Genomic DNA, 57,671 nt, shown 5'->3' with positions numbered 1-57,671 from the left:
GGGTCGCTCAGCAGTGATAATGCCGATCAGCGGGCGCGGCGTTGCGCGTGAGGCCAAGTGGCCCAGGTTGCCTCGCTGTGCGTGCCGGCGGCGCGGTGGCGATGTGGTTCGCGATCGTCCGACAGCCGGGTCGCAGTGTTAGGCGCGGACCCGGGCGGGCGGTGTCACGCAAAGCGAACGCCCGGGCATGGCAAACTTCGCCTAGATGTCTATCGGTTCCGCTCGGCGCATCCGGCCGCAGTGACCGATGGGGGACGGTGCGATGCCTCAGGTGGCACTGCGCTCGTCGGCGCCGAGGGCATCGAGCACCGCGACCCGGGTGTCGAGTGACCCGGTGACCAGGCGTTCGGACAGGCCGGTGCGCAGGAGTTCGCGCAGGACGTCCTGGTCGTACTCGGCCGGGGCTGTCGAGTCGATGAACTTCTCGACGACCTCCACGAAACGGTCGGGGTCGTCGTGGAACGGGAAGTGGCCGGAGCGGCCGAAGATCTCGAGCTGGGAGCCGGGCATGGCGGAGTGCGCCATTCGGGCATGACTGACCGGGATCACCGCGTCCAAGTCACCCCAAATGAGTTGCACCGGAACGGATTCGGTCAGATAACATCGGTCCAGCATGGTGACCACCTGGCCCCGCCAGTCCACCACCGACCGCAATGTGCGGGTGAACGCCGACGAGGCCGTCGGCTCGGGCAGATCGGCCAGGATGCGCAGCGCGTCCGGCAGGTCGCGGCCCAGACCGGTGGAGCCGAAGACGCTGCCCAGCGCGCGGCCGGCAAGCTGCAACGCGGGCAGCACCATCGGCAGTCGCAGCAGGGCCAGGGCCTCCCCGCCCAACGGCAGCGAGGCGGCCCGCAGCGCGATGTTGACCTCTTTGGTCACCCCGCCCGCGCTGACCAGGATCAGCCGCTCCACCAATTGCGGGAACTGGTAAGCGAATTGCATCGCCACGCCGCCGCCGAGTGAATGCCCGACCACGGTCACCTTGTCGAGGTCGAGCACGCTGAGCAGATCGCGCATGCCGTTGGCGTAGGCCGCCACCGAATAGTCGGCTCGCGGCTTGTCGGACTGTCCATGCCCCAGCAGGTCCGGGGCGATGACGGTGAACCGCTGGGCGAGCTTGCTGTGCACCGGATGCCACGTCGTCGAGTTGTCACCGATCCCGTGGATCAGCAGCAGCGCCGGACCCGACCCGGCCACCCGGAAGGCCCGCCGGTAGCCGTGAATGGTCCGGAAGTGCAGGGTGGGCGTCACATCCCGCACCGGCTGGAGATTGGGCTTTCGCTGAGACTTCTGCTGAGGCTTCTGCTGAGTCACTGGCCAACCCTGTCATCGGTGCGGTGGACTCCGCTAGGTCTCGCCGCTGTCGTTGAAACCGTCTTTGAAGTCCTCGGCGTGCTGGGCCAGGAATTTCTCGAACTCCGCACCCAACTCGTCGCCGCTGGGGAGTTCTTCGTCGCGTGCCAGCAGCGACCGGTTCTCTTGAGCGGCAACGAAAGCATCGTACTGTCGCTCCAGCGCGGTCACCACTTGAGCGACCTCCGCCGAGGCTTCGACCTGCTCGTCGATCTTGGTGCGGATGGCCGCGCCGGCATCGGTCAGCCCCCGCAACGGAACCTGCAGCGACGTCAGCTTGGCGACCTGCTCCAGCAGCGCCTCGGCAGCGGGCGGAAAATCCGTTTGGGCCAGGTAGTGGGGCACATGCACGGTGAAGCCGATGACTTCGTGGCCGTGCTGGGCCATCCGGTACTCCAGCAGGTTGGACACACTGCCCGGGACCTGCACCTCGCCGACCCACGGGGTGAATTCGGTGATCAGTTCGCGGTTGTTGGAGTGCGCGGTCATCGTCACCGGCCGGGTGTGCGGCACGGCCATCGGGATGGTGCCCAGTCCGATGGTCTGGCGTACCCCGAGCTGCTCGGCCAGCAGCCGCACGGCGGTGACGAACCGCTCCCACTTCAGATCCGGCTCCATCCCGGCGAGCAGCAGGAACGGTGTGCCGAGGCTGTCGCGCAGGGCGTACAGATTCAGCGCAGGGTCGTCGTAGTCGGTGAAGTGATCGGTCTTGAACGTCATCAGCGGCCGGCGGGAGCGGTAGTCCAGCAGTTCGTCGATCGAGAACGAGGCCACCAACTCGGTGTCCAGCTTGGCTTTGAGGTGGTCGGCGGCCAGCCGAATGGCGCGGCCGGCGTCGGAGAAGCCTTCGAGAGCGTGAATCATCACCGGGCCACGCCCATCGGGTGCGGACAGTTGTGGCGCCGGAAACTCCAGTTCGTACATGCCGGTCGGCTCGGGTTGGTAGGGCTGTGCCTGCTCGTCAGTCATCGTCTCCGCCTCCTCGCGGCGCCCGGGCACGTCGTCGTCCCCTTGCACCGTGACAACCAGTGTCTCTCAGGAGCCGCGGGGGCGGCGACATCGGGCAGAGAATCGGGTGAGCGCTGACCATAGCGCTCGTGTTGCACAACGCTGGTGGGGTGCCCGCCGTTCCCGGCGTCTACCCGGGTCGAAAACGCGCAGATCGGGCATGATCGAGCCATGCGGACGGTCGCGGCGGCCCTGAACCTCGTGGTGGCCACGGTTCTGGTGTCCGGCTGCCATTCGACCGCCGAGCCGCGGGCCAAGGCCGCCGAGCAGTCCCGCGCGGCGGCGGTACCGGCCGCGAATGCCCAGCCGGTGGCGGCCCGGCCCGACGTGGGAGCGCTGTTCCTCGGCGCCACCGACACCCACACCTGCACCGCCTCAGTGGTCCATTCCGCGGGCCAGGATCTGATCCTGACCGCCGCGCACTGCCTGGCGGCGGGCCTGCCCGCCACGTTCGTACCGGGATTCGACGAGAGCGCCGCTCCCGGCGATGTCTGGACCGTCGACACCGTCTACCTCGATCCCCGCTGGCTGAGCACTCAGGACCCCAAGGCGGATTATGCGTTCGCGCGGGTCAGCAGAGCCACCGGCGGCACCGTCGAAACCGCTGCGGGCCGGGCACTCACCCTCGGCGCCGCGCCCACCGAGACCGCGCCGGTGACGGTGATCGGGTACCCGGTGGGCGACGGCGGGCCCCCGCTGGGCTGCGACACCGTCGCCCGCATCGAGGACGGATACCCGGCGCTGCGCTGCGACGGCCTGGTCGACGGAACCAGCGGCGGCCCGTGGATCGCCGGGGCGACGGTGGTCGGCGTGATCGGCGGGCGCAACGGCGGCGGCTGCCAGGACAACGTCTCGTACTCGGCACCGTTCGATGCGGCGACGGCAGCGCTGCTGGCGCGCGCCGAAGCGGGGGGACCGGGCGACGACGCGCCGGCGTCGTTCGACAGCGAGTGCTGAGCGCCTAGCGGCGGAACTGGTTCAGCGCACGCAGCTTGTTCATCACGTCGAGTGCGGCCACCTTGTAGGCCTCCGAGAACGTCGGATAGTTGAAGACGGCGTCGACCAGGTACTCGATGGTCCCGCCGCAGCCCATCACGGCCTGGCCGATGTGCACCAATTCTGTTGCCGCGGTGCCGAAGATGTGAACGCCGAGGACCTTCAGGTCTTCGGTCGACACCAGCAGCTTGAGCATGCCGTAGGAGTCGCCGGCGATCTGGCCGCGGGCCAGCTCGCGGTAGCGGGACACCCCGACCTCGTAGGGGACCGCCGCCTTGGTGAGGTCCACCTCGGTGGCGCCGACGTAGGACACCTCCGGGATCGAGTAGATGCCGATCGGCTGCAGCACGGTCATACCGGCCGTCGGCTCGCCGAACGCGTGGTAGGCCGCCAGCCGGCCCTGCTCCATCGAGGTGGCCGCCAGGGCGGGGAAGCCGATGACATCGCCAACGGCGTAGATGTGGTCGACCTTCGACTGAAATGTCTTCTCGTCGACGAAGATCCGGCCACGGTTGTCGGCCTCCAGACCGGCGTTCGCCAGATCCAGGTGGTCGGTCTGGCCTTGCCGTCCGGCCGAGTACATGACGGTTTCGGCGGGGATCTGCTTGCCGCTGGCCAATGTGGTGACGGTGCCGGCCGAACCGACGTCGACAGCGGTCACCTCCTCGCCGAAACGGAACGTCACCGCCAGGTCGCGAAGGTGGAAGCGCAGGGCTTCGACGATCTCGGGATCGCAGAAGTCGAGCATCGTGTCGCGTTTCTCGACGACGGTGACCTTGGTGCCCAGCGCGGCGAACATCGAGGCGTACTCGATGCCGATGACGCCGGCGCCGACCACCACCATCGAGCCCGGGATGGTCTTCAGGTCGAGGATGCCGTCGGAGTCCAGCACCCGGTTCTCGTCGAACTCGACGCCGGCGGGCCGCGCCGGCTTGGTGCCGGTGGCGATGATGATGTAGCGGCCGCTGACGGTGATGTGCTCGGCCCGGGTGGGGTCCTCGACCTCGACGGTGTGCTCATCGATGAACCGGCCGTGCCCCACGTAGAGCTCGATACCGTTGCGCATCAACTGGTTTCGCACCACGTCGACCTCTTTGCGGATCACGTGTTCGGTGCGGGCGAGCAGATCGGCGGGAGTGATCTTGTCCTTGACCCGGTAGCTGGCGCCGTAGAGTTCGCGCTGACTCATGCCGGTCAGGTAGAGCACCGCCTCGCGCAGCGTCTTCGACGGGATGGTGCCGGTCTGAACACAGACACCGCCGAGCATCTGCCCGCGTTCGATGACGGCCACCGACTTGCCCAGCTTGGCTGCCGCGATGGCTGCTTTCTGACCGCCGGGCCCCGAGCCGATGACGACGAGGTCGTATTCCACACTCATGAGGACAAGATGTACGCCGGTTTGCCGAATCTCGCATGCCGACCGTGTCAATACGACATGAACAATGTGGCGCCGCTTGCCGGCGGCTATCCCCAGTTCCGAGTTCATCCCCAGCCGCATGCTTGTCGGTGCTCGGCGGACCGATTTGGTCGGCGCCGGTTGCGACTGTCGGGCCATGACCACACACGAACCTGACTATCGCTTCACCCGTCCTGGCGCCCTGATCGCCGCGCTGCCCGCTGTTCTCGGCTTCGTCCCGGAGAAATCACTGGTGCTGGTGTCCCTGGAGGACCGCGAAATGGGAGCGGTCATGCGCGTCGACTTGTCGAACGCGATGGACGGGGGCCTCACCCGCCTGGCAGAAGTCGCCGCCGCCTCGGGCGCGGACACGGTGGTGGCCGTGATCGTCGACGCCGACGGCGCCCCCTGCCCGATGTGCAACCAGGACTACCGCGACATGTGCGACGAGTTGGACGCGGCGCTGTCCGCCCACGACATGACCGTCTACGCCACCCATGTGGTCGACCGGATCGAGGCCGGCGGCCGGTGGCACTGCGTCGACGGCTGTGGCGCGTTCGGCGCGGTGGAGGATCCGATGGCCTCACCGCTCGCCGCGGCCGCCGTGCTCGAGGGGCGGCGACTGTATCCACGCCGGTCCGATCTGCAGGCGGTGGTCGCGGTCGCCGACGCCGGTCGGGCCGCGTCGCTGGTGCCGGCGATCGCCGCGCACGCCGAGGCGCGGGAGGCCGACTGGCGGGCAGATCCGGACAGGTGCGGGCGCCGCGATGTCGAGGCGGTAATGGCGATCGCCGCCAGGGTCAGTGACGGTGCGGACCTCGGGGAGGCCGAACTGGCGATGCTCGCGTGCGCGCTGACCGACGTCTCGGTCCGCGACACGTTGTACGCGCTCGCAGTCGGTGCGGTGGCCGGCGATGCCGAGGCGCTGTGGACGGTGCTGGCGCGGACCCTTCCCGACCCGTGGCGAACCGAAGCGCTTGTGCTGCTGGCTTTTTCGGCATACACGCGTGGCGACGGGCCGTTGGCCGGGCTATCGCTGGAGGCGGCGCTGCGCAGCGATCCTGAGCACCGGATGGCGAGCATGCTCGACACCGCGTTGCAGTCGGGAATGCGGCCCGAGCAGATCCGGGAGCTGGCCGGCGCGGGGTACCGGCTGGCCAAGCGGTTGGGGGTGCGGCTTCCGCCGCGGCGAGCGTTCGGCCGTCGCGCGGTGTAGAGCTGCTTAGACCTTCTCGACCTTGACCGCGTGGGCCATCTCGTGCGGCAGGTGCACGTTCTCGTGGCCGCCGATCAGGATCGTCACACCGCCGTGCGGGCCGCTCTCCACCTGCACACGGGCATTGGGCACCACACCGGCACCCTTGAGCTGACCGATCAGCTCGACGTCACCCTGCACGTGTTCGGAGAGCTGACGGACCACCACGGCGACGGGGGAGCCGGCCGGCAGCTCGGTCAGGCGCACCAGGTTGGCGTCCTCGAACTTGCTCATGTCCAGGCCCAGCAGCGACAGACCGGGAATCGGGTTGCCGAACGGGGACACCGTCGGGTCATCGAGGACCTGCACCAGCCGGCGCTCGACGTCCTCGCTCATCACGTGTTCCCAGCGGCAGGCTTCGGCGTGCACTTCCTCCCACGGCAACCCGATGACGTCCACCAGCAGGCGCTCGGCGAGGCGATGCTTGCGCATCACCGAGACGGCCAATTCGCGTCCCTTTTCGGTCAGTTCAAGGTGCCGGTCGCCGGCCACATGCAGCAGGCCGTCGCGTTCCATCCGGGCCACGGTCTGGCTGACCGTCGGGCCACTCTGCTCGAGCCGCTCGGCAATGCGTGCGCGCAGGGGGATCACGCCCTCCTCTTCGAGGTCGTAGATCGTGCGCAGATACATCTCAGTGGTATCGACCAGATCGTTCATTAAGGACACCCTTCGTCTGCCCCGAGTCTACTTGGCTAGCTGCGTAAATGGACGTGCAACACCTCCGGCCACAGCAGTGTGCCCGCCGGCTTCGCCGACGGGCACACTGGAGGGGGTTGCTTACTCAGCTGGCGTAGGACCGTAGCCGGTCGGCCCGGTCGCCGTTGCGCAGCTTCGACATGACCTCACGCTCGATCTGGCGGACCCGCTCGCGGGACAGGCCGAACAGCTTGCCGATCTGGTCGAGGGTGCGGGGCTGGCCGTCGTCGAGGCCGAACCGCAGCCGGATCACCTGCTGCTCCCGCTCGTCCAAGGTGGCCAGCACGTGGCGGATGTCGGTGTGCAGCAATTCGGCGATCACCGCGTTCTCGGCGGACATGGCCTCGGAGTCCTCGATGAAGTCGCCGAGCGGGGCCTCCTCGTCGCTGCCGACCGGCATGTCGAGGCTCACCGGGTCGCGGCTGTGCTCGAGCAGATCGTTGATCTTCTCGACCGGAATACCGGACTCCTCCGCCAGCTCCTCGTCGCTGGCCTCCCGGCCCAGGCTCTGGTGCATCTCACGCTTGATGCGGGCCAGCTTGTTCACCTGCTCCACCAGGTGGACGGGCAGCCGGATGGTGCGGCTCTGGTCGGCCATGCCGCGGGTGATGGCCTGACGGATCCACCACGTGGCATACGTCGAGAACTTGAAACCCTTGGTGTAGTCGAACTTCTCCATCGCGCGGATCAGCCCCAGGTTGCCCTCCTGGATGAGGTCCAGCAGCGGCATGCCGCGACCGGTGTAGCGCTTGGCCAGCGACACCACCAGGCGCAGGTTGGCCTCGAGCAGATGACTGCGGGCGGCCTGCCCGTCGCGCACGATGATGGCGAGATCACGCTTACGGTTCTCGCTGAGTCGCTTCTTGGTCGCCAGCAGGTGCTGGGCGAACAGCCCGGCCTCGATCCGCTTGGCCAGCTCTACCTCGTCCTCTGCGGTGAGCAGGGCGGTTTTGCCGATGCCGTTCAGATAGACGCGCACCAGGTCGGCGGCTGGACTCTGGGCGTCCAGATCGCTGTCAATCCGGCTGGTGGTGGCATTTGCCATGGTGGCCTCCTGATCGGCTGCAACTGTCAAAGCGTTCAACGTGCGATCCGAACAAAGAGTTCCCGCAAGGGCGTCTGTTCACACCCTCTGACGTGCGGGAATAGCGACGAGCCCTGAGAATGTCCTGAGAAACGGCCCGGTCGGCGGTCAGTGGGAACCGCGGTCGGGACCACCGGCCGGGTGCGGTTGCGCAGCCGAGATGCCGGCATCGAGCGCGCGCCGCTCGGCCCGCGGGAACAGCGGGGTCCGCTGCGGGGTGTCGTTGAAGCGGCGGGGCTCCTCCGCGCGCCGGGGCGGGCGGTCATTGGCGATCAGGACGGCCATCCACGGCAGCGGCAACGACACCGCGATGATCGCCAGTGAGATCAGTCCGTTGTGCCACAGGCCGTACGCGGCGGCCGCCAGGATCAGTGCCGGAATCCGAAATGACATGATCGTCAGATACTTCCGCACGCGCTGGCGATGCTGGTCTTCGTAGGGCGTCGCCGCGGCCGTGATGAGCACGGGCCGACCCTCGTCGTCGAAACCCAGCTCACGCTTCATAGCTCTACTGTTCCACAATTCGCGATCGATATGCATGCCGGTTTCTTACGGCTGTCTTACCGGGCACAATGTCTGTATGCAGACCCAGACAATCGAGCGCACCGACGCCGACGAACGTGTCGACGACGGGACCGACGACGATGCCCCCAAGGTCTTCCATTACGTCAAGAAGGACAAGATCGCCGAGAGTGCCGTGATGGGCACCCACGTCGTCGCACTGTGCGGCGAGGTGTTCCCGGTGACCCGCGCGGCCAAGCCGGGTTCGCCGGTGTGCCCGGACTGCAAGCGGGTCTACGAGAACCTCAAGAAGGGCTGACCGGGGCGGCTTCGGTCGTGTCCGTGGGCGCCGGCTGCGGCTCATCGTCGGCGTCGTCTTGCTTGTTGCCGTTGTCACCCATCGACTTCGCCATGCGTCTCAACCACGTTCGCACCTGTTCGGCGTGCGGCTTGGGGGCGGGAAATTCCTCTTCGATGGCGGCGTTGAGTTCGGCGCCGATCATGATGGCGAAGCCGAGGAAGAACGCAAACAGCAGGAACGCGATCGGGGTCGCCAGCGCGCCATATGTATAGCCGGTGCTGGTGATCCAGGTCAGGTAGAACCGCAGGCCCATCGCCGCGACCGCGAACACCGCGGCGGCCAGGATCGCACCCCACACCAGGCGATGGGTGGGCAGCGGTTTGGGCAGCGACACCCGGTAGAGGATCGTCACCGCCAGCACCAAGGTCACCGCCAGGGCGGGGTAGTAACCGTAGTGCAGGATGTTGTCCCAGCTGTCCGGCAGATACGACGAGATCTTGCGGGGGCCGAGCGCCACGAACGGTGCGCTGGCGATGACGAACACCAGCATCACCACGTAGAGCCCGAGCGCGAAGAACCGTTGCCGCACCGGATGTCGCAGCGGCGTCTGGTCGTGGGCTTCCACCACCGAGTCGACGAACGCCGAGATGGCCGACGAACCGGCCCACAGGCTGATGACGAAACCGAACGACACCACCTCGCCGCGTGCGCCCGCCACGATGTCGCGGACCGTCGGCTGGATGATCTCGTTGACAACGTTCTTCGAGAAGAAGCTGTTCGCGAAGTTGATCAGCTGGTTCTCGATGGTCGGCAGGGTGTCCGGTCCGAACATCGGCGCGATGTACGCCAGGCTCCCGAGAATCCCGAGTAGCAGCGGCGGCAACGACAGCACAGACCAGAAACCGGCCTGGGCCGCCTCGGAGAAAATCGAGTCGTCCCAGCTCTTGGACAACGTGCGTTTCGAGATCCGCCACACGTGATGACGAGACGGCTTGGCCGATTGGTCAGTCATGACCAGTCCAGCATTCCTGACGACGGCGATCCTGCCCAGCGACGCGGCCGCGAGTAGTTGTTACGCCTCCGACGGGCTGACTTCGATCACCGCGGCCAACTCGATCAGCTTGGCCTGGTGCTCGTTGGCGTGATGCTGGCAGAACAGGAGTTCGGCACCGGAGGGAAGCTTGGCGCGCACCCGAGCCGCCGCACCACAGCGGTCGCAGCGATCAGCCTTGGTCAATTCAGGACTGGTCAGGGTCGCGTTCATGGGCTCCTCCGTAAGGTGCTCAGCGCTTCGGTGACTGGTCGCCACCGTCACGTATCTCTACTGTCTCAGACGTTTTGTGTTCCGGCCTTGTTCCCCGGTGGTTTAACGCTGTGTCGTGTCTCACGCCTTCTCGTGTTGCGGGTGGTGCAGTGTGGTCGTATGTACCCGAATCCGGAATTCTTACTCCACCTGTGCGGACAGCGAGACTGGGAAACCGCGCGGGCCAGTGGCGAACTTTGCCCCGCGTCGCGCAGCGATGCCGGATTCATTCACCTGTCGACGCCGGAGCAGGTCCACCTGCCGGCCAACCGGTTGTACTCCGGCCGAACCGATTTGGTGCTGCTCCACATCGACCCTCGACAGCTGCAGGCGCCGCTGCGTTGGGAACACGGTGTTACAACGGATCCCGCGTCGATGCGGTTCCCGCACCTGTACGGCCGGTTGCCCACGTCGGCCGTGATGGACGTCACGCCGTATCTGCCCGGGCCGGATGGCAGGTTTCAGCCGTTCGAGCCGTCGACGTAGGCGTCGGCCTCGATCTCCACCAGCAGCCCGGGCTCGATGAGCGCGGCGACCTCGACCATGGTGGCCGCCGGGCGGATCGCGCCGAAGAACTCCGCGTGCACCGCGCCGACCTCGCGCCAGGCTGTGATGTCGGTGATGTAGATCCGGGTGCGAATCACGTCGGACAGTGAGGCGCCGAGATCGTCCAGCGCTGTTGCTATGCGCTGCAATGCATTTCGAGTCTGAGCGACGACGTCGTCGCCCGCGCCGGTGGTGCCGGAGACCGCGACGTGCGGGCCGATCCGAACCGCCCTGGAGTAGCCGACTTCAGGCTCGTAGGCCGATTTCGAGGACAGATTCACCCTGCTGAACACGGCGTCAGGGTAAGCGGGCGCGACCTGCTCGCGCAGCTGAATTACGGGTGGCTGAGCGGGATTCAGCCTGCGCCGCCCGTGCCGCCCCCGCCGCCGGAGCCGCCCTTGCCGCCGACACCACCCGATTGAGCTTGGCCCGCAGTGCCGCTACCGCCGGTGCTGCCGGGATTGGCGCCGTTGGCGCCCGGGCCGCCCTTGCCTCCGGAACCGCCCGATCCACCGGCACCGCCGGTGTTGGTCTGTCCGTTCTCGGCGTTTCCACCGAAACCGCCGGTGCCGCCGGTGCCGCCACGGCCGCCCGACTTCACGGTTCCCAGACCGCCGGCACCACCTGCGCCGCCGGTGCCGCCGGCGCCGGCGTTGTTGGTTTGACCGAAGTCGAAGTTGACGCCGCCGAAGCCGCCGCTTCCGCCGCTTCCGCCGGCTCCGCCGGTCGCTCCGGTGCCGCCCTGGCCGCCGGTGCCGCCCGCGCCACCGGCCCCGCCGTCGAAGCCGTTAGTGCCCGGTCCGCCGGTCCCGCCGTAGCCGCCGGTGCCGCCGGTGCCACCGATCTGCGAACCGGTACCGCCCTGGCCGCCGTTGCCGCCCAGGCCGCCGTTGCCTTCGGATGCCAGGCCGCCTGCGCCACCGGTGCCGCCGCTGCCGCCGGCGACACCGGTCCCGCCCTGCCCGCCGTTGCCGCCGTCGCCGCCGGACTGGCCAAGGCCGCCGGCGCCGCCGGTCCCGCCCTGGCCGCCGAGTTGGCCACCATTGCCGCCGCTTCCACCCTGGCCGCCGGCACCGGCGAATTGGGTCGTGAACGAGCCGCCGCCGGCGCCGCCGGTCCCGCCGTTGCCGCCGTTGCCGGTTGAGCCGTTGAGGCCGAAGAGGCCGAAGAAACCTCCTCGCCCGCCTGCTCCGCCGTCCCCACCGTTGCCGCCCTGGCCGCCGTTGTCGCCGAGAGTCGCGGCGGTGGCCCCGTTTGCGCCATCGCCGCCGACGCCGCCGACCCCGCCGTCGCCTCCGCGACCGAAGAAGAACCCGCCGGCCCCGCCGCTGCCGCCGTTCGCCCCGTTCCCGCCGTCGTCGCCGGGAAGCGTGCCCGCGGCACCGGTGATACCGGCTCCGCCGTTTCCGCCGCGACCGAAGAAGAAGCCACCCGCTCCGCCGCTGCCGCCGTCGAGCCCGTTACCGCCGTTGCCGAAGAGCAGTCCGGCGTTGCCGCCGTTGCAGGCGGTGCCGACACAACCGGGCTGGGCGTCGGCGCCGTTGCCGATGAAGATGCCGACGATGGGGATGTCGCGCACCGTTATGTCGCTGATGGCGGCGGCCAGGACGGTGGGGGAAACCGTCGTCGCGCGGGCCGCCACGGGACCGACCGAGGCGCAGTCGATGTTGGTCATCAGGCACTGCAGGCCACTGGGTGAGGGCGGCTCGGCGGGTGCTGCCGCGGCCGAGCCTGCGCTGGCCAACAGTAGACCCGCACCGGCGAATGCCGTTCCGATGGTGAGCGACAACGTCGTCGTGGGAACTGTCAAGAAGAGGCGGCGAGCACTGTATGAAGACACGGCAACCCTTCGACCTGGGAGCTCCGGGTGAGCTGATCAGGCCGATCATGACACGGCGGCCAGTGCTGAGGTTGATGGTTTGTGACGGCAACGAAAATAAACGCTGGTCCGATCGGGGCCGGCGGGTCGTGGGACCTACTCAGCCACTGCCGTACAGGTGCAGTGATCGTGCGGCGGCGGTGGCCACGGCAGCGCGCAGCGACGTGATCGGAGAACTGCCGCGGGTGTGAACCGCGTTGGACAACAGCACCACGTAGGTGTCCGATCGTGGGTCCAGCCACAGGGACGTCCCGGTGAAGCCGGTGTGGCCGAAGCTGCCGATCGGGAACACCGCACCGCGTGTGGAAGATTGGCCCGTGTCGATGTCCCAGCCGAGACCGCGAAGGTTCGCACCCGGGATCGCCGGATACCGCCCGAGATCGCCCGGGTTCCCATTCAGCGCCGCGTTGGCCGCGGCCAGTTGTCCCGAGTCATGTCCCGGCTGCTGCGGGGAGGTCATCAGCTCGAGGGTCGCCTGCGTGAGCGGAAAAGTGCTGGGCCTGCCGGCTAGCCGGTCGAGTAGTGCCTGCGCGAAGACGCTGACATCGGAGGCCGTGGAGAACAGGCCGGCATGCCCGGCCACCCCGCCCATTCGTCGCGCGGTCGTATCGTGCACCGTGCCGCGCAGCAGGTGGCCGAAATCCGGGTTGCGGTTCGGCTCGCCGGGGTTGTCCTCATCCCACGCCGTCGGTGCGATGCGGGGGAGCAGATCCGTATTCCATTGGCCTGCAGAACATTCCGTTGCTTCCGTGGGCGACCAGCGGACTGCGGCGCCTGTGATCGTATGGTGCCCGCACACTTTCGCCAGCGGTAGGTAGCGGGTGTCGGCCATTCCCAGTGGGGCGAACACATTCTGGTGAACGTAGTCGTCCTCGGGCTCGCCGGTCAGCCGCTCGATCAGCGCGCCGAGCAGGATGAAGTTGATGTCGGAGTAGCGAAACCCCTCTCCGGGAGGCGATTCCAGTGGCGTGGTCAGTGCGCGACGGAAACCCTCGGCGCGATCGGGGGAATCCAAACCCCACGGGTCCTTGAGCTCGACGTCGCCGGTTTCACCTGAGGTGTGGGTGAGCAGCATCCGCACCGTGACCGCGGCGCGCTTGGGATCGTTGCCGGTGTTGAACTCAGGCAGATACTTCTGAATCGGGTCGTCGAGTGCCAACCGGCCCTGCTCGTAAAGCTGCATGACGGCCGTCGCGGTGGCCAGCGGCTTCGTCAGGGACGCGAGATCGAAGATGGTGTCCTCGGTCATCGGTTCGGCGGGCGCGGGTGATCCGTCCAGACCCCGCTCACCGGCCAGCTTGCGCACCCCGTAGGCCCTGCGGAAGACGACCGCGCCCGCGTGCCCGACCGTGACCACCGCACCAGGCAGGCGGTTCGCCGCGACGGCCTCGGTCATGATCGCCGACACCGCGGGAAGATCGGGTGTCGGTGGCCCGGCCGGCGTCGCGGGTGCGTAGGTGGGAACCGCTCGCGGGGTGACCGTGGCGTGCGGCCCGGGACTGTGCGAGCATGCGGCGGCCAGGGTCAGCAATACGGCCCCGGCAGCGCGAGCTGCCAGCTGAAAACGGCCGCGGCGCAACGGAATTGGTTCGGCCCTCAGTCGAGGTAGTCGCGCAGCACCTGGGAACGGCTGGGGTGCCGCAGCTTGCTCATGGTCTTCGACTCGATCTGCCGGATCCGCTCACGGGTGACCCCGTACACCTGCCCGATCTCGTCAAGCGTGCGCGGCTGGCCGTCGGTCAAGCCGAACCGCAGCCGCACCACGCCGGCTTCGCGCTCGGACAGCGTCTCGAGCACCGACTGCAGCTGATCCTGGAGCAGCGTGAACGAGACGGCGTCGACGGCCACGACGGCCTCGGAGTCCTCGATGAAGTCGCCGAGCTGGCTGTCGCCCTCGTCGCCGATGGTCTGGTCCAGCGAGATGGGTTCACGCGCGTACTGCTGGATCTCCAGCACCTTCTCGGGCGTGATGTCCATTTCCTTGGCCAGCTCTTCGGGGGTGGGCTCGCGGCCCAGGTCCTGGAGCAGCTCACGCTGGATGCGGCCGAGCTTGTTGATGACCTCGACCATGTGCACCGGGATACGGATGGTGCGAGCCTGGTCGGCCATCGCGCGGGTGATGGCCTGACGGATCCACCACGTCGCATAGGTGGAGAACTTGTAGCCCTTGGTGTAGTCGAACTTCTCCACCGCGCGGATCAGACCCAGGTTGCCCTCCTGGATGAGGTCCAGGAAGGCCATGCCGCGACCGGTGTAGCGCTTGGCCAGCGACACCACCAGACGCAGGTTGGCCTCGAGCAGATGGTTTTTCGCGCGGTCGCCGTCGCGGCAGATCCACTGCATGTCGCGGCGCTGCTGAACCGGCAGCTTCTCGCCCTTGTCGGTCTTCTCCGCCATCAGCTGGGTGGCGTAGAGGCCTGCCTCGATCCGCTTGGCGAGCTCGACCTCTTCCTCGGCGTTGAGCAGCGCGACCTTGCCGATCTGCTTCAGGTAGGCGCGAACCGAGTCGGCCGAGGCGGTGAGCTCGGCGTCCTTGCGGGCCTGCCGCAGTGCCTCGGACTCTTCTTCGTCCCACACGAAGTCGCCGGAGGCCTTGTCCTTCTCCGACGGCTCGGCGATGTCTTCTTCGTCCCCGGACTCGCCCTCGGCGGCCGGCGCGCCCGCGGCCGGGGTCGCTTCCTCGTCGGCCGCGTCATCAGAATCGGCGACGTCCTCGAGGTCCTCGAGTTCGATGTCGTCCTCGGCTACGTCGAGTTCGGGATCGACATCGAGGTCGCCGTCGAGTTCCTCATCGGCGCCGGCCTCGGCGTCGGTGTCGGCGGGGGACGCATCCTTCTTGGCCCGGCCGCGGGTGGCCGGCGCCTTCTTCGCGGCAGCCTTGGTGGCGCGCGCCTTTTTCGGGGTGGCCGTTCCGTCAGTGATCTCGGAATCGCCGGGCTCGGCTCCGGCCGCGCGGGGAGCGGCCTTGGCGGCACGCTTGACCGGCGCGGAACCGTTGGCCGCCGGCTTCTTCGCGGGAGTCTTGGTGGCGGTGCGCTTCACCGGCTCATCGGTTGCCGGGCTTGCCTTCGTCGCTGCCACGTACACCCTTTCGGTCGTGCTGGCTCTCGGCGGGCGTGGACGCGCCACCGAAAGCGTCGGCTATGAGGACTATTGGCGTGGATCTCGTGGTGGATTCTCGCCGCTATCCGGTAGGCGGCCGCCATCGACCATTGTAACGACAGTGTGGGCTGCTACCGCGCCGAGCGACGAAAAATCAGCGTGTGACGTCGGCCTGCGCCGCCATCGCGGCCCCGACGATGCCCGCCTCGTTCTGCAACTCGGCGGCGACCACCGGGGTCCGGTTCTTCAGCAGCGGGATCCATTTGTCGGCCTTCCGGCTGATGCCGCCGCCGGCGATGAACAGCTCAGGCCACAGTGCGTTCTCGATGCTGACCAGCACTTTCGTGACTTCCTGGCTCCATCGTTCGTAGCTCCAGTCCTTGCGTTCCTTGACCGAGGACGCCGCTCGGTGTTCGGCCTCCTTGCCGTCGACCTCGAGATGACCGAACTCGGTGTTCGGCAGCAGCTGGCCGCCATGGATCACCGCGGATCCGATCCCGGTGCCGAAGGTCAGCAAGATGATCACGCCGTCCCGGTTGCGTCCGGCGCCGTGGTGTTGCTCGGCGATGCCCGCGGCGTCGGCGTCGTTGAGCACCACCACGCGCTGACCGCCCAGGGCCGCGCCGATGACCTCGGAGGCGTTGGTGCCGATCCAGCCCTTGTCGACGTTGGCCGCGGTCTGCACGACGCCGTTGACGACGACGCCGGGGTAGGTGACGCCCAGCGGGCCGGTCCAGTCGAAGTGCTTGACCACCTCGGCGACCGTCGCGGCGACCGCTTCGGGGGTGGAGGGCTGCGGGGTCGCCAACTTGTAGCGGTCGCCGATCAGTTTGCCGGTGTCGAGATCGACGATGCCACCCTTGACCCCGCTGCCGCCGACGTCGACGCCGAAGCCGCGGTTCTGTCCGGGGGTGGTGGGGGATTCGGTCTCGGGCATGGGCTGCTCCTCGGCGACGCGGGCGGTCTGCGCGATGCACACACTAGTGGCTGCGCGCCCCTTTGTGTTCGGTGTCGGGAGGTCTGTGCTGCGATGGTCGGGTGAGCGACAACGGCGGAGAAGAGTTACGGGCACTGGCCGAGCAGCTGGCCGCCGAAGCCGCCGCGTTCGTCCGTCGCCGGCGAGCGGAAGTCTTCGGCGACGAGCGGGCTGAGGCCGCGAATGCGATTCAGGCCGAGGTAGTTCAGGCGAAGAGCACGCCGACCGATCCGGTGACCATTGTGGACACCGAAACCGAACTCCTGCTGCGTGATCGGCTCAGCGCGCTGCGTCCCGGCGATGTGATTCTCGGGGAAGAGGGCGGCGGCCCGGCGGCCGGAGCGGACGGTGCGGTCTGCTGGGTGCTCGACCCGATCGACGGCACGGTGAACTTCATGTACGGCATTCCGGCATACGGGATCTCGGTCGCCGCCCAGATCGACGGCGTGTCGGTCGCGGGCGCGGTGGCCGACGTGGTCAGCGGTGAGGTCTACTCGGCGGCCGCCGGGCGCGGCGCCCATGTGTCCCGCGGCGGGCAGCGCCGCGAGCTGCGGGCCGCCCCGGTGACCGAGCTGTCGATGGCGTTGGTGGGCACCGGGTTCGGCTATGCCCCGCAGCGGCGCGCCGAGCAGTCCGCGTTACTGGCGGGGTTGCTGCCGCTGGTGCGTGACGTCCGCCGGATCGGCTCGGCCTCGCTGGATCTGTGCATGGTCGCCGCGGGCCGTCTCGACGCCCACTACGAGCACGGACTGCACGTGTGGGATTGGGCCGCGGGCGCGCTGATCGCCGCCGAGGCGGGCGCGGTGGTGGCGCTGCCGCGACTCGACGAGGACGGCGCGCTGCTGGTGGCGGCGGCGCCGGGGATCGCGGCTGCGCTCACCGACGCCCTGGCGGGTTTCGGCGGTCTGCGGCCGCTGGCCTAGTCAGCAGGTGCCGTTGTGGATCTTGGTCAGCAACGTCGAATCGGCCGGCTCGGTGGCGTCCGGGCGCAGACCGGCCAGGACGGCGTCGATGTCGTCGCTGTGCGCCAGCGTGGTGAAGTCGGTGCCGATGGCCAGGTCCACCGAGTCGTCCTTGCGGTCGTCCTGGAACAGCTCGACGCACGGTGCCACCAGCCAGACCGCGGCCGCACCGGCCCGGCCGCCGGCGCCGAAGCGGATCTGGCCCTGACAGGTCAGCCGGGTGCTGGTGTAGATGGGGTCGTTGGCCGCGGTGGGCTGGGCGAAGCCGAGGTCACGCAGCGCGCCGGCGATCTCGCCGGCCTGGCCGCCCTGGCCGCTGGCGTTGAGCACCCGGATCTTGGTGTCGACGAGCTTGGCCGGTGCGACGTCGATCATCGACGAGTGCGACACCTGTTGGCCGAGGGTGGGGGCGCCGGGATCGGCGGCCGGTGGCGGCGGGTTGCAGGCGGCCGCCTCGCGCACGTCGACCGGGCGGGTCAGCACGAATCCCCACACGATCGCGGTGATCACGAACATCACGCCCAGGGCGATGAGTCCGGGCAGGTAGTTGCGTCGACGGAACGGGCGACCGTGCTTGTCGAAGGCCGTACCCTCCGTGATTTGAGCGACCACGGATGCACTCTAGAGGCACGGGCTGGATCCCGGCCCAACACGCCCGTCGATCAGAATGAATACATGTGACGTAAATCACATACGACGTAAGGGGGATCTGGGCACGAATCGTTTGGCGGATCCGTTCCACGCTGATACAAAGCCATGCTGAGGTTACGAGGGGACAAGAGATGGCTACCGACTACGACGCCCCGCGGCGCACCGAGACCGACGAGGTGTCCGAGGATTCGCTGGAGGAACTCAAGGCGCGCCGCAACGAGGCGCAGTCGGCCGTAGTAGACGTCGACGAGACGGATTCCGCGGAGAATTTCGAGCTGCCCGGCGCGGATCTGTCGGGTGAAGAGCTGTCGGTACGCGTTGTTCCCAAGCAGGCCGACGAATTCACCTGCTCGAGTTGCTTCCTGGTGCATCACCGCAGCCGGCTGGCCAGCGACAAGAACGGCGTCATGATCTGCACCGACTGCGCCGCGTAGTCAGCGGGGCCATCAGCTCCGCAGCGCGGAGAGCACCCGGTCCGGGTGGCGGGCGCTGACCAGCCAGTACGGCGTCGGATCGTCCGGATCGTCGAGCACCACCAGAACCAGCGGACCCACCCAGCCGCGATGCAGCACGAACGCTGCCGGATCGAGCTGACGGCCCAGCGCCGCCGACTTCGCCGTTCGCGGGATCTCGGCAGACCGGGACACCACCGACGTCGGAAGATGTGCCTGACCCGCCCACAATTCGACGTCGTCGCCGTTGCCGCCGCCGGTAACGACCCGGACTTCGGTGCGGCTCATCCACAGCAGCACGCCCACCGCGACGGCGCCGAGCACCGCATACGGCAGCCACACCGGCAGGGTGCGCACACCCATGGTGACTTCCTTGGCGATCAGTGCCGCCAACGCCAGACCGAGCGGCCACCACCACCACGGCACCCAAAGCCGCTCGCGGTACCGCACGGTTTGCGAGGTCACACGCGAACCAGACACGCGGCCAAGGGTAGTCTTTCCCATCGTGCCGACTCCTCTCGCGGTGGTTCGCCTTGACCGCGATCTCCCACTGCCCAGCCGCGCCCACGACGGCGACGCGGGCGTGGATTTGTTCAGCGCGCAAGACGTCGACCTGGCGCCCGGTGAGCGCGCGCTGGTACCCACCGGCATCGCCGTCGCGATTCCGCACGGCATGGTCGGACTGGTCCACCCGCGGTCCGGTTTGGCTGCGCGCGTTGGCCTTTCGATCGTCAACAGCCCCGGCACCATCGACGCCGGTTATCGCGGCGAAGTCAAGATCTCGTTGATCAACCTCGACCCCGCGACGCCGATCACGATCCGGCGTGGCGACCGCATCGCCCAATTGCTGGTCCAGCGGGTCGAACTTCCAGAGCTGGTCGAGGTGGCCTCGTTCGACGAGGCCGGACTGGCTGACACCACCCGTGGCGAAGGCGGCCACGGATCCTCCGGCGGACATGCGAGTTTGTGATGGCATTCGGCAGACGTAAGAACGAATCAGACAGCGGCGCGGACGAGAGCGCGCAGGACGCGGTGGTCCAGGACCCCGCCGTCGACGACGTCGACGACGTTGATGACGGGTACGACGGCGGCCCGTTCGACATCGAGGACTTCGACAACCCGGCCGACGCCGCCGAAGCCCGCTTGGACCTCGGTTCCGTGCTGGTGCCGATGCCGGCCGCCGGTCAGATCCAGGTCGAGTTGAACGAGGTGGGCGTTCCCAGCGCGGTCTGGGTGGTCACGCCACACGGCCGGTTCACGATCGCCGCCTACGCGGCGCCGAAGTCGCCCGGGCTGTGGCGTGAGGTCGCCGGTGAGCTGGCCGACTCGTTGCGCAAGGACAATGCACAGGTCTCCATCGAGGACGGTCCCTGGGGCCGCGAGGTGGTCGGCACCGGCGCCGGCGTGGTGCGATTCATCGGCGTCGACGGCTATCGGTGGATGATCCGCTGCGTGGTCAACGGCGCTCCGGAGGCCATGGCCAACCTGGTTGCCGAGGCGCGGGAAGCCTTGGGCGACACCGTTGTTCGTCGCGGCGAAACCCCGCTGCCGGTCCGTACCCCGCTCCAGGTCCAGCTGCCCGAACCGATGCTCGAGCAACTGCGTCAGGCCGCCGCCCAGCAGGCTCAGATGGCGGCCGCGCAGCAGGCCATGATTCAGGAGCAGCAGGGCCAGGCCCAGCCGCCGACCGAGCGGCGCAGCGCATCCGGTTCGGCCATGCAACAGCTGCGCAGCTCCAGCACCGGGGGCTGATCAGCCCTCGGCGTCGGTCAATGCCGCCAGACATGCCGAACCCAGCAACTCCGGCTTCGGCCCGAAGTCGTCGAGGCTGACCGTCCGCAGTGCTGCTCGCGGCGCCGCCGCCACCCATTCCAGTGCCACCTCCAACGGATGGATCGGGTCGTCGGTCGCCCCCACCACACCCATCGGCACACTCAGCCGTCCCATCTCGGCGATGCTCGGCGCGACGTACCGCGCCGCGTCCTCCATCGCGTCGGGCAGATCCGGCCACTGACCCAGCCAGCTTCGGGCCAGCTCGTCGGCCAGCCAACCCGGGCTGGACGCGCGCATCTGCGCGGTGGTGGCGACCAGGCCCTCGGTACGCAGCTGATGCGCGGTGTGGCGGGCCGACAGCGCGGCCGGAGCGGTTTGGGCTGCGCCGCTCCAGGCCGGCAGGGCGGCCAGCACCGCGACCGCGTGTCCCGGGTGGGCCAGCGCCCAGGCCAGCGTGACCGCCGCCCCGATCGACACCCCGCCGACGATGATCGGGCCGTTCCGGGCGGCATCGTCGAGCGCTTCGAGGTAGCCGTCGATCAGCCGGGCGGGTTGCGGAGCGGGCGTCGTGACCACCGCGCCGACGCCGTGCAGGGGGGCGGCGAACGCCCGGTACACGTAGTCGTCGTCGCTTCCCGTGCCGGGCAGCAGCACCGCCGTGACGCCGCGAAAAGTGATCGTCATCTCATGATCGTGCCCTGAGACGTATTAGCAACGTCCGCCGCGGGTATGCCACGTGGCATCGCGGCATCAAGAGGTCTACCGTTGCGGTGGCATTGTGATCCGCTGGAGTATCAGGAGAGGCCATGGCTACGGCCGAAAGTTTCGTCCGACGTCTCACCCGTCGGCTGACGGAAGACCCTGAGCAGCGCGACGTCGAGGAACTCACCGACGAAGCCGCCGGAACCGGCGCCCAGCGAGCAATCGATTGTCAGCGCGGCCAAGAGGTCACCATGGTGGGCACCCTGCGCAGTGTCGAGACCAATGCCAAGGGTTGCGCCGGCGGTGTGCGCGCCGAGCTGTTCGACGGCACCGACACCGTCACGCTGGTTTGGCTGGGGCAGCGCCGTATCGCCGGCATCGAGTCGGGTCGCGCCCTGCGAGTACGCGGCCGGCTGGGCACCCTCGAGAACGGCACGAAGGCCATCTACAACCCGCACTACGAGATCCAGACTTGAGCCGTCCCGTCGAAGACAGCGATCGCAGTCAGGACGCGGCCGCCGACACCCCAGCGGCGACCCCCGAGGAGAAGACGCCCGCGCAGGCGCTGCTGGCCCAGATGGGCGGCGTCAGCGGGCTGATCTACTCGGCGCTGCCGGTGATCGTCCTGGTCCCGGTGAACACCGCCTTCGGCCTGGTGCCCGCGATCAGTGCCGCGCTCGGCGTCGCAGCCCTGATCCTGGTGTGGCGGCTCTACCGCCGCGATTCGGTGCAGCCCGCCATCTCGGGGTTCATCGGCGTGGGGATCAGCGCGCTGATCGCCTGGCTCGTCGGCGCGTCGAAGGGCTACTTCCTGCTGGGCATTTGGACCTCGCTGATCTGGGCGGCGGTGTTCGCACTCTCGGTCGTCATTCGCAGGCCGATTGTGGGATACGCCTGGAGCTGGGTCGGCAACAAGGACCGTGCGTGGCGCGGAAGCCGGCGCGCGGTGTTCGCCTTCGACATCGCGACACTGACCTGGGTGCTGGTGTTCGCCTCCCGGTTCGCGGTCCAGCGCCACCTGTACGACGCCGATCAGACCGGCTGGCTCGGGGTGGCCCGGATCGCGATGGGCTGGCCGCTGACCGCGGTCGCCGCGCTGGTCACCTACTTGGCGATCCGCGCCGCACAACGCGCCGTCCACGCCGCCCACGCACGCAGCCACGACGGCGACGTCGCGCCCGCCGAAGACTGACAGTGGTGGCGCGCGACGACCGTCTGCTCGTCGCGGTCGCGGTACTCGCGTCCTTCGTCGCGTTTCTCGACGGTTCGGTGGTCAATCTGGCCCTGCCGGCCATCAGTGCCGAACTCGGCGGCGGCCTGGTCATCCAGCAATGGGTTGTCGACGGATACCTGCTGACGCTGGGCGCGCTGATTCTGCTCGCCGGCGCGATCTCCGACACCTTCGGGCGGCTGACCGTTCTGCGTGCCGGTCTGGTGGTGTTCGGCGTCGCCTCACTGCTGTGCGCGGCCGCACCCAGTGGACTGGTGCTGGTTATCGGCCGCTGCGTCCAGGGACTGGGTGCCGCATTTCTGGTGCCCAGCTCACTGGCCATGCTCAACGCCCGGTTCACCGGCGCCGAACAGTCCCGCGCGATCGGCATCTGGACGGCGTGGACCGGCACCGCATTCGTCGTCGGGCCGCTGCTGGGCGGTGTTCTCGTCGACACCCTGGGCTGGCGGTGGGTGTTCGCCGTCAACGTGGTCCCGCTGGCGGTCACACTGATCCTCACCGGCAAGCTGACCGATCAGACACCCCGGACGGGTGCACGTATCGACGCCGTCGGCGCGGTCCTCACCGCAGTCGGGTTGAGTGCCACGGTCTTCGCGATGATCGAGCAGCAGCGGCTGGGCTGGCACGATCCGAGCATCGTCACCGCGCTGATCGTCGGGCCGGCCAGCCTGATCGCATTCGGCTGGTGGGAACGGCGCGCGCGCCACCCGATGCTGCCGCCCGCGGTCTTCTCCGCACGCAACTTCACCGTCGGCAACCTGGCCACCGTGTTCCTCTACGCGGGCATCTCGCTGGGCCAGCTGCTGGTGGCGTTGTTCTTGCAGGAGGTCGGGGGACTGTCGCCGGCGCAGGCCGGCCTGGCGACACTGCCGGTGCCGGTCCTGTCGTTCCTGTTGGCGGCCCGGTTCGGTGAGCTCGCCGGCCGCTACGGCCCGCGCCGCTTCATGGCGGTCGGCCCGCTGATCGCCGCGGCGGGATTCGGATGGATGGCGACCTGCGCGGGCAACGTGTGGTTGCAGACGCTGCCCGGCATGGCGTTGTTCGGGATCGGGCTCTCGGTCGCCGTGTCCCCGTTGACCGCCGCGGTCCTGGCCGCCGTCCCGACGTCGCAGAGCGGCATCGGCTCGGCGATCAACAATGCGGTCGCCCGGGTGGCGGGTCTGATCGCGATCGCGTTCACCGCGGTCATCGTCGGGGGCGCAATGACTTTCGACGGCTTTCGGCAGGGTGTACTGACCGCGGCGGTGCTGCTGGTGATCGCGGGCATGGTCTCGGCGGTGGGAATCCGCGACACCGTGTCTGCGTTGTCCGCCGGGTCGTCGGCCGCCGCCGCGGCGTGCCACGACCGGGAGGGGCCGCCGCCGGCGGGGGTGTACCGGGACTAGCCGGTCGAGGCCGACAGCACGGTTTTGCGCAGCTCGTCTTCCACTTCCGGGGCAGCCACGAACAGCAACTCGTCGCCACCCTCCAGCGGCTCGTCGGCCTCCGGCACGATCACCCGCGGCCCGCGCAGGATCGTCACCAGCGTGGCGTCCCGCGGCAGGATCAGCTTGCGAACCGGCCGCCCACCCCACGGGGTGTCGTCGGGCAAGGTGATCTCGACGAGGTTGGCGTGCCCTTGGCGGAACTGCATGAGCCGCACCAGGTCGCCGACCGCGACGGCCTCCTCCACCAGCGAGGCCAGCATCCGCGGCGTCGACACCGCCACGTCGACGCCCCACGAGCTGTCGAAGAGCCACTCGTTGCGCGGATCGTTGACCCGGGCCACGACGCGGGAGACCGCGAACTCCGTCTTGGCCAACAGGGACAGCACCACGTTCGCCTTGTCGTCACCGGTGGCGGCGACGACGACGTCGAACTCCTGCAGGTGCACCGACTCCAGCAAGCTGATCTCGCAGGCATCGCCGAGGCGCCAGTGCGCGGCTGGGATGGCGTCGACATCGAGATGCTCGGCATTGCGCTCGATGAGCGTCACGTCGTGCTCGCTTTCGAGCAGTTCGCGGGCAATCGACCGGCCGACGGCACCCGCCCCGGCGATCGCCACTTTGAGCCGTTTGTCGCCCATCAGTGCCCCTCTCCGACGTCAGGGCCGGGTGGCAGCGCGGCGATGGCCAGCGCTTCGGCGGCGCGCCCGGACACCGCCGCGATGTACACCTGATCGCCGGCCTGCAGCACGGTCTTGGGCTCGGGCAGGATGCCGGTACCGAACCGGACCACGAACGCGACTCGCGCGCCGGTCGCCTCCTCCAGCGAGGTCAGCCGGTGACCCACCCAACCTTCGTGCAGCACCACTTCGGCGACGGCCATCGTGCCGGTCGGATCACGCCATTTGGTGGTCTCGGTGTCGCGCACCAGCGCACCCAGCAGCCGGTCGGTGGTCCACGGCACGGTGGCCACCGTCGGGATGCCCAGCCGTTCGTAGACCGCGGCGCGTTTGGCGTCGTAGATACGCGCGACGACGCGCTGCACACCGAATGTCTCGCGGGCGACCCGCGCGGAGATGATGTTGGAGTTGTCGCCGGAGGACACCGCGGCGAACGCATCGGCGTTCTGGATTCCCGAGCGCAGCAGGACTTCTCGGTCGAAGCCCATGCCCAGCACCCGCTCGCCGGAGAAGTCGGGGGACAGCCGGTGGAACGCCGTCGGGTCCCGGTCGATGATCGCCACATCATGGCCGATCCGGGACAGCGCGTCGGCCAACGAGGCGCCGACGCGGCCGCATCCCATCACCACTACCCGCACCTGGTGTCCTCTCGACTTTGCCGTGCGCCGACCCGACCGTATGGGGAACGCTACAGCCAAATCGGCGAAGGCCTACTCTTGGCACTCGTGTCTAAGCTTTCGACCGCCGCACGTCGGCTGGTCCTGGGGCAGCCGTTCCGCAGCGACAAGCTGAGTCACACGCTGCTGCCCAAGCGCATTGCCTTGCCGGTGTTCGCCTCCGACGCCATGTCATCGGTGGCCTACGCGCCCGAGGAAATCTTTCTGGTGCTCTCGGTGGCGGGCCTGTCCGCTTACGCGATGGCGCCGTGGATCGGGCTGGCTGTCGCGCTCGTGATGCTCGTGGTGGTCGCCTCCTACCGCCAGAACGTCCACGCCTACCCGTCCGGCGGCGGCGACTACGAGGTGGTGACCACCAACCTCGGACCGACCGCGGGCCTGACGGTGGCCAGCGCCCTTCTGGTCGACTATGTGCTGACCGTCGCGGTGTCGATGGCGTCGGCGATGTCGAACATCGGATCGGCAATCCCGTTCGTCGACACCCACAAGGTGTGGTTCGCGGTGGCGGCCATCGTGCTGCTCGCCTCGATCAACCTGCGCGGGATTCGCGAATCGGGCACCGCATTCGCGATTCCTACCTACGCGTTCATGTTCGGCATGTACATCATGCTCGGCTGGGGCTTGTTCCAGATCTACGTGCTCGACATCCCGCTGCGCGCCGAGTCGGCCGGCTTCGAGGTGCACAACGAGCACGGCAAGGTGCTCGGCTTCGCCCTGGTGTTCCTGGTTGCGCGCGCGTTCTCGTCCGGTTGCGCCGCGCTGACCGGTGTCGAGGCGATCAGCAACGGTGTGCCCGCATTCCGGAAGCCCAAGTCGCGCAATGCGGCCACGACACTGGCGATGCTCGGCCTGATCGCCATCTCGCTCTTCATGGGCATCATCCTGCTGGCCAAGGCGACCGGGGTGAAGGTGGCTGATGATCCCGCCACCCAGCTGGTCGGCGCGCCGCAGAACTATCAGCAGAAGACCCTGGTCGCCCAGCTGGCCGACGCGGTGTTCCACGACTTCCCGATCGGCCTGTTCCTGATCACCGGTGTCACCGCCCTGATCCTGGTGTTGGCGGCCAACACCGCCTTCAACGGGTTCCCGGTGCTGGGTTCGATCCTGGCTCAGGACCGTTACCTGCCCCGCCAGCTGCACACTCGCGGTGACCGGCTGGCGTTCTCGAACGGCATCGTGTTCCTGGCGTTGGCCGCAATCGCCTTCGTGGTGGCTTTCCGGGCCGAGGTGACCGCGCTCATCCAGCTCTACATCGTCGGCGTGTTCGTGTCGTTCACGCTCAGCCAGATCGGCATGGTCCGGCACTGGACGCGCCACCTGCGCACCGAGACCGATCCGCGCGTCCGCCGGCACATGATGCGCTCGCGGGTGATCAACACGATCGGCTTCGTCGCCACCGGCGCCGTGCTGATCGTGGTTCTGGTCACCAAGTTCGTCGCCGGCGCGTGGATCGCAATCCTGGCCATGTCAAGCCTTTTCATTCTGATGAAGGCGATCCACAAGCATTACGACACCGTGGCCCGCGAGCTTGCCGAGCAGGAAGCCGAGCAGGGCGACGTGGTGCTGCCCAGCCGTAACCACGCGGTCGTGCTGGTCTCCAAGCTGCACATGCCGACGCTGCGCGCACTGTCCTACGCCAGGGCCACCCGGCCCGATGTGCTCGAGGCCATCACCGTCAACGTCGACGATTCCGAGACCCGCCAGCTGGTCCACAAGTGGGAAGACAGCGACATCACCGTCCCGCTGAAAGTCGTTGCCTCCCCGTATCGGGAGGTCACCCGTCCGGTACTCGACTATGTCAAGCGGATCAGCAAGGAAGCGCCGCGCACGGTGGTGACGGTCTTCATCCCGGAGTATGTGGTCGGCCACTGGTGGGAACAGGTGCTGCACAACCAGAGCGCGTTGCGGCTCAAGGGCCGACTGCTGTTCATGCCGAACGTGATGGTGACTTCGGTTCCGTGGCAACTCAATTCGTCGGAGCGCGTGCACGAGTTGCAGTCGCAGAACGCTCCCGGCGACGTACGACGGGGTTTCTTGGAGTGAATCGATAGTGAGTCAGGGGGACACGGTCGAGCTGGAACTGACCACCGGCGCGGCCGCCAACGGGGGTAGCTGCGTGGCACGCCACGACGGCCGGGTGGTGTTCGTGCGATACGCCCTGCCGGATGAAGTGGTGCGGGCCCGGGTGACCGGCGACCGCGGATCATATTGGCACGCAGAGGCAATCGAGGTTCTCCAGCCGTCACCGGACCGGGTGGAGTCACAATGCCGGATCGCCGGCGTCGGCGGGGCAGGCTGCTGCGATCTGGCATTCGCCACGCCGGAGGCGGCCCGTGTGCTCAAGGGGCAAGTGGTGGCCAATCAGCTGGCCCGCCTCGGTGATTTCCCTTGGGATGGGGTTGCCGAGCCGCTCGGTGACGGCGCTGCGCGTGGCTGGCGCACCCGGGTGCGGCTGGACACCACCGATGCGGGCCGGGTGGGGTTCCATCGTTATCACAGTTCGGAACTCGTCACCGATCTGGACTGCGCGCAGCTGCCGCCCGGCATGCTCGACGGGCTTGCGGACGTGACGTGGGCGCCGGGGGCTCATGTGCACGTGGCCGTCGACGACGACGGTCACCGGCACGTCGTGCAGTCCGGGCCGCGGTCGGGCCGCAAGGTCTCGACCCGTGTGGTCGAGGGCAATTACGAAGCGGTGCAACGGGTCGGCGACCGGGTCTGGCGGATACCGGTGACGGCGTTCTGGCAGGCGCACCGCGACGCCGCCCGGGTGTACAGCGGCCTGATCGGTCAGTGGGCGCAGCTGGACATCGGGATGACGGCGTGGGATCTGTACGGCGGCTCGGGCGTTTTCGCGGCCGCGCTCGCCGAAGGCGTCGGCGACTCCGGGCAGGTGGTCACGGTCGACACGTCGCGGGGCTCGTCGCGGGCGGCGCATGCGGCGCTGGCCGACCTCACCTGCGTATCGGTGATCACCGACTCGGTCCGGCGGGCGCTGAGCGCACAGCCACGTCGCGCCGACGTGGCGGTGCTGGATCCGCCGCGAGCCGGTGCCGGCCGGGAGGTCATCGAACAGCTGGCGACCGCCGAGGTCCCGCGGGTGATCCATATCGGTTGTGAGGCAGCATCATTCGCGCGCGACATCGGGCTCTACCGCAAGCAGGGCTACGACGTCGAGGAGTTGCGGGTGTTCGACTCATTCCCGCTCACCCATCACGTCGAGTGCGTCGCGATACTCACCCGCTGACGTCTGGCGGCTAGACTCCCTCGCAGGTGTGCCGGGAAGTCTGGTCGGCGTGAGCTTTTCCTTGCCCGTCGATGTCTTAGGAGACTGGTGGCCGACCGCACGCCGAATATCGCCCGCGCCCTGTTCGCCCGCGGATCATGGTCGGAGACATCTCGCGTCAGCGCGATCCTGCGCAAGGAGACCGTCGGTGGCGCGCTGCTGCTGGTGGCTGCGGCGATTGCCCTCCTCTGGGCGAACTCACCGTGGTCGGCGGCCTATCACCAGCTTCGGCAGTTTCACGTCGGCACCGACCGGCTGGGCCTGCACCTCGATCTGACTCTGGGCGGCTGGGCGGCCGACGGGTTGTTGGCGATCTTCTTCTTCGTCGTCGGGCTCGAACTCAAACGCGAGTTCGTCGCCGGTGATCTCCGCGATCCTGGTCGCGCCGCGCTGCCGATCGCCGCCGCGGTCGGCGGCATGGTGGTGCCGGCAGTGATCTTCGTCTCCTTCACGTTCGACGAAGGTGGCGGCGCGGCGCGGGGTTGGGCCATCCCGACGGCGACCGACATCGCGTTCGCGGTCGCGGTGCTGGCCGTGCTGTCCACCCACCTTCCGGGTGCGCTGCGCACGTTCCTGCTCACCCTGGCCGTCGTCGACGACCTGCTGGCGATCACGGTGATCGCGGTGTTCTACTCCGAGAAGATCAATCTCACCGCGCTGCTGATCGCACTGATCCCGTTGGCGCTGTTCACTGTGCTGGTACAACGCCGAATCCGGTCGTGGTGGCTGCTGATCCCACTGGCCGCGCTCACCTGGGCCTTCGTTCACGAGTCCGGGGTGCACGCCACGGTTGCGGGGGTGCTGCTCGGTTTCGCGGTCCCCGTCCTGCGTAGCGAGGCGGCCGGCGGTCCGGAGGCCGGCCCCGGCCTGGCCGAGCATTTCGAGCACCGAATGCGTCCGGTGTCCGCGGGTTTCGCGGTGCCGGTGTTCGCGTTTTTCGCCGCCGGTGTCACCTTCGGCGGCTATGACGGTTTGATAACGGCGCTGTCGGATCCGATCGCGATGGGCATCGTCGCCGGGCTGGTGGTCGGCAAGACGGTCGGGGTGTTCGGGACCACGTGGGTGCTGGCCGCAGTGACCCGCGCCCGGCTCGACTCGGCTTTGCGCTGGGTCGACGTGTTCGGCATGTCGATGCTGGCCGGAATCGGGTTCACGGTGTCGCTGCTGATCGGCGAATTGGCCTACGATCCGGGCTCCGAACGCCAGGATGTGGTCAAGGTCGCAGTGCTGGTAGGAAGTTTGCTGGCCGCTCTGCTCGCCTCGATCGTGCTGCGCCTGCGCAACCGGCACTACCGGCTGGTGTGGGAGCTGGAGAACCGGGATCTCGACCACGACGGTGTGCCCGACGTCTACGAGTCTGGACAGGACTGATCTCTACGACGGTGCGTAGACTGGCCAAATGCTTGAACAGGTTCGCGGCCCCGCAGATCTGCAACACCTGTCCCAGGCGCAGCTGACCGATCTGGCTGCCGAGATTCGCCAGTTCTTGATCCACAAGGTCGCTGCTACGGGCGGCCACCTCGGGCCCAATCTCGGTGTTGTCGAGCTGACCCTCGCGCTGCACCGGGTCTTCGACTCTCCGCACGATCCGATCCTCTTCGACACCGGCCATCAGGCCTATGTGCACAAGATGCTGACCGGCCGGGCCGCCGAGTTCGACACGCTGCGCAAGAAGGACGGGCTGTCGGGTTATCCCGCGCGGGCCGAGAGCGAGCACGACTGGGTGGAATCCAGCCATGCGTCGGCCGCCCTGTCCTATGCGGACGGCCTCGCGAAAGCCTTCGAGCTGACCGGGCATCGCAACCGGCATGTCGTGGCCGTGGTGGGCGACGGTGCGCTGACCGGCGGCATGTGCTGGGAAGCCCTGAACAACATCGCCGCCGCCAAACGGCCGGTGATCATCGTCGTCAACGACAACGGACGGTCCTACGCGCCGACCATCGGCGGGTTGGCCGACCATCTCGCCGGGCTGCGGCTGCAGCCCGGTTATGAGCGGGTACTGGAACGCGGCCGGATCGCCGTGCGCGGGATGCCCCTCATCGGCGAGGCCTGCTACCAGGCCATGCACAGCGTGAAGGCCGGCATCAAGGACGCGCTGTCACCGCAGGTGATGTTCACCGACCTCGGCCTGAAGTACGTCGGCCCGATCGACGGCCACGACGAGCATGCGGTCGAGACCGCGCTGCGCCACGCCCGCGGCTTCAAGGCCCCGGTGATCGTGCACGTGGTCACCCGCAAGGGGATGGGGTACGCACCGGCGGAGAACGACGAGGCCGAGCAGATGCACTCCTGCGGCGTCATCGACCCCGACACCGGGCTGGCCACGAAGTCCGCCGCACCCGGCTGGACGTCGGTGTTCTCCGATGCACTGATCTCGTATGCCGCCAAGCGGCGCGACATCGTGGCGATCACCGCGGCGATGCCCGGCCCGACCGGGCTGTCGGCGTTCGGCGAGCGCTTTCCGGACCGCCTTTTCGACGTCGGCATCGCCGAGCAGCACGCGATGACGTCGGCGGCCGGATTGGCGATGGGCGGCCTGCATCCGGTGGTGGCGATCTACTCGACGTTCCTCAATCGCGCGTTCGACCAGATGATGATGGACGTCGCGCTGCACAAGCTGCCGGTCACGATCGTGCTGGACCGCGCGGGGATCACCGGCAACGACGGCGCCAGCCACAACGGCATGTGGGATTTGTCGATTCTGGGCATCGTTCCGGGGATGCGGGTGGCCGCGCCGCGCGACGGCGCCCGCCTGCGGGAAGAACTCGGCGAGGCACTCGAGGTCGACGACGGCCCTACCGCCATCAGATTCCCCAAAGGTGAAGTGGGCGAAGATATTCCGGCACTCGAGCGGGTGGCGGGTATGGACCTCCTGGCCCGCCCGGCTGACGGCCTGAGTCAGGACGTCCTGCTCCTGGCGGTGGGTTCGTTCGCGCCGATGGCGCTGAAAGTCGCACAGCGACTGCGCAATCAGGGAATCGGGGTGACGGTCGTCGACCCGCGCTGGGTGCTCCCGGTGCCGGACGGAATTGCGCCGCTTGCCACCTCGCACAAGCTGGTGGTGACGATGGAGGACAGCGGTGTGCACGGTGGCATCGGCTCCACCGTCTCGGCTGCCCTGCGCGCCGCAGCCATCGACGTGCCGTGCCGCGATCTCGGTGTGCCGCAACAGTTCATCGACCACGCCGGCCGCGGTGAGGTGCTCGAGGAGATCGGTCTGACCGAGCAGAACATCGCCCGTCAGGTGACCGGCTGGGTCGCCGCACTCGGAACGGTCGACGACACGGTCAGCGATTCCGCCGAAAAGACGAACTGACTCACGCCTCTTCGGCGGCAGCAGAACTCAGCGCCTCGGCGAGCACCGGAACCACGAGAGAACGTTGCCACTGCCTGGCCCCGCCGTCGCGCAGGACGGTATCGATGGCCGCGCTGACATCGCCGGCGTCCTGCCAATCCCAGCACAGTCTGCGGACGAGTTCCGGGGACACCAGATTCTCGGTGGGCACCCGCACCCGTTCGGACAACTCGGACAGGCGCGCCCGGGCGGCGTCGAGCCGGGCCGCTGCCTCCGGTTTGCGTTTGGCCCAGCGCACCGCCGGCGGCGGCCCGTTCTGCGGTTCGGCGCTGTCCGGCGGGTCGGGGTTGGTGCGGGCGGACTCCAGCGCCGCGAGCCAGACGTGGGCGCTGCGACGCTGTTTGTGGCCGCCGAAGATCGGCAGTTTGGTCAGTTCCTCGACGGTCTTGGGGTCGGCGACGGCGGCGGCGATGATCGCCGAGTCCGGCAGGATCCGACCCGGAGCGATGTCGCGGCGGCGGGCGATCTGATCGCGCACCGTCCACAGTTCGCGCACCGCTGCCAGGGCCTGGCGGTTGCGGACCTTGTGCAGACCTGAGGTGCGCCGCCACCGGTCACGTCGGGTCGGGCTGGGCTCCGAGCGTCGAAGGTGCTCGAATTCTTCTGCAGCCCAAGCGGATTTGTCCTGCTCGGTGAGCACCTCGTGGATCGCGTCGCGCAAGGCGATCAGCACTTCGACGTCCAGCGCGGCGTAGTTCAGCCACTCGTCGGGCAGCGGACGTTTGGACCAGTCCGCCGCGCCGTGCCCCTTGGCGAGCCCGAGTCCCAGCAGGCGTTGCACCATCGCCGCCAGGTTGACCCGCTCGAAACCGGCAAGCCGGCCGGCCAACTCGGTGTCGTAGAGCGCCGGCGGGCGCATTCCCACCTCGGCCAGGCAGGGCAGATCCTGATCGGCCGCGTGCAGGATCCATTCGTCGTCGGCCAGCACCTCGGCCACCGGCCGCAGCACATCGATCGGACTGCTGCCGTGATTGACCGGGTCGATCAGGACGGTGCCGGCACCGGTGCGGCGAATCTGGATCAGGTAGGCGCGGTTGGAGTACCGGAAACCCGATGCGCGCTCGGCGTCGACGGCGAACGGCCCGGTGCCCTTCGCCAGCTGGTCGGCGGCTCGGGCGATCTCGTCGGCGCTGATCGACAGCGGCGGGACTCCCTCGGCGGGGCTGAGCAGGGGAGTCGCCTCGGGGGCGTCCTCGGCTGCGGCATCGGCCGCCGCGGTCGCGGCATCGGCCGCCGCGGTCGCGGCGTCATCGTCTGGTGTCATGTCAGGCGCGGGAGCGGGAACCTAGGTCCGTCACTCCCACCGGCGGCAGACCCGCGGCGTGTTCGAGGACCTCGCAGAATGCCTGGACATGTGTGTCGAGCGCCATGGTGGTGGCCGTCCATGATGCGCGCATCTCGAGCTGGTGGGCGCGGGGCGGACCGGAGATGTCGCCGTAGCGCACCGAGGTGGTGGCCGTGACGGTGCCGCCGAGCGCGGTGACGTGTTCGGAGCGGCTTTCCAGCGCGTCGACGAGCCAACTCCACGCCACCTCGGGCAGCAGCGGGTCGACAGCCTCGCTGGAGTCCAGGTCGGCCTGGATGTAGGCGACCAGTCGCATGGTGCCGTCCCAGGCTTCGGAGCCGTCGGGATCGTGCAGCAGGATCAGCCGGCCGAATGCATCGCCGTCGGAGGTTTCCGGGACGATCTCGGTGTCGGGGTGTTTGACCTCGGCGCCCAGCGCATAGCTGTACGGCGCGAGACGTTGAGGTGGTCGGATCGGACCGAGTTCGATCTCCGCCCGCACCTGAGCGGTGTTCATCGCCGCCACCGCCTCGCGGAAAAGCGCGGGTTCCGCAGTGGTCACGTCGATTGACGCTAGCCCTATCGTCGGGGCCGGGCGGGCAGGCGCGCCGATTTGGTGCCGTTCCGGCGGGCAGGAGCGGAGCGACCCGGGGATGGGTTGCGGCGGGCAGGAGCGGAGCGACCCGGGGGAGGACTCCGGCGGCTGAGGGCTCGTCAGCCGGGCTGACCGGCCCGTGGCAGCATGGACGCGATGAGTACCCGTCGCCAGCTGCCCGAGGCGCCCTATCTGGCCGCCGCCACTGGCCGCAAACCCAGCCGCATCCCGGTGTGGTTCATGCGCCAGGCCGGCCGATCGCTGCCCGAGTACCGCGAACTGCGCGCCAAGAACACGATGATGCAGGCCTGTTTCGACCCGGCCCTGATCAGCGAGATCACCCTGCAGCCGGTGCGCAGGCACGGGGTGGACGCGGCGATTCTGTTCTCCGACATCGTGGTGCCGATGCGCGCTGCCGGCATCGGTCTGGACATCGTTCCCGACGTCGGCCCGGTGATCGACAACCCGGTCCGGACCGCCGCCGATGTCGCCGCGCTGAAAGGTCTTGAGCTGCAGCGCGTCAGCGCGGTCTCGGACGCGGTGAGCATGCTGGTGGGTGAACTCGGTGAGGTGCCGCTGATCGGCTTCGCCGGCGCCCCGTTCACGTTGGCGTCCTATCTGGTCGAGGGCGGGCCCAGCAAGCTGCACGAGCGGACCAAGGCGATGATGTTCGCCGACCCCTCGACATGGCATGCGTTGATGGGGCTGTTGACCGACCTCACGATCGCCTTCCTGAAGGTGCAGCTCGACGCCGGCGTGGACGCCATCCAGGTGTTCGACTCGTGGGCGGGCACGCTGTCGCTGGCCGACTACCGCACCCATGTGCTGCCGCACAGCTCGCGGGTATTCGCCGCGCTGGCCGACTATCGGGTGCCGATGACGCATTTCGGGGTGGGCACCGCCGAACTGCTGGGCGCGATGGGTGAGGCCGGCGCGACGGTCGTCGGTGTCGACTGGCGCACCTCGCTGGCCGACGCCGCCCTGCGGGTGGGGCCGAAGCTGGCGCTGCAGGGCAACCTGGATCCGGTCGTGCTGCTGGCCGGCTGGCCGGTCGTCGAGCGGGCGGCACGAGCGGTGGTCGACGACGGCAGGCTGGCGGTCGACGCCGGCGCGGCGGGGCACATCTTCAACCTGGGCCACGGCGTACTGCCGCCCACCGATCCGGGCATCCTGACCGATCTTGTCGCGCTGGTGCACTCGTTGTGACAGAGCTCGGAGGGCAGGAGCGCAGCGACCGGAGAATGCTGTGAGGTATTGCGTTGTCGGGGGCGGCATTTCGGGCTTGGTCGCGGCCTATCGGCTACGCACGCTGGCCGGCGCGGACGCCGACATCACGGTATTCGACCCGGCTGACCGTCTCGGTGGCATCCTGCGCACCGAACGGATCGCCGGTCAGCCGATGGACATCGGCGCCGAGGCGTACGTGGTGCGACGCCCCGAGGTGCCGGCACTGCTGACCGAGCTCGGCCTGGCCGGTCGCCAGATCAGCACCACCGGGGTGCGTCCCACCATCTACAGCCAGGGCCGCCTGCATCCGTTGCCTGCCGACACCGTCAACGGCATCCCGACCTCAGCCGCGTCGGTGACCGGCCTGGTCGACGATGCGACGATCGCGAAAATCGCCGCCGAGCCCGCCCGGCCACTGCGCTGGCAGCCGGGCTCCGACCCGGCGGTCGGCGCCGTGGTCGCCGACCGATTCGGCGACCAGGTCGTCGCGCGCTCGGTCGACCCGATGCTGTCCGGCGTCTATTCCGGTTCGGCGGCCACCATCGGTATCCGCTCCGCGGTGCCGACGGTGGCCGCCGCTCTTGACGCCGGCGCCCCCAGCCTCACCGACGCCGGCCGCCGCGCACTGCCGGGCAGCACACAGGGCCCGGTATTCGGCGCCATCGACGGCGGCTACCAGGTGCTGCTCGACGCGCTGGTGCAGTGCAGCAGGCTGAACTGGGTGCAGACGTCGATCCAGCACATTGCGCGCGACGGGACCGGCTGGAGCCTGCGCGATGACGACGGCCGACAGTGGGGTGCCGACGGGGTGATCGTCGCGGTTCCGGCCCCGCGGCTCGCGCCGCTGATGGCCGACGTGGCCCCTGCTGCCGGCGCGGCGGCAGCCCGGATCCCGGTCGCCTCGGCGGCGGTGCTGGCACTGGCCGTCCCTGGTGGGACACCCCTGCCCGCGCAGTCCGGTGTCCTGGTCGCCACCGGAGAACGCTTGCACGCCAAGGCGATCACGCTGTCGACCCGCAAGTGGGGTTCGCGCGGCAACGCCGAGTTGTTGCGGTTGTCGTTCGGTCGTTTCGGTGACGATCTGGCGCGCGCGACGTCGGACACCGAACTGCAGAGCTGGGCGCTGGACGATGTGTCGACGGTGTTCGGGATCTCGGTCGATCCGGTCGATGTGCGGGTGCACCGGTGGCTGGACGCGATGCCGCAATATTCGCCGGGGCATCGCGAGCTGGCCGCGGGGCTGCGCGCCGGGTTGCCGCCCACCCTGGCGATCGCGGGCAACTATCTCGACGGCATCGGGGTGCCGGCCTGTGTCGGCGTGGCCGGCCGTGCGGCGGAGGCTGTGGTGGCCGCCACCATCCGCCGATAGGCGAACCACCGCGTGGCACGATGGGTGCCATGGCCAAACTGGACTTCGACGAGCTCAACGCCACGATCCGTTACGTCATGTTCTCGACCTTCGCGGCGGAACCGGGCGAGTTGGGCTTCGACGAGGAAGCCCGCGCCGCTGTCGCCGACGAGACGGCGACCTTCCTCAAACAGCAGGAGGACAACGGGGTCGTTGTGCGCGGCATCTACGACGTGGCGGGGCTGCGTGCCGACGCCGACTTCATGTTCTGGACGCACGCCGAGCGCATCGAGTCCCTGCAGGCGACCTATAACGACTTCCGCCGCACCACAACCCTGGGCCGGGCCGTCACCCCGGTGTGGAGCGCCGTCGCCCTGCACCGGCCCGCGGAATTCAACAAGAGCCACATACCGGCATTTTTGGCCGGTGAGGAGCCGGGCAATTACGTCTGCGTCTACCCCTTCGTGCGTTCGCTGGACTGGTATCTGCTGCCCGACGAGGACCGCCGCAAGATGCTGGCCGACCACGGCATGGCCGCCCGCAGTTACAAGGACGTGCGCGCCAATACCGTTCCTGCCTTCGCGCTCGGCGATTACGAATGGATTCTGGCGTTCGAAGCTCCTGAGCTGTACCGCATTGTCGACCTGATGCGCGACTTGCGCGCCACTGAAGCCCGTCGGCACGTGCGCGAGGAAGTCCCGTTCTTCACCGGTCCGCGGATCGGCGTTGAGGAATTGGTCGCCAAACTGCCCTAGCAAACGAGCCCGCGTACTGCCCGCTCAGGGGGTTGAAGTTCGCTACGATTGCGTGACCGTGAGTTCTGCACGGCCGACACGATCGGGGGCCCGGGTGACAGGGCTGAGGGCGAGGCGGACGATCGCGTTGATCGTCGGCGTTGCCGCATGCTTTATCGCATTGGCCCTCATCGGACTCCTGAGCGGGTCGCGGTTCTCGCTCGTCACCGCCGTTGACAACCTGATGACCTCGCTCGCCGCCGTTGCGACGGTGGCTACGGCCATCACAGCGCGGACTGGCCGCGGCCGAATGCGAATCGCCTTCGTCGCCATGGCAATTGGGCTCGGTTCGTTCACACTTGGTGCTGTTCTCTGGTTCATCTACCGACTGATCGACTTCGAGAACCCGTTCCCGTCGGTGGCCGACCTGGCGTATCTGGTACTGCCGATCGCCACCGCGATTGCGTTGTTGTTGCTGTCCTCGGGGTTCAGTCGTACCTCGCGGACGAGGTTGGTCCTCGATGCGCTCGTCGTCGCCGGATCCTTCGCCATTGTCGGCTGGGTCGCCGTGCTCGATCAGGTCTGGAAGTCAGATCCGGGCGACCGGATGAACGTGGCGGTCTCGGCCGGTTACCCGGTGCTGGATGCGGCTGTCCTCACCATCGGCGTCCTGGTGGTGGCCCGCGCGCACGGTGGCCAGCGCCGGACTCTGGCGCTGGTGACGGCGGGCATGGCGGGTATCGCGATCTCCGACGGTGCATTCGTCTATCTCACGGCGATACAACAGCCGACGGGTATTGCGCTGATATACCCCGGATGGCTGGTCGGGCTCGTGCTGTTCATCGCCGCCGCCATCAGCGGCCAGGGATTCGTCCATCGCGAAGCCGTTGCTGTGCAACCTGTTTCGTGGACATCGGTCTGGTTGCCCTTTGTGCCGGTAATACTGGCCAGTGCGGCGGTGTTCACCCAATCGCCAGCAGACCTCAAGGCGGGGCCGATACCGGTGATCGGGCTCATGCTGTTGCTCGCGTTCAGCGCTCGCCAGCTGCTGGTGATGAGCGAGAACCGCAGCTTGCTGGCGACGGTCGCAGACCAGGCTCTGCGTGACCCGCTCACCGGCGTCGGCAACCGTATCGTCTTCCGGGACCGACTGAGTCACGCGATGCAGATACGCCAGCGCGACGGACTCTCGATCGGGGTTCTCGTCATGGATCTCGACGATTTCAAGGTCGTCAACGACACCCTGGGCCACCCGGTCGGTGACGAACTGCTCAGCCTGGTCGCCGAACGCATCGTCGCCAGCGTGCGGGCCGGTGACACGGTGGCACGCCTCGGCGGTGACGAGTTCGCGGTGTTGATCGAGGGCCGGGTGGACAAGTCGCAACTGGTGGCCCACCGGGTCGTCGAGGCCTTCGACGAGCCGTTCATCGTCGACGGACAGGATTTGCTGATCCGGCCCAGCATCGGGTTGGCGGTCGCCGAACAGGACGAACCCGATCTGCTGCCCGAGGATCTGCTCAAGCGGGCCGACATCGCCATGTACTCGGCGAAGCGGTCCCGTACCGGCGGCGTGCACCCGTTCAACGCGGAAATGCTGCTGGCTGAGACATCCGACGGCGACGTGTTCGCCAGCGGGCCGATGCCGGCATCCCGCAGCGGCGCCAGTACCGTCCGGTTGCTCGGCGAGCTGCGTCAGGCCATCGATCAATTCGAGCTGACGCTGGTGTACCAGCCGAAGTTCGATTTGAATACCGCGTCGATTATGGGGGTGGAGGCCCTGGTGCGCTGGCCGCATCCCAAGCGTGGCCTGCTCTCGCCCGATGAGTTTCTTCCACTGGTCCGCCGCTATGGGCTGATGGGGTCGATCACGGATCTGGTGGTGAACCAGGCCCTCGATGATGTCGTGCGCTGGCGCGAAGACTCCCTCGAGGTTCCGATCGCGGTCAACATGTTCGCACCGTCGATGGCCGATCTACGCTTGCCCGGCAAGTTCGCCAAGGCGCTGTCCGATCGCGGCCTGAGTCCGTCGCAGTTGACCGTCGAGATCACCGAGGACCTGTTCCTCGATCACATGGAACGCACCAAGACGGTGTTGAATCAGTTGCAGGAGTTCGGGATTCGAATCGCAATTGACGATTTCGGCAGCGGTTATTCGGCGTTGTCCTATATGCGCGACCTCACCGTCGACGAAGTCAAGCTCGACCGCAACTTCATCGCGCCGATCCCTGCCGATCAACGGGCATCCGCAGTGGTGCGGGCAGTCATCAACCTGGCCAATGAACTCGGCCTCACCACGGTCGCCGAAGGAATCGAGACCGCCACCACTGCCGAGTGGTTGCGTGAACACGGCTGCAGCATCGGCCAGGGCTACTACTTCAGCCCGCCACTGACGGCCGACAGGCTGCGCGACATCCTGAAGAAGTGTGACCGCGACGCCACCTGCCGGGCTTCGGGTTGCTCACTGCGATACGGCTCCTGCCACTGGTCAGAGTCCGATGTGCCCCACATCGAGCTGATGCGGTAGGTATGCTGACGCCGGCCGTCATATGGTGCCGGCGGCCACGGGGGAGGGTGCCACGATGCCCAAGGCTTCTCGCGTCGCGGTCGGGGCAGTTGTGGTGTTTGTCGTGTTCGTCGTCGTCATCCTGAGCGGCTGGCTGCATGGCCCGACATTGACCGTCGTCGACGATTTCGCGCTTCTGGCGCTGGCGATCCCGGCGGTCACGTTCTCCGCCCTGGCGGCGCGGTCGCTGTGGGGACGTCGGCGGTTGGCGTGGGCATCGATGACCGTCGGCTTGCTGGGATGGACTGTGGGCGAGGCGATCTGGACCTTCTACGAGGTCCATCTGCATCAGCCGCCATTCCCGTCGATCGCCGACGTGGCGTTCCTGGTGATGCCGGTGGGCGCCTGTGCCGCCCTGCTGCTGCTTCCCGCTGAGGACACCGGCCAGTCGCGAGCACGGTTGTTCCTCGACGGTGTGATCATGGCAGGCTCGCTGTTCCTGGTGAGTTGGGTGACGATCCTGCACCCGCTCTATCAGTCCTACACGTCGGACCAGCTCGGCTTCGTCATCTCGCTGGCATATCCGTTGTCCGACATCATCATCCTCACGGTGGCCGGCGTGGCGCTGGTCAGGTCGAGCGGCCAGCACCGGTTGTCGTTGACCCTGCTTACGGCGGGCCTGGCCTGTTTCGCGCTGGCGGACAGCGGTTTTGCGTATCTCTCGGCGACGGGCTCCTACAGTTCTGGCAGCGTCATCGACATCGGCTGGGCGGCGGGCCTGCTGCTCATCAGCGTTGCGGCGTCCGCGGCCCATGAAAGTAAACGCAAGCGGCGCAACTCGTTCGTACTGCCGGGCTGGGCATCGGTGTGGCTGCCGTACACGCCCTTGTTGGTCGCCGGGGTGGTGGCCGCGGCGCAACCGGTCCCGGATCTGAAATCGCGGCCGGTGCTGATCGTGGCAAGCATTCTGGTGGTGACTGTTCTGGGCCGTCAGTTCCTCGCGGTGAAGGAGAATCGTCTGCTGGTGGCCACGGTCGCCGACCAGGCGCTGCACGACCCACTCACCGGGCTGGCCAATCGCGCGTTGTTCAGCGACCGCCTCGGCCACGCGATGCACCTCCATGAGCGGGACGGTGTTTCGCTCGCGGTCCTGGCGGTGGACCTCAACGAGTTCAAGCTCGTCAACGACCACCTCGGCCATCTGATGGGTGACGACCTGCTGGTGGGCGTCGCGCAGCGGCTGCGTCGCTGCGTCCGGCCGGGTGACACGGTGGCCCGGCTCGGGGGCGACGAGTTCTCGATCCTCGTCGAGGGGGGCAACGACGTCGCAGAGCTGGTCGGCAACCGGGTTGTCGAGGCCTTCGAGGAGCCGTTCGTCCTCAGCGGCCACGAGCTGCTGATGCGCCCGAGTGTCGGACTCGCACTTGCCGAGTCGGGCGAGCCGGATCTGACCGCCGACGAGCTGCTGCACCGGGCCGACACCGCGATGTACTCCGCCAAGCGGTCACGGGCTCGGGTGGTGCAGACGTACTCCCCGGAGATGCAGTTGCTGACCGAAGCGGACGACAAGAGGCTGTTCGGTCCGGCGGCCCCGCCTTCCGGACTGGGGGCGGCCGGGGCGATCCAGTTGCTGGGCAGACTCCGGGTAGCGATCGACGAGGCGGCACTCACTCTGGTCTATCAGCCGAAATTCGATCTGAAGACCGGGCTGATCGTCGGGGTCGAGGCCCTTCTGCGCTGGCCGCAGCCAGACGGCTCCGTATTGGGCCCCGAGTCGTTCCTGCCGCTGGTGCGACGCCACGGGCTCATGGGGTCGGTCACCCAGATGGTCATCGGCCAGGCCCTTGACGACGCAGCGGTCTGGCATCGGGCCGGCGCCGATATTCCGGTGGCGGTCAATCTGTTCGCGCCGTCGATGGCGAACGTCGGGCTGCCTGCCACGATCGCCAAGGCACTTGCCGATCACCACTTGCCGCCGTCGGCCTTGGCGGTGGAGATCACCGAAGAACTCTTCCTGGACAGCACCGAGCGGACCCGTCTTGTCTTGAATGAATTGCGGCGCAGTGGAATTCGAATAGCCATCGATGACTTCGGCAGTGGATACTCGGCGCTGTCTTACTTGCGGGACCTGCCGATCGACGAAGTGAAGTTGGACCGCAGCTTCATTGCACCGATTTCGGCCGACGAACGCGCCGCGGCGGTGGTGCGTGCGGTCGTCGACCTTGCCCATGTGCTGGACCTGTTGGTGGTGGTGGAGGGCGTCGAGGACGCCGAAACCGCGGCGATGGTCAAGGCTTGTGGCTGTGACGTCGGGCAGGGCTTCTACTACAGCCCGCCACTGTCGCCGGACGGATTGCTGGCGGCGGCGAAGCCGTGGCTACACGTGGCTCATCCGATGTCCTGAGGTTCGTTGCCCAAATTGACGGCCATGGTTTGCTACCGTAAGTCCTGAATTCGTCCGATCCTTCGCGACGCTGGGGGCATGTTGGTCGGGGTGCACGGCATTGCCAGGCCGCCCCTTGTCCTGAGCCTCGGTGTAAGCGTCGTGGCTCTTGTAGCCCTGGGGCTCTGGCAATTTCCGAGCGCTTCGGCCGTCACTGCTCTCAAACTGGCGCTGACATTCACCGCCGTGGTGGCTACCGCCGCCGCGGTCCGAACGGCGACCTCGACGGCCGGGCATGTCCGTGCGGCATGGTGGGCGCTGGCAGCGGGCCTCGGTGCCTTTGCCCTCGGAATGGGCATGCGAACCTGGGTGGCGTTGTCCGGTCGCAACATCGCGTTCTTCGCCGGTGCGGACATGGTGCGGGTGGTGCTGCCCGCCGGAGCGTGCGCTGCTCTGCTGTTGTTGGTGCCGACCGGCCTGAGCAGGATGTCGCGTCTGCGGTTTCTGCTCGACGGTGTCGTGGTCGCGAGCTCGCTCGTGCTGATGGTGTGGGCCGGGGCGCTCGACGACATTCACCGCAGTCGCATCGCGGAATCCATACCCCTTACCGCGTCGATGGCCTACCCGATGCTCGACGCGGTGACGATGACGGTTGCCTTGTTGGTATTGCTGGCCGCGCAACCTGATCAGCGCCTGACGATAGGCCTGGTTGCGCTGGCGAGCCTCGTCCTGGCCCTCTCCAACGATGCCATCGTGTATCTCTTTGCAGCGCAGAAGGCTTCACAGATTCCGGTGGTCATGGTCGGCTGGCTCGGCGCCTTGATGCTGTACATCGCAGCAGCCGTCTCGGGACGGTCGCGCACCTACGGCCACGCTGCCCAGGCCACGTTGCCGTCGCGGGCTGCGGTGTTCCTGCCGTTCGTCCCGGTGGCCGCGGCGGCGGTGGTGATGATGTTCACCGAAGTCTCGAAACCTGTGCTGCGAGGACCGTTGATGGTCGCGGGAGCGTTATTGATTGCGGCGTTTCTGGCCAGGCAGCTGATCGTGGTGGGCGAGAACCGAAGTTTGTTCGCGGCAGTCTCGCAGCAGGCACTTCGGGATCCGCTGACAGGTCTGGCAAACCGCGCTGTCTTCCACGACCGGGTCTCTCACGCGATGCAGTTGCGCCAGCGCGACGGAGTATCGGTGGGCATCATGGTGCTCGACGTCGACGAATTCAAGATGGTCAACGACACGTTCGGCCATCACGCCGGCGACGAACTACTCAACCTCGTGGGCTTGCGGATCCTCACCGTCGTCCGGACCGGCGACACCGTGGCCCGCGTCGGCGGTGATGAGTTCGCGGTTCTCATCGAGGGCCGCGAGGACCATTCACACGTCATCGCCCACCGAGTCGCCGAGTCGTTCGACCTCCCGTTCGCCGTGGACGGGCAGGAGCTGATGGTCCGGGCCAGCGTCGGCCTTGCGGTGGCCGACAACGATGATCCGGAAGTCAGTGCAGCGGAGCTGCTGAAGCGGTCGGACATTGCGCTGGACGCGGCCAAGACGTCCCGCGTCGCGGGAGTGCACACGTTCACCGCCGAGATGGAGGCCGACTTCTTCGCCGCCGGCGTCGCGCCGCCTGTACCGCGAAGCGACGCCACCGGCGCCCGTGGCTCTGCGGTCCGGCTGCTCGGTGAGCTGCGGCGAGCGATCGACCAGGGTCAGCTCACTTTGGTCTATCAGCCCAAGCTCGACCTCCGCACGTCTGACATCGTTGCGGCCGAGGCGTTGGTGCGCTGGCCGCATCCCGAGCGCGGGGTGCTCAGTCCTGATGCGTTCCTGCCACTGGTTCGTCGGCATGGGCTGATGGGAGCCGTCACCGACCATGTGGTGAGGCGAGCCCTTGACGACGCTCGGCTCTGGCACGATGCGGGGTTCGCCATTCCGGTCGCGGTGAACGTGTCCGCGCCGTCGCTGGGCACCACCCGGCTGGCCACCACCGTGTCAGATGCGCTGCGAGACCGTGGACTTGCCGCGTCCGCTCTGATCGTCGAGATCACCGAGGATGTGGTGTTGGAGGGCCTGGAGCACGCCACCCGCGTCTTGCGCGACCTTCGCGCCAAGGGGGTCCAGATCGCCGTCGATGACTTCGGCAGTGGCTACTCGGCACTGTCGTATCTACGCGATCTGCCCATCGATCATGTCAAACTGGACCGTCGCTTCATCGCGCCGATAACGTCGGATCCCCGTGCGGCAGTGGTCGTTCGGGCGGTGATCAACCTCGCTCACGAACTGGGACTGGCCACCGTCGCGGAAGGGATCGAGGACGCCGAAACGCTGGCGCAGTTACGCGAATACAGGTGCGATGTCGGGCAGGGCTACTACTTCAGCCCGCCGGTGCCGTTCGAACGGCTGCTCGCGATGCTCGCTAATCCTCCGTGGGCACCAGTGTCAGCGAAATCGAATTGATGCAGTAGCGCTGGTCGGTCGGGGTCGGGTAGCCCTCACCGCTGAACACGTGACCGAGGTGGCTGTGGCAGTTCGCGCACAGGACTTCCACCCGGTGCATTCCGAGGGTGTCGTCCGGACGCAAGATGACGGCTTCGGAATGCGACGGGTCGAAGAACGACGGCCAGCCGCAATGCGATTCGAATTTCTCGGTGCTGCGGAACAATTCGGTGCCGCAGGCCCGGCAGGCGTAGATGCCTTCGGTCTTGGTGTCGGTGTACTCGCCGGTGAACGGACGCTCGGTGCCGGCCTCGCGGAGCACGGCGTATTCAGCCGGGTTCAGCCGCTTGCGCCACTCGTCGTCGGTCAGTTCCAGCTTCGGGGCGGGAATGGAACTCATGCGTTCACGGTACCCGCGGCGTCGGCCCGGGGTTCGCGCATCCACGGCGGATCGATACCGTCGGCCAGCCGGTTCTCTGCCTTGGCGTCGGCGTAGCGGAAGTACAGCACGCAGAACACGACGATCAGCATCAGCGACCAGCCGTAGGTGATCTTCATGTACTCCAGGAAGCGCCCCGTCGTCGGCCAGCGCCACATCAGCCAGCGGTCCATCGTCAGGAACCCGTAGGTGGCCAGCCAGGCCGGCCAGTTGCGCACCACCGAATTCGGCAGGACGACCGTCATCAGGAACGGGAACAGCATCATCGAGTAGTAGCCCTGGGCCAGTGACAGCACCAGCCAGGAGGCGATCAGCAGCACACCCGACGAGGTGAGCATCCAAAACAGCGGGTCGCGTTCGCGGTAGTAGCGGTGCAGCAGCCACAGGCTGGCCACCGCCAGCGCCAGGAACAGCAGCCGCAGCACCACGATCAGCCACATCGGCAGGCCGTAGTACACGCCGTTGCCCAGCACTGAGCTGTTGAAGTAGTCGCGCGTCGAGAGGATGTAGGGCAGGGTGCGCCGCACGAAATTCATCGGGTCGGCCACCAGCGGCCACGCCGCGACGTTGAACACCAGCGGCACCACGAACGCGGCCACGAGCACCCGCCACTGCCGGTTGAGCAGCGGCAGCAGGAGCAGCACGGCGAGCACCGGCTTGACCACCAGCGACAACCCGATCACCACACCCGCCAGCCACTGATGGTTGACCTTGCCGTCGAGCATCCAGCGGAAGAACAACACCTCGCAGAGCAGGATGCAGCCGTTGACGTTGGTGAACACCAGCGTGTTGGTCACCGACTCGGTGCAGAACATGGCCAGCAGCAGCGCGGGCAGCGCCACCGAGGACAGCGGGAACCTGAACAGCCGAACCAGCAGGCAGGCCGCGATGATCATCGCCAGGGTGTTGAAGAACACGAACCAGTTGTGCGAGGCGAACACCGGAAGATAGCCGAACGGTGCCATCAGCAGGGTGCCGCCCGGCGGGTACAGGTAGTGCGGGTCGACGTAGTCGAAGTGCTCGTTGTAGATGTCCAGGCCGCGCCGGAAATTCGACACCGCGCGGTACACCGGGCCGAAGTCGTCGGTGATGTAGCCGTTGGACGACAGCACGTAGCTGCGGTGGATGATCGACATGATCGCGATCGGCCACAGCACCGAACGCAGGACCGCTGCGGTGGTGGGTGGGCTGGTCCGGGGGCGAAATGCGGCCAGCAGGCCGGATCGCGATGAGTCAGCTAGCGCCACGGTCGCACCGTACACCGGCCGGACGGGTCAGATGCTCAGGCGGGGCAGTAGGTGTCGGTGGGCGGCATGTTCCCGCTGTCCAGATAGCTCATCATGGGCGGCAGCGCGCAGGCCGTGTAAATGCTGGCGCCGTGCCCGATGCCCTGCCACATCACCCGCTTGCTGGCCGCGCCGGCGTTGATGATGGTGGCCGAAGACGCGGGCACCCCTTGGTTGCCGGCGATCGGATCGTTCTGCACACCCAGCAGCAGCACGTTGACCTTCAGGTCCTTGGGTTCTTTGGGGGCGGCGCCGCTCGGCCAGTTCAGGCACTTCACCAGATCGAGTGCGCCGACGGTGCCGAATTGCGGGTAGAGCTTGCCCCACTGGACGACGAGTTCACGCACCCGGTCCGGCGTCGGGCGGTTCAGGGCGTCGCTGCAGGAGTTGATGAACTGGCCGTCGCTGTCGCGCATCGCCTCGGCCCGGTTGATCAGACTGTTCAGCTGGTTGGCGTCACCGCCGCGGGCGGCGGCGAGGGCGTTGGCCAGGCTCACGGTGCTGCCGATGCGGTCCCCGCTCGGGTAGCCGAGCGCGGTGACGATCGCGTTGGCCAGTACCGCCACCGACACCCCGCCGGGGCCGCGGCCCGCCCTGGCCGCCGCCAGCAGCGAGTCGACGGCGCCCTTCGGGTCGGGCCCGAGCGCGCAGTTGACCGCCACGCACTGCTGGGCGAACGCGTCGAGGGCGGCCTGCTGACCTTTGACCTGTTCCTCGGCCGCGGCTTCGGCGTTGACGCCGGGCGGCACGGGGGAGTCGAGCACCAGCCGGGCCACCTTGTCGGGGTGGGAACCCGCGTAGGCCAGGGCGATCTGCGCGCCGTTGCCGACACCGATCAGCGCCAGCGCAGGCACGTCCCAGGTGCTGCGCAGCCGTTCGAGATCCTCGGCGGCGCGGGCGTTGTCGTAGGCGGAGTCGCCGGGCGCGATGGTGTCGGTGCAGCTCGTCGTCGCGGTCATGGTGATCGCGCCGAGGTTGGCGACCGGGTCGTCGCCGGACTCGAACTGCGCCTGGTCGCGCATCTCTTGGCGGTCGAACGAGTCGCGGCAGTCCACCGGGCTGGACATGCCGATGCCGCGGCGGTCCACGGAGACGATGGGATGGCTCTTGAGGACGTCGGCGCCGGACCGGGACAGCCACACCGGCAGCTGCATCGACGACGGGATGTCGGTTCCGGTGGTGAACACCAGCGGCCCGGCGTCGGGTGGGGTCTGCACCGAGCGGGCGCGCACCACACCGATGCTCACCGTGCCGGTGGCCCCGGCGATCGGGTCGAGGTCGGCGTCATAGCTTGCGCACTCGAGGATCACGCCGGGCGCGGGCGGGGTCCCCGCGTCACCGAACACCTTCGATGTGCAGTCTTTCCAGCCCAGGTCGTTCTTGGGTGCTGCGATGGCCGGCGGTCCGCCGGCGGGATTGGTGGTGGTCGGGCCCGTCGGGTTGTGCGCCTTGTCGCTGGCGAACTGCGGGTTGGCGGCCAGCCACGGGGCACATCCGGACAGCAGAACAGTCAGCGCCGCGGTGCCGAGGCTGACGATGGCCTGGGAGGCCCAGACCCGACGATCGCGCATGCCCACCACCCTAGCGACACCGCCGGTGCGGACTGCTCAGCCGACGCGCGTGTAGCGCCCGTAGAGATAGCCCTCGACGTCCGACATCAGGTGCGTGCGGCGCAGCGGGGTCAGCACCTGACCGGAGCCGCCCACGATCCGCGGTGCCTCGCCGCCGACCAGCATCGGGGCGGTCGTCAGGCACAGCTCGTCGAGCAGGCCGTGGTCGATGAACGTGCCCAACAGCGTGGGTCCGCCTTCGCAGAGCACCCGGCGCAATCCACGCTCGGCCAGCGCGGCAAGCGCGACGGCCGGGTCCACCTCGGCCGGGTCGTCGCCCGAGCAGGCGATCACCTCCGCCGCGCCGCCCAGCCGGGTGCCGGTGTCCGCCGCGACGTCGGCACAGGTGAGCACCAGGGGGGTCACCTCGGTGCGGGTCAGCACCGGCCAGTCGTTGTCGACTCGGCCGGAGCGGGTGACCAGCGCGATCGGCGGGACCTCGCCCTGGCCGCGGTGCTGCCGGTTGCCGCGCTGCGCGACGGTCATCTGGGCACCCGAGTAGCCCTCGCCATGCGCGGTGCCCGCACCGACGACGATGACGTCGGCCAGTTCGCGCAGCACCCGGAACAGTCGCCGGTCACCGGCGCCGCCAAGCCCTCCCGAGGTGCCCTCGGTGGCGGCGCCGCCGTCGAGACTGGCGATCATGTTGCCGCGGACCACGCACCTCTGCGCGACAGCAGGGTAGGCGTAGAGCTCGTAGAGCCGGTCGTCATCGACGACGTCGACGGCGCCACCCAGCAGTGTGAAGTACGTCCCATCCGGGTCGTTCGAGCTCGGGTCGGCCATGGGAACGATTGCAGCACGTCGATAGGGTTTGTGTCATGGACCGCCTCGTCGACCGGCACCCGACGGTGTCCCCGGATCGGCTTATCGCCCAACTCGTCCCGCCGCCCACGTTCGCGGGTGCCAGCTTCACGACCTATCGGCCCGACCCCGGCGAGCCCACTCAGGCCGCGGCAGTGGACGCCTGCCAGGCGTTCTGCGACGAGGCCCTTCGTCGGCGGGCAGGAAAGAAGAAGCTGTTCGGTAAGCGCGACACCGTGCCCGGCACCGGTATCTATCTCGACGGCGGCTTCGGCGTGGGCAAGACCCATCTGCTGGCGTCGTCGTATCGGCAACTGCCCGACTCGGCCGGGCATCCCAAGGCGTTCGCCACCTTCGGGGAGCTGACCCAGCTTGCCGGGGTGTTCGGGTTCGTCGAGTGCATCGATCTGCTCGCCGACTATGTGGTCGTGTGCATCGACGAGTTCGAACTCGACGACCCGGGCAACACCACCCTGATTTCGCGGCTACTGTCTCAGCTCGTGGAGCGCGGCGTCTCGATCGCCGCGACGTCCAACACGTTGCCCGAGCAACTCGGTGAGGGGCGCTTTGCCGCCCAGGATTTCCTGCGCGAAATCAACACGCTGGCAAGCATTTTCACTACGGTTCGGATCGAAGGCCCGGACTACCGGCACCGCGGCCTGCCGCCGGCGCCGGACCCGCTCACCGACGAGGTGGTGGCGGCCAGGGCGGCCGCGCAGCCCGGCGCGACCCTCGACGATTTCGATGCACTGTGCGCGCATCTGGCGACCATGCACCCGTCGCGCTATCTCACTCTGGTCGAAGGGGTTGCGTGCGTGTACATCACCGGCGTCCACCCGATCGACGACCAGAATGTGGCGTTGCGACTGGTGGCTCTCACCGACCGGCTCTATGACGCGGGCATCCCGGTGGTGGCCTCCGGCGCCAAACTCGACACCATTTTCTCCGACGAGATGCTGGCAGGCGGGTACCGCAAGAAATACCTTCGCGCGACGTCCCGACTGCTGGCCCTGACGAGTCCGGGCGGGCTCTAAAGCCGGCGTCAGTCGCCGGGTTCGGCTGCAGGCCGGATCTTGGCGAGTTCGGCCAGGCCGCTCACCGTCAGCACCCGCATCAGTAGCGGGTTTGCGATGATCTGTAGCGATTCGGCGTGGGGGACAAGGGCATTGATAGCGGCACTGTCCAGATAGTCCACCGCGGTCAGATCCACGTTGAGGTCGCTGCCACCGTCGACCGCGGCATTGAGCGCCTCGGCGAAGTCGGCCACGTTACTGGCGTCGATCTCGCCGGAAGCCCGCAGCACCAGCTGGCCGTCGGCGGCTCGTTCGACGTGAACTGTCAGCGGGGTGCTCATCGGCGGATCCTGGTCGACAGGCGCACGACGGTGCCGCTTTCGTCGGGGAGGATCGAGACATCCTCCATCAACGCTTCCATGATCTGGATGCCACGGCCACGGTGGGTGTAACCGGTCTCCTTCGGCTTCCACGAGCCGGCGTCGGAGATGGTCAGGCGCAGAAGATCGACTTCGGAGGTGGCCTGCAGGGTGATCGTGCCGCCCGCGCCGTGGCGGTACCCGTGCTCGATGGCGTTCGTGACGGCCTCGCCGGCGGCGACGAGGACGTCCTGCGCCTGGTCGTGGTCGATCCCGGCCGACGTCAACCAGTCCCGCAGAGCAGCGCGGGCCGGTGCCAGGTGCAGCGGGTCGGCGGGGATCGTCACTTCCAGTGGTTTCGGGTGTCGGTAGATCAGCAAGGCGACGTCATCCTGGTATCCGCCTGGCGGTGCCAGGCTTGTCATTATCTGGTCGGCCAATGGGTCGAGGTCGAGGGCGCTGTCGTCGCGAATAAGGTTGGCGGCCTGCTCTATTCCGTCGTCGAGCGAGCGACGCCTGCGCTCGACCAGGCCGTCGGTGTACAGCAGCAGGGTGGCCTGCGGGGGCAGGGTCACCGCGGTCTGGGGGCGTTCCCGGTCAGGTCGGATACCCAGCGCGACGGAGTGGCCGCCCTCGAGCAGCGTGGTGGAGCCATCCGGACACACCAGGATCGGTGGTGGGTGGCCGGCACTGGAGTACACCAGCTCACCTGTGGCGGGATTCAGGATCGCGCAGAAGGCGGTGGTGGACCGCGCGCCGGGAAGTCGCGCGGCGAAACGGTCCAGTCCGGCCAAAGCTGCTGCTGGGCTTGATCTTTCGAGCAGTAGTGCGCGACAGGCGCTGCGCAGCTGTCCCATGACCGTCGCTGCGCTCAGATCGTGTCCGACGCAGTCGCCGACGACCAGGGCGATCCGGCTGTCGTCGAGCGCGATCACGTCATACCAGTCGCCACCCACCTGCAGCGGGTGGGACGCCGGCTGGTAGCGCACCGCGAATCCAGCAGGCAGATCGTCCGGACCCAGGATCGAATGTTGCAGTGCCAGTGCGGTTTCCCGCTGCTGGTCAAGTTGGTGGACGCGCTGCAAACCCTGTCCGAGGCGGCCGCTGAGCACGGTCAGTAGCGTCATGTCTTCAGGGGTGAACGGTCTTTCCGCGGGGAGTTCGATCCAGATGACCAGGGTGCCGCGCGGATGTTGCAGTGCGATGCCGGCCGACCCGGCGATGCTGGTGTCGGGCGTGAGCAAGTTGCCGCTGCTGCCGAGTTCGATGATGTGCTCTCGGGCCTCCGGTGCCAGGGCAGCCCACTGTGCCTCATCGGCGTCACCGGCGAAATCGGGATGTCCCGATCTCGGCCCGGTCGCGCCGCCGCCACCCGGGAACATCGCCGCCAGCACTCGCCGGGCCGACCACTGCCCGCGGACTTGCTCCAACGCCCCATGCAGTGCGTCATCCACCGCATCTGCCTGTGCCAGTTGCTGATTCAGTGTGGCAAGGGCGGTCTGACGTTGAACGCTGTAGTGCTCGGCGGTGACGTCTCGGAATGTGCCGACCATGACGCTGCGGCCCGTCGCCGGGTCCTGGGCGTGCGCGATGTTGGCGGTGATCCAGACCCGATGCCCGTCCCGGTGATTGACCGGCACGGTGTAGCTGCCGTGCGGTTGATCGGGGATGGCGGCGAACGCATCCACGATCTGCGCATTGGCCTCAGGCTGGGTTTCGGCGTCCGGCCACCACGGGTGGACCGGGTCGTAGGGCAGGTCCTCGGGCCCGTAGCCAAGAATGTCGGTGAAGGCCTTGTTCATCTCGATGACGGCACCTACTTCGTCGCAGACGAAGAACGCCTCCTGCAGGGACTCGACCAGCGCGGTCCGCCACCGGAGGTGGTGGCTGCGAAGCTTGGCCAGCTCGATGTTCGCCCGCACGCGGGCCAGTAGCTCGGCGGCGACGAACGGCTTCACCAGATAGTCATCGGCGCCCGCCTGCAGGCCTTCGATCGAGGCCTCCTGACCGGCGCGCGCCGACAGCAGCAGGACGGGCACCGCCACGGTGTGCGGGTCATTGCGCAGGGCGGCCACCAAAGCCAGGCCGTCGAGGCGGGGCATCATCACGTCGCTGACCACGAGATCCGGTCGGTCGGCTCGGATGCGGTTCAGCGCCTGCTGGCCATCGGAGACCTCCTCGACCTGGTATCCGGCGCCGCGCAGCAGCCGGACCAGGTACTCACGCATGTCGGCGTTGTCGTCGGCAACCAGCACACGGCTCGGTGACTCGACGGCCGACGGTGGGTTGGGCACGGCGGTCAGGGCGCCGGTGCCGCTGTCGGGCAGCCAGCGCAATGCCTCTTGCACGTACGGCTCGGCGATGTTCGACGACCGGTTGGTGCCCGCCGGGCTGAGCGCCTCAGCGGGAAGATGCCCGGATCCGATCGGCAGCCGGATGGTGAAGGTGGTGCCGGCGTCCTCGACGCTGTCGGCAGTGATGGTGCCGCCGTGCAGGCTGACGAGTTCCTTCACCAGGGCCAGGCCGATGCCGCTGCCCTCGGTGGACCTGGCGCGGGCGCTCTCGATCCGGTGGAACCGCTCGAACAGGCGCGGCATCTCGGCGGCGGGCACGCCGATGCCGGTGTCGGCGACGGTCACCACGGCCTCGTCGCCGTCGTGGGTGACCCGGACCGTGATCGATCCGGCGAAGGTGTATTTCAGCGCGTTGGACAGCAGGTTGAGGATGACCTTTTCCCACATGTCGCGATCCAGGTACACCGGCTCGGCCAGGGGACGGCAGTCGACGATCAGCTCGAGATCGGCACGATCGATGGCCGAACGGAACACGCTGGCCAGTTCGGCGGTCACCTGGGCCAGGTCGACCGGCTCGTAATGGGCCTGGACCCGGTTGGCTTCTATCCGGGAGAAGTCCAGCAGGGTGTTGACGAGTTTGGCCAGCCGCAGGCCGTTGCGCTGGATCACGTCGAGTTCCTGCTGAGCACGTTCATCCAGGCCGGCGTGGGCCCGCAGCTCGCCGACCGGGCCCAGGATCAGCGTGATCGGGGTGCGGAACTCGTGGCTGATGTTGGAGAAGAACGTCGTCTTGGCGCGGTCCAACTGGGCCAGTGCGTCAGCCCGCCGCTGCTGCTCGCTGTAGCTGCGGGCGCTGGAGACGCCGGTCGCGATGTGCCCGGCGACCAGATCGATGAATCCGCGGTACTCGTCGTCGAGCGGCCGGTAGCGGTTCAGCGCCGCGACCAGGAAGCCGGACGGGACGCCGCCCTGGGCCAGCAGCGGCGTCACCAGCGCCTGGCTCGGCGGTTTGGGCCATTCACCGGCGGGCAGATCGGTGAACGCCGGACCGACGAGGTCGACGACCACCGATTCGCCGCAGGCGGGCTGGTCGACTGGCCAGATGCCTGAACCGCCGCGGGTCAGTGCCGCCGGGGCCGCAGCATGACCGGCGGCAATTCCGCTGGCTCCGGCGAGGTGGGCGGTCCCGTCATCATCGAACAGATACGTGAGAGTGAACGGCAGATCGAGGGTGTTGCGGTCGAGTTGGCGGCCCGCGAACGCCAGCATCTCCGACTCGGTGCGCACCACCGACGGGTCCGATCCGAGGTGCCGCAGCGTGGCCATCCGCCGTTCGCCGATCACCCGGTCGGTGTCCTCACTGACAACGCACAGCACGCCGACCACGTGGCCCGCGTCGTCACGCAGGGGGCTATAGGAGAACGTGTGGTAGGTCTCTTCGGGGTAGCCCGACCGCTCGAGGAACAGCATGAGCGCCTCGTCCCAGGTGGCTTCGCCGGTCGCCAGGACCCGGTCGATGCGCGGGCCGATATCGTCCCAGATCTCGGCCCAGACCTCACTGAGGGGGCGGCCCAGCGCCCACGGATATTTGCGGCCGAGCGTGTCGCGACGGTAGGCGTCGTTGCAGAAGAACGTGAGATCGGCGCCCCAGGCCATCCACATGGAGAACCGGGAGGACAGCACGATGCTGACGGCGGTCCGCAGGCTCTGCGGCCAGTCGGCGGACGGTCCTAGCGGGGTTGACGCCCAATCGACTTCGGCGAGGTCGTGACCGACTTGATCGTCGGGGCCGGAAGCTGATCCAACGTCCACCAAACGTCCTTTCGGCTAGATCCGGCCTGGTGTGATCAGCCAACGGGTTCACCTTACGGCCCCGTCGTCAAACCAGCGGGTTAGTTGACCAAGCCGACTCCGTGGCGCGAGATTACAACGGGCGCACCATCACGTAGTCCTGTTCGGTATGTGTCCCCATCGGAAATGTCTTGGTGCCGACGACGGTGAACCCATGTTTGCCATAGAACCGTTGCGCGCGAATATTTCGCTGGTTCACGCCCAGCCAGACGCACCGGGCCCCGGCGCCGGCCGCCCGATTCACCGTGGCGTCCATCAGCGCCGCAGCGATTCCCGACCCGTGGCTGTCGGCCAGCACATAAAGCTTGGACAGCTCGACCGCGGGGCGCGGGGTGATTGCCTGCGCGACGTCGGGATCGGCACCGACCCCGTCGATCAGCATGGCGTAGCCGACCATTCGACCTGCGGCCCGGGCGGCGAGCACGGTGCGCGACGGGTCGGCGACATACTCGGTGAACCGCTCGCGCGACAGATGCGCGGTGATGAAGGCCGTGATGTCGGCCGGCGGCGAGGTCGGCGGGCAGGCGAGCGGGAAGGTGGCGGCTGCCAGTTCAGCCAATCCGTCGGCATCGGCTTCGTCGGCATCGGTTATCTCGACGGCCGCAAAACTGTTGGGAGAGTTCAGGTCCACGGGTTCCGCTCGGCTGCATGCTCACCGGTGTGCGGATTGCTCACGGCCACCCGGCCGGCCATCGTTGTCCCTTGGAGCGCGTCGGCGGCGTAGATCGGGAAACGGGGGGAGTGTGGCGGGATGTCGAGGCGCCCGATCGGGGCAGCGACCGCCGCTGCCGGCGTGGCGCGGCCCGCCGCAACGAGTGTGAGTAGGGCCACCACCACACACCGTTGAGAACGCACGAAACTCCTCCTCACCCCGCAAAAATGATGGCACACGGGCAGCGGCGGTGTTCGGGTGCCCGGTTTGCCGGTTGGCGCCGGTGGTACCCCCACGGTTGCCTGCTCCCGGCCTTTACGGCATCTTTACGCGAAGGTGTGCCGGGAAGTCTGGTCGGCAGTCGCGCCCGGACGGGCGGTCGACTCGAGCGAAGATACGGAGACTCAGGCGTGGCACTTGTCCTGGCATTCGGTGTGGTGCTGCTGATCAGTGTCTCGCTATCCGGTGTGGCAGCCAGGACTGTGCTGTCCACGGCGTTGATGTTCCTGGTGGCGGGAGCGTTGATCGGACCGGGTGGATTCGACATCGTCGACCTGGGCCCCGGGCATGGCATGGTCGCCGCTCTGGCGGACATCGCCTTGTTCACCGTCCTGTTCACCGACGGTCAGCGCGCCAATATGCGTGCGCTGCGCGAGAATTGGCGGCTGTCCGGGCGAGCTCTCGGGCTGGGGATGCCGTTGACGATGGTGGGAATCGCCGTTCCGGCGCACTTGCTGGCGGGGCTGGACTGGCCAACCGCGTTTCTCCTCGGTGCGATTCTGTCGCCGACCGATCCGGTGTTCGCCGCCGCGCTGGTGGGTCGGTCCGATATTCCGCTGCGATTGCGGCGGCTGCTGAACGTGGAGTCGGGCCTCAACGACGGGCTGGCGCTGCCGTTCGTGCTGATCTTCCTCGCCACCGCCAAACACGAGAGCTCGCACTGGACCGAGGTTCTCGAAGAGCTCGCGCTGGGCCTGGTCCTCGGCTTCGGTATTGCCGCGCTGGTGGCACTGGCCTGGCGCAGCAAGGTCCTCACCGCCGAGCCGCGACTGCAGCCGCTGGGGCCGGTCGCCATAGCGGTGGTCGTCTACGCCGGCTGCCACCTGACCCACGCCAATCCCTATTTGGCCGCGTTCGCGGCAGGCTCGACTCTGGCGACGCTGGACCCGCTGACTGCCGAGCGGTTTGAACCGTTCGGCGATCTGTTGGCCGAGCTCACGAAGTTCGCGGCGCTCTTGGTCTTCGGAGCGCTGATCACCCCGGAAAGGCTGTCGCACCTGGGTTGGCAGGGCTGGCTGCTGGCGGTGGTGGCGATTGTGGTGATTCGCCCGGTGTCACTGCTGGTTTCGCTGCTGCGCACGAAGATGCCGCGGCGCGAGCGGCTCACGGCGGCCTGGTTCGGCCCCAAAGGGTTCGCGTCGGTGGTGTACGGGCTGCTCGCTCTGCAGTCGGGCATTCCCGACAACCAGCTTGTCTTCGACCTCGTCGCGGTGACAATCGCGCTGTCGATCGTGCTGCATTCCTCCACCGACGTCCCGGTGGCCAAATTGCTTCGCGTCGAGCCGCCCGACAATCTGCCGGCCGGCCGGCCGGAGCCCGGTGAACCCTCCGCTGCCGACCGCAGAGCGCCGGAGTCCGCGTGACTGGCGCACCGGCGGCGGCCGAGGACGTACCGTTCTCTTGTGCGCGCAAAGCAGATCGCCGAACAATTTCCGGTCGTCGCATTGGATTCCGCTGCCCTGGACGCGGTGCGCTTGATGGCCGAACAGCGACTGCCGGGTTTGGTCGTCACCGACGCGCAGGGCATCCCGCTGACGATCCTTCCGGCGTCGCAAGTCGTGCGCCTGCTGGTTCCGGCCTACATCCAGGACGATCCCTCGCTGGCTGGTGTACTGGGCGAACAAGCGGCCGACCGGATCGCGGACAAACTGGGTGGGAAATCGGTTCAGCAGGTGCTGCCCAAGTCGGCTCCGCACATGCCGACGGTCGACGCCGACGACACGATTGTGGAAGTCGCCGCGATCATGGCCCGGGATCACTCGCCGCTGGTGGCGGTGATGACCGGCAAGCAACTCGTCGGTGTCATCACCGCATCGCGACTGTTGGAAGTCGCGCTGGGGACTCACTGAGCTCGACGGGCACACGATAACCGATGGCCGTCGTCGCCCTTGCCGTCTTCGCCGTGGCGTATCTGCTGATCGCGACCGAGCGGATCAACAAAGTCAAAGCGGCTCTCGGGGGAGCCGCCGTTGTGGTGGCCATCGGGACCGTCGGTTCCGATGACATTTTCTATTCACGTGAGACCGGGATCGACTGGGACGTCATCTTCCTGCTGCTGGGCATGATGGTGATCGTCGGTGTCCTGCGGCAAACGGGCGTCTTCGAGTACACCGCGATTTGGGCAGCCAAGCGGGCCAAGGGATCTCCGCTGCGGGTGATGATCCTGCTGGCCTTGATCACCGCCGCGGCATCGGCCTTGCTCGACAACGTCACCACTGTCCTGCTGATCGCGCCGGTGACGCTCCTGGTGTGCGACCGGTTGGCCATCAACCCCGTACCGTTCCTGCTCGCCGAAGTGTTCGCCTCCAACATCGGCGGCACCGCGACTCTGATCGGCGACCCGCCGAACATCATCATCGGCAGCCGAGCGGGCTTGTCGTTTAACGACTTCCTGGTCCACGTGTCCCCGTTGGTGGTGATAGCGCTCGCCGTGTTCCTGGCGACACTGCCGATATTGTTCCGCGGTTCGTTTGCCGTCGAAGCCGACCGGGTCGCTGAGGTGATGTCGCTCGACGAGCGGGAGGCGATCCGGGATGTGCGCCTACTGGTCAAGTGCGGCGTGGTACTCGGCGCGGTCTTCGCCGCGTTCATCGGGCACTCGGTGATTCACGTCGAGCCGTCAGTGGTCGCGTTGCTGGGGGCCGGCGTTCTGATCCTCATCTCCGGCGTCGAGCGCAGGCATTACCTGGGCAGCGTCGAGTGGGACACGCTGCTGTTCTTCGCGGGCCTGTTCATTCTCGTGGGTGCACTGGTGAAGACCGGGGTCATCGCACAGGTGGCCGAATTCGCCGGGACGGCAACGGGCGGCAGTCCGTTGTTGGCAGCGATGGCGATACTGCTGGTCTCGGCGCTGTTATCGGGCGTGATCGACAACATCCCGTACGTCGCCACGATGAGCCCGGTGGTCGCTGATCTCGCCGCGACCGTGGCCAATCCCGTACACGGCCAAGCCCTGTGGTGGTCGCTGGCGATCGGAGCGGACTTCGGCG

The 57,671-nt window shown here is 67.9% G+C and carries 53 protein-coding genes (1 of these 53 only partly in view); 25 read left to right on the top strand and 28 right to left on the bottom strand.

The window, feature by feature from the left end; genetic code table 11:
- Positions 1–267: 267 nt before the first annotated feature.
- Together AB4879_RS14105 and AB4879_RS14100 are read right to left on the bottom strand one after the other, a co-directional pair.
- Positions 268–1,314: an alpha/beta fold hydrolase gene (locus AB4879_RS14105; RefSeq protein ID WP_370508074.1), complete on the bottom strand. Its 1,047-nt coding sequence runs from the start codon at positions 1,312–1,314 to the stop codon at positions 268–270.
- Positions 1,315–1,347: 33 nt separating this feature from the next.
- On the bottom strand, positions 1,348–2,322 hold the full coding sequence (locus tag AB4879_RS14100; protein ID WP_370508073.1) for a proteasome assembly chaperone family protein: 975 nt from the start codon (positions 2,320–2,322) through the stop codon (positions 1,348–1,350).
- A 210-nt stretch (positions 2,323–2,532) separates the two neighbouring features.
- On the opposite strand from AB4879_RS14100, the gene AB4879_RS14095 reads away from it, so the two are divergent.
- Entirely contained in the window at positions 2,533–3,318 is a 786-nt protein-coding gene (locus AB4879_RS14095; RefSeq protein WP_370508072.1) for a serine protease, read from the top strand.
- Between the two features lie 4 nt (positions 3,319–3,322).
- On the opposite strand, the gene sthA is transcribed toward AB4879_RS14095, so the two are convergent.
- The gene (gene sthA, locus AB4879_RS14090; RefSeq protein WP_083116975.1) at positions 3,323–4,735 is read right to left on the bottom strand and encodes a Si-specific NAD(P)(+) transhydrogenase; all 1,413 of its coding nucleotides are present in this window, start codon (positions 4,733–4,735) and stop codon (positions 3,323–3,325) included.
- 175 nt (positions 4,736–4,910) lie between these two features.
- On the opposite strand from sthA, the gene AB4879_RS14085 reads away from it, so the two are divergent.
- Positions 4,911–5,969, top strand: coding sequence for a DUF4192 domain-containing protein (locus AB4879_RS14085; RefSeq protein WP_370508071.1), 1,059 nt, complete (start codon positions 4,911–4,913; stop codon positions 5,967–5,969).
- Positions 5,970–5,975: 6 nt separating this feature from the next.
- On the opposite strand, the gene AB4879_RS14080 is transcribed toward AB4879_RS14085, so the two are convergent.
- The 3 genes from AB4879_RS14080 to AB4879_RS14070 form a co-directional block, all read right to left on the bottom strand.
- Positions 5,976–6,665 (bottom strand): metal-dependent transcriptional regulator, encoded by a 690-nt coding sequence (locus AB4879_RS14080; protein WP_036338595.1) that lies wholly within the window; start codon positions 6,663–6,665, stop codon positions 5,976–5,978.
- A 124-nt stretch (positions 6,666–6,789) separates the two neighbouring features.
- Positions 6,790–7,779: a sigma-70 family RNA polymerase sigma factor gene (locus AB4879_RS14075; protein WP_286145621.1), complete on the bottom strand. Its 990-nt coding sequence runs from the start codon at positions 7,777–7,779 to the stop codon at positions 6,790–6,792.
- Between the two features lie 117 nt (positions 7,780–7,896).
- The gene (locus AB4879_RS14070; RefSeq protein WP_370508070.1) at positions 7,897–8,292 is read right to left on the bottom strand and encodes a DUF3099 domain-containing protein; all 396 of its coding nucleotides are present in this window, start codon (positions 8,290–8,292) and stop codon (positions 7,897–7,899) included.
- Between the two features lie 76 nt (positions 8,293–8,368).
- On the opposite strand from AB4879_RS14070, the gene AB4879_RS14065 reads away from it, so the two are divergent.
- Positions 8,369–8,608, top strand: coding sequence for a DUF3039 domain-containing protein (locus AB4879_RS14065; protein ID WP_036338588.1), 240 nt, complete (start codon positions 8,369–8,371; stop codon positions 8,606–8,608).
- Here AB4879_RS14065 and AB4879_RS14060 read toward each other — a convergent pair.
- Together AB4879_RS14060 and AB4879_RS14055 are read right to left on the bottom strand one after the other, a co-directional pair.
- The gene (locus AB4879_RS14060; RefSeq protein ID WP_370508069.1) at positions 8,595–9,602 is read right to left on the bottom strand and encodes a YihY/virulence factor BrkB family protein; all 1,008 of its coding nucleotides are present in this window, start codon (positions 9,600–9,602) and stop codon (positions 8,595–8,597) included. The two genes, AB4879_RS14065 and AB4879_RS14060, sit on opposite strands and share 14 nt — an antisense overlap.
- Positions 9,603–9,662: 60 nt before the next feature.
- Positions 9,663–9,854, bottom strand: coding sequence for a hypothetical protein (locus AB4879_RS14055; protein WP_036338582.1), 192 nt, complete (start codon positions 9,852–9,854; stop codon positions 9,663–9,665).
- Between the two features lie 159 nt (positions 9,855–10,013).
- Between AB4879_RS14055 and AB4879_RS14050 the strand changes: the two genes are divergently transcribed.
- The gene (locus AB4879_RS14050; protein WP_370508068.1) at positions 10,014–10,379 is read left to right on the top strand and encodes a DUF952 domain-containing protein; all 366 of its coding nucleotides are present in this window, start codon (positions 10,014–10,016) and stop codon (positions 10,377–10,379) included.
- Here the strand turns inward: AB4879_RS14050 and AB4879_RS14045 are convergent.
- The 5 genes from AB4879_RS14045 to ppgK form a co-directional block, all read right to left on the bottom strand.
- Complete coding sequence (locus tag AB4879_RS14045) at positions 10,355–10,732, bottom strand: RidA family protein (RefSeq protein ID WP_370508067.1); 378 nt, start codon at positions 10,730–10,732, stop codon at positions 10,355–10,357. The two genes, AB4879_RS14050 and AB4879_RS14045, sit on opposite strands and share 25 nt — an antisense overlap.
- Before the next feature lie 62 nt (positions 10,733–10,794).
- Positions 10,795–12,249: a hypothetical protein gene (locus AB4879_RS14040; protein ID WP_370508066.1), complete on the bottom strand. Its 1,455-nt coding sequence runs from the start codon at positions 12,247–12,249 to the stop codon at positions 10,795–10,797.
- 169 nt (positions 12,250–12,418) lie between these two features.
- On the bottom strand, positions 12,419–13,897 hold the full coding sequence (locus tag AB4879_RS14035) for a serine hydrolase domain-containing protein (protein ID WP_370508065.1): 1,479 nt from the start codon (positions 13,895–13,897) through the stop codon (positions 12,419–12,421).
- A 17-nt stretch (positions 13,898–13,914) separates the two neighbouring features.
- Complete coding sequence (locus tag AB4879_RS14030) at positions 13,915–15,399, bottom strand: RNA polymerase sigma factor (protein WP_370508064.1); 1,485 nt, start codon at positions 15,397–15,399, stop codon at positions 13,915–13,917.
- A gap of 175 nt (positions 15,400–15,574) precedes the next feature.
- The gene (gene ppgK / locus AB4879_RS14025) at positions 15,575–16,357 is read right to left on the bottom strand and encodes a polyphosphate--glucose phosphotransferase (protein ID WP_370508063.1); all 783 of its coding nucleotides are present in this window, start codon (positions 16,355–16,357) and stop codon (positions 15,575–15,577) included.
- 101 nt (positions 16,358–16,458) lie between these two features.
- Here ppgK and AB4879_RS14020 point away from each other — a divergent pair, with 101 nt between their 5' ends.
- Positions 16,459–17,319, top strand: coding sequence for an inositol monophosphatase family protein (locus tag AB4879_RS14020; RefSeq protein ID WP_370508062.1), 861 nt, complete (start codon positions 16,459–16,461; stop codon positions 17,317–17,319).
- On the opposite strand, the gene cei is transcribed toward AB4879_RS14020, so the two are convergent.
- Positions 17,320–17,970: an envelope integrity protein Cei gene (gene cei, locus AB4879_RS14015; RefSeq protein ID WP_102806578.1), complete on the bottom strand. Its 651-nt coding sequence runs from the start codon at positions 17,968–17,970 to the stop codon at positions 17,320–17,322.
- A 170-nt stretch (positions 17,971–18,140) separates the two neighbouring features.
- Between cei and AB4879_RS14010 the strand changes: the two genes are divergently transcribed.
- Positions 18,141–18,443: a DUF4193 domain-containing protein gene (locus tag AB4879_RS14010; RefSeq protein ID WP_005145714.1), complete on the top strand. Its 303-nt coding sequence runs from the start codon at positions 18,141–18,143 to the stop codon at positions 18,441–18,443.
- A 12-nt stretch (positions 18,444–18,455) separates the two neighbouring features.
- Here the strand turns inward: AB4879_RS14010 and AB4879_RS14005 are convergent, their stop codons facing one another.
- Complete coding sequence (locus AB4879_RS14005) at positions 18,456–18,941, bottom strand: DUF3093 domain-containing protein (protein WP_102806579.1); 486 nt, start codon at positions 18,939–18,941, stop codon at positions 18,456–18,458.
- Positions 18,942–18,966: 25 nt separating this feature from the next.
- On the opposite strand from AB4879_RS14005, the gene dut reads away from it, so the two are divergent.
- Both dut and AB4879_RS13995 read left to right on the top strand, forming a co-directional pair.
- Positions 18,967–19,431 carry a dUTP diphosphatase gene (dut, locus tag AB4879_RS14000; RefSeq protein WP_370508061.1) on the top strand — a complete coding sequence of 155 codons (465 nt, stop codon included), beginning with the start codon at positions 18,967–18,969 and terminating at the stop codon, positions 19,429–19,431.
- Positions 19,431–20,213, top strand: a complete 783-nt coding sequence (locus tag AB4879_RS13995) for a DUF3710 domain-containing protein (protein ID WP_370508060.1) — start codon at positions 19,431–19,433, stop codon at positions 20,211–20,213. The genes dut and AB4879_RS13995 overlap by 1 nt, the downstream gene beginning before the upstream one ends.
- Here AB4879_RS13995 and AB4879_RS13990 read toward each other — a convergent pair whose 3' ends face one another.
- On the bottom strand, positions 20,214–20,918 hold the full coding sequence (locus AB4879_RS13990; protein WP_370508059.1) for an alpha/beta fold hydrolase: 705 nt from the start codon (positions 20,916–20,918) through the stop codon (positions 20,214–20,216). It abuts the gene before it with no gap.
- Between the two features lie 122 nt (positions 20,919–21,040).
- Here AB4879_RS13990 and AB4879_RS13985 point away from each other — a divergent pair, with 122 nt between their 5' ends.
- The 3 genes from AB4879_RS13985 to AB4879_RS13975 are packed head-to-tail and all read left to right on the top strand — an operon-like array spanning position 21,041 to position 23,552.
- Positions 21,041–21,412 (top strand): OB-fold nucleic acid binding domain-containing protein, encoded by a 372-nt coding sequence (locus AB4879_RS13985; RefSeq protein ID WP_036338547.1) that lies wholly within the window; start codon positions 21,041–21,043, stop codon positions 21,410–21,412.
- Positions 21,409–22,128 (top strand): DUF3159 domain-containing protein, encoded by a 720-nt coding sequence (locus tag AB4879_RS13980; protein ID WP_370508058.1) that lies wholly within the window; start codon positions 21,409–21,411, stop codon positions 22,126–22,128. The genes AB4879_RS13985 and AB4879_RS13980 overlap by 4 nt, the downstream gene beginning before the upstream one ends.
- A 5-nt stretch (positions 22,129–22,133) precedes the next feature.
- The gene (locus AB4879_RS13975; RefSeq protein ID WP_370508057.1) at positions 22,134–23,552 is read left to right on the top strand and encodes an MFS transporter; all 1,419 of its coding nucleotides are present in this window, start codon (positions 22,134–22,136) and stop codon (positions 23,550–23,552) included.
- On the opposite strand, the gene AB4879_RS13970 is transcribed toward AB4879_RS13975, so the two are convergent.
- Together AB4879_RS13970 and AB4879_RS13965 are read right to left on the bottom strand one after the other, a co-directional pair.
- Positions 23,549–24,232 (bottom strand): TrkA family potassium uptake protein, encoded by a 684-nt coding sequence (locus tag AB4879_RS13970; protein ID WP_102806583.1) that lies wholly within the window; start codon positions 24,230–24,232, stop codon positions 23,549–23,551. The genes AB4879_RS13975 and AB4879_RS13970 overlap by 4 nt on opposite strands.
- Entirely contained in the window at positions 24,232–24,909 is a 678-nt protein-coding gene (locus AB4879_RS13965; RefSeq protein WP_102806584.1) for a TrkA family potassium uptake protein, read from the bottom strand. The genes AB4879_RS13970 and AB4879_RS13965 overlap by 1 nt, the downstream gene beginning before the upstream one ends.
- Before the next feature lie 87 nt (positions 24,910–24,996).
- Here AB4879_RS13965 and AB4879_RS13960 point away from each other — a divergent pair, with 87 nt between their 5' ends.
- From AB4879_RS13960 to dxs, 4 genes are all read left to right on the top strand, one after another.
- Positions 24,997–26,991 (top strand): APC family permease, encoded by a 1,995-nt coding sequence (locus AB4879_RS13960; protein ID WP_102806585.1) that lies wholly within the window; start codon positions 24,997–24,999, stop codon positions 26,989–26,991.
- A gap of 7 nt (positions 26,992–26,998) precedes the next feature.
- Positions 26,999–28,195 carry a class I SAM-dependent RNA methyltransferase gene (locus tag AB4879_RS13955; protein WP_370508056.1) on the top strand — a complete coding sequence of 399 codons (1,197 nt, stop codon included), beginning with the start codon at positions 26,999–27,001 and terminating at the stop codon, positions 28,193–28,195.
- An 87-nt stretch (positions 28,196–28,282) separates the two neighbouring features.
- Positions 28,283–29,605, top strand: a complete 1,323-nt coding sequence (gene nhaA / locus AB4879_RS13950; protein ID WP_370508055.1) for a Na+/H+ antiporter NhaA — start codon at positions 28,283–28,285, stop codon at positions 29,603–29,605.
- Between the two features lie 28 nt (positions 29,606–29,633).
- Positions 29,634–31,550, top strand: a complete 1,917-nt coding sequence (gene dxs, locus AB4879_RS13945; protein WP_102806588.1) for a 1-deoxy-D-xylulose-5-phosphate synthase — start codon at positions 29,634–29,636, stop codon at positions 31,548–31,550.
- A 1-nt stretch (position 31,551) separates the two neighbouring features.
- Here dxs and AB4879_RS13940 read toward each other — a convergent pair whose 3' ends face one another.
- Positions 31,552–32,853, bottom strand: a complete 1,302-nt coding sequence (locus tag AB4879_RS13940; RefSeq protein ID WP_370508054.1) for an HRDC domain-containing protein — start codon at positions 32,851–32,853, stop codon at positions 31,552–31,554.
- Between the two features lies 1 nt (position 32,854).
- Positions 32,855–33,487: a DUF3000 domain-containing protein gene (locus AB4879_RS13935; RefSeq protein ID WP_370508318.1), complete on the bottom strand. Its 633-nt coding sequence runs from the start codon at positions 33,485–33,487 to the stop codon at positions 32,855–32,857.
- 138 nt (positions 33,488–33,625) lie between these two features.
- On the opposite strand from AB4879_RS13935, the gene hemE reads away from it, so the two are divergent.
- The 6 genes from hemE (at position 33,626) to AB4879_RS13905 (ending at position 44,115) form a co-directional block, all read left to right on the top strand.
- Entirely contained in the window at positions 33,626–34,675 is a 1,050-nt protein-coding gene (gene hemE, locus AB4879_RS13930; protein ID WP_370508053.1) for a uroporphyrinogen decarboxylase, read from the top strand.
- Between the two features lie 40 nt (positions 34,676–34,715).
- Positions 34,716–36,065 (top strand): protoporphyrinogen oxidase, encoded by a 1,350-nt coding sequence (locus AB4879_RS13925; protein ID WP_370508052.1) that lies wholly within the window; start codon positions 34,716–34,718, stop codon positions 36,063–36,065.
- A gap of 29 nt (positions 36,066–36,094) precedes the next feature.
- Positions 36,095–36,799 carry a hydrogen peroxide-dependent heme synthase gene (gene hemQ / locus AB4879_RS13920; protein ID WP_036338513.1) on the top strand — a complete coding sequence of 235 codons (705 nt, stop codon included), beginning with the start codon at positions 36,095–36,097 and terminating at the stop codon, positions 36,797–36,799.
- Positions 36,800–37,109: 310 nt separating this feature from the next.
- Positions 37,110–39,302, top strand: a complete 2,193-nt coding sequence (locus tag AB4879_RS13915) for a putative bifunctional diguanylate cyclase/phosphodiesterase (RefSeq protein WP_370508051.1) — start codon at positions 37,110–37,112, stop codon at positions 39,300–39,302.
- Positions 39,303–39,357: 55 nt separating this feature from the next.
- Positions 39,358–41,685, top strand: coding sequence for a putative bifunctional diguanylate cyclase/phosphodiesterase (locus AB4879_RS13910; protein WP_370508050.1), 2,328 nt, complete (start codon positions 39,358–39,360; stop codon positions 41,683–41,685).
- Positions 41,686–41,826: 141 nt separating this feature from the next.
- On the top strand, positions 41,827–44,115 hold the full coding sequence (locus AB4879_RS13905) for a putative bifunctional diguanylate cyclase/phosphodiesterase (protein WP_370508049.1): 2,289 nt from the start codon (positions 41,827–41,829) through the stop codon (positions 44,113–44,115).
- On the opposite strand, the gene msrB is transcribed toward AB4879_RS13905, so the two are convergent.
- The 4 genes from msrB to AB4879_RS13885 are packed head-to-tail and all read right to left on the bottom strand — an operon-like array spanning position 44,075 to position 48,215.
- Positions 44,075–44,485, bottom strand: a complete 411-nt coding sequence (gene msrB / locus AB4879_RS13900) for a peptide-methionine (R)-S-oxide reductase MsrB (RefSeq protein ID WP_370508317.1) — start codon at positions 44,483–44,485, stop codon at positions 44,075–44,077. The two genes, AB4879_RS13905 and msrB, sit on opposite strands and share 41 nt — an antisense overlap.
- A gap of 5 nt (positions 44,486–44,490) precedes the next feature.
- Positions 44,491–45,795 carry an arabinofuranan 3-O-arabinosyltransferase gene (gene aftC, locus AB4879_RS13895; protein ID WP_370508048.1) on the bottom strand — a complete coding sequence of 435 codons (1,305 nt, stop codon included), beginning with the start codon at positions 45,793–45,795 and terminating at the stop codon, positions 44,491–44,493.
- A gap of 20 nt (positions 45,796–45,815) precedes the next feature.
- Entirely contained in the window at positions 45,816–47,390 is a 1,575-nt protein-coding gene (locus AB4879_RS13890; protein ID WP_370508047.1) for an alpha/beta fold hydrolase, read from the bottom strand.
- A 36-nt stretch (positions 47,391–47,426) separates the two neighbouring features.
- Positions 47,427–48,215 (bottom strand): pyrimidine reductase family protein, encoded by a 789-nt coding sequence (locus tag AB4879_RS13885; protein ID WP_370508046.1) that lies wholly within the window; start codon positions 48,213–48,215, stop codon positions 47,427–47,429.
- 35 nt (positions 48,216–48,250) lie between these two features.
- On the opposite strand from AB4879_RS13885, the gene zapE reads away from it, so the two are divergent.
- Complete coding sequence (zapE, locus tag AB4879_RS13880; RefSeq protein ID WP_370508045.1) at positions 48,251–49,267, top strand: cell division protein ZapE; 1,017 nt, start codon at positions 48,251–48,253, stop codon at positions 49,265–49,267.
- Between the two features lie 8 nt (positions 49,268–49,275).
- Here zapE and AB4879_RS13875 read toward each other — a convergent pair whose 3' ends face one another.
- The 4 genes from AB4879_RS13875 to AB4879_RS13860 form a co-directional block, all read right to left on the bottom strand.
- On the bottom strand, positions 49,276–49,587 hold the full coding sequence (locus tag AB4879_RS13875; protein ID WP_370508044.1) for an STAS domain-containing protein: 312 nt from the start codon (positions 49,585–49,587) through the stop codon (positions 49,276–49,278).
- On the bottom strand, positions 49,584–53,711 hold the full coding sequence (locus AB4879_RS13870) for a SpoIIE family protein phosphatase (protein ID WP_370508043.1): 4,128 nt from the start codon (positions 53,709–53,711) through the stop codon (positions 49,584–49,586). The genes AB4879_RS13875 and AB4879_RS13870 overlap by 4 nt, the downstream gene beginning before the upstream one ends.
- Before the next feature lie 112 nt (positions 53,712–53,823).
- Positions 53,824–54,381, bottom strand: coding sequence for an N-acetyltransferase family protein (locus AB4879_RS13865; RefSeq protein ID WP_370508042.1), 558 nt, complete (start codon positions 54,379–54,381; stop codon positions 53,824–53,826).
- Positions 54,372–54,605, bottom strand: coding sequence for a hypothetical protein (locus AB4879_RS13860; RefSeq protein ID WP_370508041.1), 234 nt, complete (start codon positions 54,603–54,605; stop codon positions 54,372–54,374). The genes AB4879_RS13865 and AB4879_RS13860 overlap by 10 nt, the downstream gene beginning before the upstream one ends.
- A gap of 207 nt (positions 54,606–54,812) precedes the next feature.
- Here AB4879_RS13860 and AB4879_RS13855 point away from each other — a divergent pair, with 207 nt between their 5' ends.
- The 3 genes in view from AB4879_RS13855 to AB4879_RS13845 are tightly spaced (at most 39 nt apart) and all read left to right on the top strand, a layout consistent with a single transcriptional unit that may run on beyond the window.
- Positions 54,813–56,045: a cation:proton antiporter gene (locus AB4879_RS13855; protein WP_370508040.1), complete on the top strand. Its 1,233-nt coding sequence runs from the start codon at positions 54,813–54,815 to the stop codon at positions 56,043–56,045.
- Positions 56,046–56,084: 39 nt separating this feature from the next.
- Positions 56,085–56,531 (top strand): CBS domain-containing protein, encoded by a 447-nt coding sequence (locus tag AB4879_RS13850; RefSeq protein WP_102806601.1) that lies wholly within the window; start codon positions 56,085–56,087, stop codon positions 56,529–56,531.
- A 23-nt stretch (positions 56,532–56,554) separates the two neighbouring features.
- Positions 56,555–57,671, top strand: the 5' portion of a protein-coding gene (locus tag AB4879_RS13845; RefSeq protein WP_370508039.1) for an SLC13 family permease. It continues 173 nt past the right edge of the window; only the first 1,117 of its 1,290 coding nucleotides appear in the window; the start codon lies at positions 56,555–56,557; its stop codon lies off the right edge, out of view.

Origin of the sequence: Mycobacterium sp. SA01 (genome assembly GCF_041287105.1) — a bacterium.
Classification (GTDB): Bacteria; Actinomycetota; Actinomycetes; order Mycobacteriales; family Mycobacteriaceae; genus Mycobacterium.
This window is presented reverse-complemented; position numbering and strand designations above follow the sequence as displayed.

Bases quoted from the DNA above. Each gene is read 5' to 3' on its own strand.
- AB4879_RS14100 (WP_370508073.1), bottom strand. From the start codon at position 2,322: ATGACTGACGAGCAGGCACAGCCCTACCAACCCGAGCCGACCGGCATG.
- AB4879_RS14095 (WP_370508072.1), top strand. From the start codon at position 2,533: ATGCGGACGGTCGCGGCGGCCCTGAACCTCGTGGTGGCCACGGTTCTG.
- sthA (WP_083116975.1), bottom strand. From the start codon at position 4,735: ATGAGTGTGGAATACGACCTCGTCGTCATCGGCTCGGGGCCCGGCGGT.
- AB4879_RS14085 (WP_370508071.1), top strand. From the start codon at position 4,911: ATGACCACACACGAACCTGACTATCGCTTCACCCGTCCTGGCGCCCTG.
- AB4879_RS14080 (WP_036338595.1), bottom strand. From the start codon at position 6,665: ATGAACGATCTGGTCGATACCACTGAGATGTATCTGCGCACGATCTAC.
- AB4879_RS14070 (WP_370508070.1), bottom strand. From the start codon at position 8,292: ATGAAGCGTGAGCTGGGTTTCGACGACGAGGGTCGGCCCGTGCTCATC.
- AB4879_RS14065 (WP_036338588.1), top strand. From the start codon at position 8,369: ATGCAGACCCAGACAATCGAGCGCACCGACGCCGACGAACGTGTCGAC.
- AB4879_RS14060 (WP_370508069.1), bottom strand. From the start codon at position 9,602: ATGACTGACCAATCGGCCAAGCCGTCTCGTCATCACGTGTGGCGGATC.
- AB4879_RS14055 (WP_036338582.1), bottom strand. From the start codon at position 9,854: ATGAACGCGACCCTGACCAGTCCTGAATTGACCAAGGCTGATCGCTGC.
- AB4879_RS14050 (WP_370508068.1), top strand. From the start codon at position 10,014: ATGTACCCGAATCCGGAATTCTTACTCCACCTGTGCGGACAGCGAGAC.
- ppgK (WP_370508063.1), bottom strand. From the start codon at position 16,357: ATGCCCGAGACCGAATCCCCCACCACCCCCGGACAGAACCGCGGCTTC.
- AB4879_RS14010 (WP_005145714.1), top strand. From the start codon at position 18,141: ATGGCTACCGACTACGACGCCCCGCGGCGCACCGAGACCGACGAGGTG.
- AB4879_RS13995 (WP_370508060.1), top strand. From the start codon at position 19,431: ATGGCATTCGGCAGACGTAAGAACGAATCAGACAGCGGCGCGGACGAG.
- AB4879_RS13990 (WP_370508059.1), bottom strand. From the start codon at position 20,918: ATGACGATCACTTTTCGCGGCGTCACGGCGGTGCTGCTGCCCGGCACG.
- AB4879_RS13985 (WP_036338547.1), top strand. From the start codon at position 21,041: ATGGCTACGGCCGAAAGTTTCGTCCGACGTCTCACCCGTCGGCTGACG.
- AB4879_RS13970 (WP_102806583.1), bottom strand. From the start codon at position 24,232: ATGGGCGACAAACGGCTCAAAGTGGCGATCGCCGGGGCGGGTGCCGTC.
- dxs (WP_102806588.1), top strand. From the start codon at position 29,634: ATGCTTGAACAGGTTCGCGGCCCCGCAGATCTGCAACACCTGTCCCAG.
- AB4879_RS13940 (WP_370508054.1), bottom strand. From the start codon at position 32,853: ATGACACCAGACGATGACGCCGCGACCGCGGCGGCCGATGCCGCGACC.
- hemE (WP_370508053.1), top strand. From the start codon at position 33,626: ATGAGTACCCGTCGCCAGCTGCCCGAGGCGCCCTATCTGGCCGCCGCC.
- hemQ (WP_036338513.1), top strand. From the start codon at position 36,095: ATGGCCAAACTGGACTTCGACGAGCTCAACGCCACGATCCGTTACGTC.
- AB4879_RS13915 (WP_370508051.1), top strand. From the start codon at position 37,110: ATGGCAATTGGGCTCGGTTCGTTCACACTTGGTGCTGTTCTCTGGTTC.
- AB4879_RS13910 (WP_370508050.1), top strand. From the start codon at position 39,358: ATGCCCAAGGCTTCTCGCGTCGCGGTCGGGGCAGTTGTGGTGTTTGTC.
- AB4879_RS13890 (WP_370508047.1), bottom strand. From the start codon at position 47,390: ATGCGCGATCGTCGGGTCTGGGCCTCCCAGGCCATCGTCAGCCTCGGC.
- AB4879_RS13885 (WP_370508046.1), bottom strand. From the start codon at position 48,215: ATGGCCGACCCGAGCTCGAACGACCCGGATGGGACGTACTTCACACTG.
- zapE (WP_370508045.1), top strand. From the start codon at position 48,251: ATGGACCGCCTCGTCGACCGGCACCCGACGGTGTCCCCGGATCGGCTT.
- AB4879_RS13875 (WP_370508044.1), bottom strand. From the start codon at position 49,587: ATGAGCACCCCGCTGACAGTTCACGTCGAACGAGCCGCCGACGGCCAG.